At 68.6% G+C, this 56586-nt stretch carries 51 protein-coding genes and 3 pseudogenes (1 of these 54 running past the window's edge); 28 read left to right on the forward strand and 26 right to left on the reverse strand.

All coding sequences use genetic code 11. From position 1 onward, the window contains the following. On the reverse strand, positions 1-577 hold a 577-nt coding region (gene cobA, locus SALMUC_RS05310), incomplete at its 3' end, for a uroporphyrinogen-III C-methyltransferase (protein ID WP_084513897.1). A 309-nt stretch (positions 578-886) separates the two neighbouring features. Between cobA and SALMUC_RS05315 the strand changes: the two genes are divergently transcribed. Next, positions 887-2107 (forward strand): acyl-CoA dehydrogenase, encoded by a 1221-nt coding sequence (locus SALMUC_RS05315; protein ID WP_020041160.1) that lies wholly within the window; start codon positions 887-889, stop codon positions 2105-2107. Positions 2108-2129: 22 nt separating this feature from the next. On the opposite strand, the gene trhA is transcribed toward SALMUC_RS05315, so the two are convergent. The 8 genes from trhA to SALMUC_RS05355 form a co-directional block, all read right to left on the reverse strand. Continuing rightward, positions 2130-2777 carry a PAQR family membrane homeostasis protein TrhA gene (trhA, locus tag SALMUC_RS05320; RefSeq protein ID WP_020041159.1) on the reverse strand — a complete coding sequence of 216 codons (648 nt, stop codon included), beginning with the start codon at positions 2775-2777 and terminating at the stop codon, positions 2130-2132. Positions 2778-2928: 151 nt separating this feature from the next. Beyond that, complete coding sequence (locus SALMUC_RS05325) at positions 2929-5118, reverse strand: 3-hydroxyacyl-CoA dehydrogenase NAD-binding domain-containing protein (protein ID WP_021119859.1); 2190 nt, start codon at positions 5116-5118, stop codon at positions 2929-2931. A gap of 14 nt (positions 5119-5132) precedes the next feature. Next, positions 5133-6344 (reverse strand): acetyl-CoA C-acetyltransferase, encoded by a 1212-nt coding sequence (locus tag SALMUC_RS05330; protein ID WP_020041157.1) that lies wholly within the window; start codon positions 6342-6344, stop codon positions 5133-5135. A 152-nt stretch (positions 6345-6496) separates the two neighbouring features. Next, positions 6497-7135 (reverse strand): glutathione S-transferase family protein, encoded by a 639-nt coding sequence (locus SALMUC_RS05335; protein WP_020041156.1) that lies wholly within the window; start codon positions 7133-7135, stop codon positions 6497-6499. 346 nt (positions 7136-7481) lie between these two features. Continuing rightward, on the reverse strand, positions 7482-7694 hold the full coding sequence (locus SALMUC_RS05340; protein WP_020041155.1) for a hypothetical protein: 213 nt from the start codon (positions 7692-7694) through the stop codon (positions 7482-7484). Positions 7695-7737: 43 nt separating this feature from the next. After that, on the reverse strand, positions 7738-9519 hold the full coding sequence (locus tag SALMUC_RS05345; RefSeq protein WP_020041154.1) for an acyl-CoA dehydrogenase C-terminal domain-containing protein: 1782 nt from the start codon (positions 9517-9519) through the stop codon (positions 7738-7740). 34 nt (positions 9520-9553) lie between these two features. After that, the gene (locus tag SALMUC_RS05350; protein WP_198014485.1) at positions 9554-9952 is read right to left on the reverse strand and encodes a MerR family transcriptional regulator; all 399 of its coding nucleotides are present in this window, start codon (positions 9950-9952) and stop codon (positions 9554-9556) included. Between the two features lie 277 nt (positions 9953-10229). Then, complete coding sequence (locus SALMUC_RS05355; RefSeq protein WP_020041152.1) at positions 10230-10610, reverse strand: MerR family transcriptional regulator; 381 nt, start codon at positions 10608-10610, stop codon at positions 10230-10232. A gap of 251 nt (positions 10611-10861) precedes the next feature. Here SALMUC_RS05355 and SALMUC_RS05360 point away from each other — a divergent pair, with 251 nt between their 5' ends. From SALMUC_RS05360 to SALMUC_RS05385, 6 genes and pseudogenes are all read left to right on the forward strand, one after another. Next, complete coding sequence (locus SALMUC_RS05360; protein ID WP_020041151.1) at positions 10862-11287, forward strand: PaaI family thioesterase; 426 nt, start codon at positions 10862-10864, stop codon at positions 11285-11287. Continuing rightward, positions 11284-11793, forward strand: a complete 510-nt coding sequence (locus SALMUC_RS05365; RefSeq protein ID WP_020041150.1) for a PaaI family thioesterase — start codon at positions 11284-11286, stop codon at positions 11791-11793. Before SALMUC_RS05360 ends, SALMUC_RS05365 begins: the two co-directional genes overlap by 4 nt. 10 nt (positions 11794-11803) lie before the next feature. Continuing rightward, positions 11804-13169: pseudogene (locus SALMUC_RS05370) on the forward strand (MATE family efflux transporter). Between the two features lie 31 nt (positions 13170-13200). Then, the gene (locus SALMUC_RS05375; protein WP_020041148.1) at positions 13201-13752 is read left to right on the forward strand and encodes an NADPH-dependent FMN reductase; all 552 of its coding nucleotides are present in this window, start codon (positions 13201-13203) and stop codon (positions 13750-13752) included. A gap of 12 nt (positions 13753-13764) precedes the next feature. Further along, positions 13765-14157: a DUF6314 family protein gene (locus SALMUC_RS05380; RefSeq protein ID WP_020041147.1), complete on the forward strand. Its 393-nt coding sequence runs from the start codon at positions 13765-13767 to the stop codon at positions 14155-14157. A gap of 140 nt (positions 14158-14297) precedes the next feature. Beyond that, positions 14298-15591: pseudogene (locus SALMUC_RS05385) on the forward strand (DUF3422 family protein). A 157-nt stretch (positions 15592-15748) separates the two neighbouring features. Here SALMUC_RS05385 and SALMUC_RS28700 read toward each other — a convergent pair. Together SALMUC_RS28700 and SALMUC_RS05390 are read right to left on the reverse strand one after the other, a co-directional pair. Continuing rightward, entirely contained in the window at positions 15749-17251 is a 1503-nt protein-coding gene (locus SALMUC_RS28700) for an RNA-directed DNA polymerase (protein ID WP_084513898.1), read from the reverse strand. A 182-nt stretch (positions 17252-17433) separates the two neighbouring features. Beyond that, entirely contained in the window at positions 17434-18495 is a 1062-nt protein-coding gene (locus tag SALMUC_RS05390) for a dipeptidase (protein WP_020041145.1), read from the reverse strand. Positions 18496-18753: 258 nt separating this feature from the next. Between SALMUC_RS05390 and atpD the strand changes: the two are divergent. The 9 genes and pseudogenes from atpD (at position 18754) to SALMUC_RS05435 (ending at position 25183) form a co-directional block, all read left to right on the forward strand. Next, positions 18754-20141 (forward strand): annotated as a pseudogene (gene atpD / locus SALMUC_RS05395) (F0F1 ATP synthase subunit beta). Then, entirely contained in the window at positions 20141-20599 is a 459-nt protein-coding gene (locus SALMUC_RS05400; RefSeq protein WP_020041143.1) for a hypothetical protein, read from the forward strand. Before atpD ends, SALMUC_RS05400 begins: the two are co-directional and overlap by 1 nt. Continuing rightward, positions 20596-20883: an AtpZ/AtpI family protein gene (locus tag SALMUC_RS05405; RefSeq protein ID WP_020041142.1), complete on the forward strand. Its 288-nt coding sequence runs from the start codon at positions 20596-20598 to the stop codon at positions 20881-20883. The genes SALMUC_RS05400 and SALMUC_RS05405 overlap by 4 nt, the downstream gene beginning before the upstream one ends. After that, entirely contained in the window at positions 20880-21164 is a 285-nt protein-coding gene (locus tag SALMUC_RS05410) for an N-ATPase subunit AtpR (protein WP_020041141.1), read from the forward strand. Before SALMUC_RS05405 ends, SALMUC_RS05410 begins: the two co-directional genes overlap by 4 nt. Continuing rightward, a complete protein-coding gene (gene atpB, locus SALMUC_RS05415; protein WP_020041140.1) occupies positions 21154-21813 on the forward strand; it encodes a F0F1 ATP synthase subunit A in 660 nt (219 codons plus the stop codon). The genes SALMUC_RS05410 and atpB overlap by 11 nt, the downstream gene beginning before the upstream one ends. Positions 21814-21825: 12 nt before the next feature. After that, the gene (locus SALMUC_RS05420; RefSeq protein ID WP_020041139.1) at positions 21826-22074 is read left to right on the forward strand and encodes a F0F1 ATP synthase subunit C; all 249 of its coding nucleotides are present in this window, start codon (positions 21826-21828) and stop codon (positions 22072-22074) included. Positions 22075-22077: 3 nt separating this feature from the next. Beyond that, positions 22078-22821, forward strand: coding sequence for a F0F1 ATP synthase subunit delta (locus tag SALMUC_RS28020; protein WP_020041138.1), 744 nt, complete (start codon positions 22078-22080; stop codon positions 22819-22821). Then, entirely contained in the window at positions 22818-24362 is a 1545-nt protein-coding gene (locus SALMUC_RS05430; protein WP_021119867.1) for a F0F1 ATP synthase subunit alpha, read from the forward strand. Before SALMUC_RS28020 ends, SALMUC_RS05430 begins: the two co-directional genes overlap by 4 nt. Beyond that, positions 24362-25183, forward strand: a complete 822-nt coding sequence (locus SALMUC_RS05435; RefSeq protein ID WP_020041136.1) for a F0F1 ATP synthase subunit gamma — start codon at positions 24362-24364, stop codon at positions 25181-25183. The genes SALMUC_RS05430 and SALMUC_RS05435 overlap by 1 nt, the downstream gene beginning before the upstream one ends. Before the next feature lie 22 nt (positions 25184-25205). On the opposite strand, the gene SALMUC_RS05440 is transcribed toward SALMUC_RS05435, so the two are convergent. Continuing rightward, positions 25206-26150, reverse strand: a complete 945-nt coding sequence (locus tag SALMUC_RS05440; protein ID WP_020041135.1) for an LOG family protein — start codon at positions 26148-26150, stop codon at positions 25206-25208. Between the two features lie 356 nt (positions 26151-26506). Here SALMUC_RS05440 and SALMUC_RS05445 point away from each other — a divergent pair, with 356 nt between their 5' ends. The 4 genes from SALMUC_RS05445 to SALMUC_RS05460 all read left to right on the forward strand — a co-directional run bounded on the left by SALMUC_RS05445 (position 26507) and on the right by SALMUC_RS05460 (position 30012). After that, the gene (locus SALMUC_RS05445; RefSeq protein WP_020041134.1) at positions 26507-27529 is read left to right on the forward strand and encodes a TRAP transporter substrate-binding protein; all 1023 of its coding nucleotides are present in this window, start codon (positions 26507-26509) and stop codon (positions 27527-27529) included. 92 nt (positions 27530-27621) lie between these two features. Beyond that, positions 27622-28263 carry a TRAP transporter small permease gene (locus SALMUC_RS05450; protein WP_020041133.1) on the forward strand — a complete coding sequence of 214 codons (642 nt, stop codon included), beginning with the start codon at positions 27622-27624 and terminating at the stop codon, positions 28261-28263. 3 nt (positions 28264-28266) lie between these two features. After that, a complete protein-coding gene (locus SALMUC_RS05455) occupies positions 28267-29553 on the forward strand; it encodes a TRAP transporter large permease (protein ID WP_020041132.1) in 1287 nt (428 codons plus the stop codon). Positions 29554-29574: 21 nt separating this feature from the next. Next, positions 29575-30012: a universal stress protein gene (locus SALMUC_RS05460; protein WP_020041131.1), complete on the forward strand. Its 438-nt coding sequence runs from the start codon at positions 29575-29577 to the stop codon at positions 30010-30012. A gap of 74 nt (positions 30013-30086) precedes the next feature. Here the strand turns inward: SALMUC_RS05460 and SALMUC_RS05465 are convergent, their stop codons facing one another. Genes SALMUC_RS05465 through SALMUC_RS05475 form a run of 3 tightly spaced genes read right to left on the reverse strand, consistent with a single transcriptional unit; the run spans position 30087 to position 33570 of the window. Further along, complete coding sequence (locus SALMUC_RS05465; protein WP_021119868.1) at positions 30087-31232, reverse strand: DegT/DnrJ/EryC1/StrS family aminotransferase; 1146 nt, start codon at positions 31230-31232, stop codon at positions 30087-30089. Between the two features lie 5 nt (positions 31233-31237). Further along, on the reverse strand, positions 31238-32434 hold the full coding sequence (locus tag SALMUC_RS05470; RefSeq protein WP_020041129.1) for a glycosyltransferase: 1197 nt from the start codon (positions 32432-32434) through the stop codon (positions 31238-31240). After that, positions 32431-33570: a glycosyltransferase family 4 protein gene (locus SALMUC_RS05475; protein ID WP_020041128.1), complete on the reverse strand. Its 1140-nt coding sequence runs from the start codon at positions 33568-33570 to the stop codon at positions 32431-32433. Before SALMUC_RS05475 ends, SALMUC_RS05470 begins: the two co-directional genes overlap by 4 nt. Positions 33571-34052: 482 nt before the next feature. On the opposite strand from SALMUC_RS05475, the gene SALMUC_RS05480 reads away from it, so the two are divergent. Next, complete coding sequence (locus tag SALMUC_RS05480; protein WP_037371224.1) at positions 34053-34886, forward strand: glycosyltransferase family 2 protein; 834 nt, start codon at positions 34053-34055, stop codon at positions 34884-34886. 65 nt (positions 34887-34951) lie between these two features. After that, a complete protein-coding gene (locus SALMUC_RS28025) occupies positions 34952-35803 on the forward strand; it encodes an O-methyltransferase (protein WP_020041126.1) in 852 nt (283 codons plus the stop codon). Between the two features lie 5 nt (positions 35804-35808). On the opposite strand, the gene SALMUC_RS05490 is transcribed toward SALMUC_RS28025, so the two are convergent. The 7 genes from SALMUC_RS05490 to SALMUC_RS05520 form a co-directional block, all read right to left on the reverse strand. Then, entirely contained in the window at positions 35809-36966 is a 1158-nt protein-coding gene (locus tag SALMUC_RS05490; protein ID WP_198014487.1) for a hypothetical protein, read from the reverse strand. Beyond that, complete coding sequence (locus SALMUC_RS05495) at positions 36966-38309, reverse strand: flippase (RefSeq protein ID WP_020041124.1); 1344 nt, start codon at positions 38307-38309, stop codon at positions 36966-36968. The genes SALMUC_RS05490 and SALMUC_RS05495 overlap by 1 nt, the downstream gene beginning before the upstream one ends. Positions 38310-38382: 73 nt before the next feature. Beyond that, a complete protein-coding gene (locus tag SALMUC_RS05500) occupies positions 38383-39699 on the reverse strand; it encodes an O-antigen ligase family protein (RefSeq protein ID WP_020041123.1) in 1317 nt (438 codons plus the stop codon). 18 nt (positions 39700-39717) lie between these two features. Then, on the reverse strand, positions 39718-41862 hold the full coding sequence (locus tag SALMUC_RS05505; protein ID WP_084513899.1) for a GumC family protein: 2145 nt from the start codon (positions 41860-41862) through the stop codon (positions 39718-39720). 227 nt (positions 41863-42089) lie between these two features. Continuing rightward, positions 42090-42899, reverse strand: coding sequence for a hypothetical protein (locus SALMUC_RS05510; RefSeq protein WP_020041121.1), 810 nt, complete (start codon positions 42897-42899; stop codon positions 42090-42092). Between the two features lie 29 nt (positions 42900-42928). Next, a complete protein-coding gene (locus SALMUC_RS05515) occupies positions 42929-44095 on the reverse strand; it encodes a glycosyltransferase family 4 protein (RefSeq protein WP_020041120.1) in 1167 nt (388 codons plus the stop codon). A gap of 173 nt (positions 44096-44268) precedes the next feature. After that, positions 44269-44679, reverse strand: coding sequence for a phasin family protein (locus tag SALMUC_RS05520; RefSeq protein WP_020041119.1), 411 nt, complete (start codon positions 44677-44679; stop codon positions 44269-44271). Positions 44680-45144: 465 nt separating this feature from the next. Between SALMUC_RS05520 and SALMUC_RS05525 the strand changes: the two genes are divergently transcribed. Beyond that, positions 45145-45459, forward strand: a complete 315-nt coding sequence (locus SALMUC_RS05525; RefSeq protein WP_020041118.1) for a hypothetical protein — start codon at positions 45145-45147, stop codon at positions 45457-45459. A 190-nt stretch (positions 45460-45649) separates the two neighbouring features. Beyond that, on the forward strand, positions 45650-46345 hold the full coding sequence (locus SALMUC_RS05530) for an SH3 domain-containing protein (RefSeq protein ID WP_020041117.1): 696 nt from the start codon (positions 45650-45652) through the stop codon (positions 46343-46345). A gap of 92 nt (positions 46346-46437) precedes the next feature. On the opposite strand, the gene SALMUC_RS05535 is transcribed toward SALMUC_RS05530, so the two are convergent. From SALMUC_RS05535 to SALMUC_RS05550, 4 genes are all read right to left on the reverse strand, one after another. After that, positions 46438-47616: a YeeE/YedE family protein gene (locus SALMUC_RS05535; protein ID WP_021119873.1), complete on the reverse strand. Its 1179-nt coding sequence runs from the start codon at positions 47614-47616 to the stop codon at positions 46438-46440. 90 nt (positions 47617-47706) lie between these two features. After that, positions 47707-48687: an ABC transporter permease gene (locus tag SALMUC_RS05540; protein ID WP_020041115.1), complete on the reverse strand. Its 981-nt coding sequence runs from the start codon at positions 48685-48687 to the stop codon at positions 47707-47709. Continuing rightward, positions 48680-49717, reverse strand: a complete 1038-nt coding sequence (locus SALMUC_RS05545) for an ABC transporter permease (protein WP_020041114.1) — start codon at positions 49715-49717, stop codon at positions 48680-48682. Before SALMUC_RS05545 ends, SALMUC_RS05540 begins: the two co-directional genes overlap by 8 nt. Before the next feature lie 210 nt (positions 49718-49927). Next, positions 49928-51634: a peptide ABC transporter substrate-binding protein gene (locus SALMUC_RS05550; protein ID WP_020041113.1), complete on the reverse strand. Its 1707-nt coding sequence runs from the start codon at positions 51632-51634 to the stop codon at positions 49928-49930. 215 nt (positions 51635-51849) lie between these two features. Between SALMUC_RS05550 and SALMUC_RS05555 the strand changes: the two genes are divergently transcribed. The 4 genes from SALMUC_RS05555 to SALMUC_RS05570 all read left to right on the forward strand — a co-directional run. Continuing rightward, positions 51850-53670, forward strand: a complete 1821-nt coding sequence (locus tag SALMUC_RS05555) for an ABC transporter ATP-binding protein (protein ID WP_020041112.1) — start codon at positions 51850-51852, stop codon at positions 53668-53670. A gap of 143 nt (positions 53671-53813) precedes the next feature. Further along, on the forward strand, positions 53814-54734 hold the full coding sequence (locus SALMUC_RS05560; protein WP_020041111.1) for an endonuclease/exonuclease/phosphatase family protein: 921 nt from the start codon (positions 53814-53816) through the stop codon (positions 54732-54734). Positions 54735-54794: 60 nt separating this feature from the next. Continuing rightward, positions 54795-55961, forward strand: a complete 1167-nt coding sequence (argE, locus tag SALMUC_RS05565; RefSeq protein WP_020041110.1) for an acetylornithine deacetylase — start codon at positions 54795-54797, stop codon at positions 55959-55961. Further along, on the forward strand, positions 55958-56586 hold the 5' end (the start) of the coding sequence (locus tag SALMUC_RS05570; protein WP_020041109.1) for an NAD(P)/FAD-dependent oxidoreductase. The gene runs 715 nt beyond the window's last position; 629 of the gene's 1344 nt are visible here — the first part of the coding sequence; its start codon is at positions 55958-55960; the stop codon falls past the right edge of the window. The genes argE and SALMUC_RS05570 overlap by 4 nt, the downstream gene beginning before the upstream one ends.

Raw genomic sequence — 56586 nt, forward strand, 5'->3', positions numbered from 1 at the left:
CGGGCGCCGCGTCGCCGGGGCGGCAGGTGCCGGTCGAGATCACGAAGGTGTCGGTCTCGCCCCGCTCGGTCAGGGGGCGGCCGGTGGTGGCGGCGGCGGCCGAGGCGGCGGTGATGCCGGGCACGAGCTCGGCCTCGATCCCGGCGGCGCGCGCGGCCTCCAGTTCCTCGGCGGCGCGCCCGAAGATCGACGGATCGCCCGATTTCAGCCGCACCACGCGCCGGCCCTGCCGCGCCTCGCGCACGATCAGCCGGTCGATCTCGGGCTGCGGCCAGGCGCAGTTGCCGACGGTCTTGCCGACGTAGACGCGCTCGGCCTCCGGGCGGGCGAAATCCAGCACGGCCGGGTCGACCAGCCGGTCGTAGAACACCACGTCGGCCGCGCGCAGCCGGTCCACCGCGCGCAGCGTCATCAGGTCGCGCGCGCCGGGTCCGGCGCCCACCAGCGCGATGTGACCGCCCGTGCGGTCCCGCGCGGCGGGGCGCGCGACGGCGCGCGGGCGCAGCGGCGTCACCTGCGAGACGAGCCGGGCCAGCAGGCCGAACAGCGGGGCAGGGCGAAGGGCGGGGGCTTTCATGGGGTGTATCCTCTCGAAAACGGGTCGAATGCTCGGGAACCGCGCGGGATGTCGCGCGGGGGCCAAGCAGCCTTGCTCGTGGACCCGGTCGTCGGGAGGGGCGGCGCCATTGCCGCTGGTCCCGTCCTAGGCGCAGATCGGCTCTCCGATCAAGCGCGAACCGCCCTGGGCGGCGCTCTGCCGACCGCCCAGGCATCGGGTGCGGGTTTTTCGGGCATTCTCCGCTCACCGGCGAAAACTGGCCCCTGCGGCTTCCCCCGCGCCGTTCTCCGCCCTATCATGCGCGCAACGCAGGACCAGAGGTAAGACATGGACGACCAACCGACGCTGAAACCCAAGGACCGCCCCGATCTGTCCTCCTTTTCCTGGGACGATCCCTTCCTGATGGACCTGCAGCTCGAGGAAGACGAGCGCATGATCCGCGACACCGCGCGCGCCTTTGCCGAGGACAAGCTCGCCCCCCGTGTCGAGAACGCCTACATGCAGGAAGAGACCGACCCGGCGATCTTCGCCGAGATGGGCGAGATGGGCCTGCTGGGCGTCACCGTCCCCGAGCAGTACGGCGGCATCGGCGCGGGCTACGTGAGCTACGGTCTCGTCGCCCGCGAGGTCGAGCGCATCGACTCGGGCTACCGCTCGATGATGTCGGTGCAGTCCAGCCTCGTGATGTATCCCATCTACGCCTACGGCTCCGAGGCGCAGCGCATGAAGTACCTGCCCAAGCTCGCCAGCGGCGAGTGGATCGGCTGCTTCGGCCTGACCGAGCCCGACGCGGGCTCGGACCCCGGCGGCATGAAGACCCGCGCGCAGAAGATCGACGGCGGCTACCGCCTGACCGGCTCCAAGATGTGGATCTCGAACAGCCCGCTGGCCGACGTCTTCGTCGTCTGGGCCAAGTCCGAGGCGCATGACGGCAAGATCCGCGGCTTCGTGCTGGAAAAGGGCATGAAGGGCCTCTCGGCGCCCAAGATCGGCGGCAAGCTCAGCCTGCGCGCCTCGATCACCGGCGAGATCGTCATGGATGGCGTCGAGGTCGGCGAGGACGCGCTGCTGCCCGGCGTCGAGGGTCTCAAGGGCCCCTTCGGCTGTCTCAACCGCGCCCGCTACGGCATCGCCTGGGGCGTCATGGGCGCGGCCGAGTTCTGCTGGATGCAGGCGCGCCAGTACGGCCTCGACCGCAAGCAGTTCGGCAAGCCGCTGGCACAGACGCAGCTCTTCCAGAAGAAGCTCGCCGACATGCAGACCGAGATCGCGCTGGGCACCCAGGCCGCGCTGCGCGTGGGCCGGCTCATGGACGCGGCCAGCGCCGCGCCCGAGATGATCTCGCTCATCAAGCGCAACAACTGCGGCAAGGCGCTCGACGTGGCGCGCATGGCGCGCGACATGCACGGCGGCAACGGCATCCAGGTCGAATACGGCGTCATGCGCCACGCCGCCAACCTCGAGACGGTCAACACCTACGAGGGCACCCACGACGTGCACGCGCTGATCCTCGGCCGCGCGCAGACCGGGCTCCAGGCCTTCGTGTGATGCGAAATGACGCCGCCGCGCCTCAGCGCGCGGCGGCGATCAGGATGACCGCGGCATAGTGCACCGCGGCCCCCGCCAGCACATGGAAGTGCCAGATCGCGCGGGAGAACGGGATGCGCTCGACGTGGTAGAAGATCGTCCCGGCGGTATAGACCAGACCGCCCACGACGATCAGGATGAGCGCCGAGAGCGGCAGCGACTGGATCAGCGGCCAGATCGCGATCACCCCCAGCCACCCCTGTGCGAGGTAGAGGGCAAAGCCGAAGCCCTCCCAGCGGTGGATGAACCCCAGCTTCATGACCATGCCGATGCCCGCGAGGCCCCAGGCCGCGAGCGTCAGCGCCCAGCCGGCGGTCCCGCCGATGCCGATCAGCGCCATCGGCGTGTAGGTGCCCGCGATCAGCAGGTAGATCGCCGCGTGGTCGAAGCGCCGCAGGATCGCCCGCGTCGGCGCGTGCAGGGTCAGGTTGTAGGCCGCCGAGAAGGAAAAGCTCGCGACCAGCCCCACCGAGTAGATCGCCAGCGGCCATATATGCGTGCCGGGCGCGGTCAGCGCGGCCCAGACGATCAGGCCCGTGACGCCCGCGATGGCCGCCGCCACGCCAAGCACGTGCAGAACGCCGTCGGCGATATGCTCCTTGAGGCTGTGCTGTAGCTGGTAACGGGTCATGGTCGGGCCGTCTCCTTTCCTCTGCAAAGATGAGCCGCGCCGGGCGATCTGGCAAGGCCGCGCCACGCCGCAGCGCGACAGGACCCCCGCAGCCGATCACACACTGCGCGCCCCGCCTCCGGGGCGCGCAGGCTGCGAAAACGCGCCCGGATCAGGCGGCGACGGCCCCGTCGCGACCGTAGAAGGTCCGGTTCCCGCCAGCCATATCACGCAGAAGTTGCGGACATGTGAACCGCGCCCCGTGGGCCTCGGTCAGCGCATCGCAGCGCTCGGCGGCATAAGGCGCGCCCAGCATGTCGAGCCACGAGAAGGGTCCGCCGGACCAGGGCGCGAAACCCCAGCCCAGGATCGCGCCAACGTCGCCCTCGCGGATGTCTTCCAGCACGCCCTCCTCCAGCGCCCGCACCGCCTCGAGCACCTGCGCGAAGAGCAGCCGGTGCTGCACCTCCAGCAGCTCGGGCTGCGCCTCGGCCACGGGATACTGCTTCGCCAGCCCGTCCCAGAGGCCGGTGCGCTTGCCCTTCTCGTCGTAGGCGTAGAATCCCGCGCCGGCCTTGCGGCCCAGCCGGCCGTTCTCGGCCATCCAGAACAGCACCTCGTCGACCGCCTCGTCGGGATAGGCGTCGCCCATCGCCGCCCGGGTCGCCTTGGCGATCTTCACCCCGAGGTCGATCGAGGTCTCGTCCACCAGCTGCAGCGGCCCCAGCGGCATGCCCACCAGCTTGGCGGCATTCTCGATCAGCGCGGGCTCGACGCCCTCGGCCACCATGCGGATCCCCTCGTTGATGTAGGGGATGATGCAGCGGTTGGCGTAGAAGAAGCGCGCGTCGTTCACCACGATGGGCGTCTTGCGGATCTGGCGCACGAAATCCAGCGCCTTGGCGACCGCCCGGTCGCCGGTCTCGCGGCCCTTGATGATCTCGACCAGCATCATCTTCTCGACCGGCGAGAAGAAGTGGATGCCGATGAACTGCTCGGGCTTGTCCGTCGCCTTGGCCAGATCGGTGATCGGCAGGGTCGAGGTGTTGGTCGCGAAGATGCAGTCCTCGGGCACCACCGCGAGCACCTTCTTCGTCACCTCGGCCTTCACGCCCGGGTCCTCGAAGACCGCCTCGACGATCAGATCGCACCCCTCGAGCTGCGCGTGGTCGTCCGTCGCGGTGATCCGCGCTAGCGTGGCGTCCTTGCTCTCGGGCGTGGCCTTCTTCCGGGCGATGCCCTTGTCCATGTAATCGGCGGTATGCGCCTTGCCCTTGTCGGCGGCCTCCTTCGACTGGTCGAGCAGCACCACCTCGATCCCGGCCTGCGCCGCGACCAGCGTGATGCCGGCGCCCATCATGCCCGCGCCCAGCACGCCCATCTTGCGCACGCGCTGGTCCGGGGCCTCGGGCCGGTTCGCGCCCTTCTCGAGCGCCTCCTTGTTCACGAAGAGCGAGCGGATCATCGCGCTGGACGAGGGGTTCAGCAGCACGTTGGTGAACCACCGCGCCTCGATCTTCAGCGCCGTGTCGAAGGGCACCATGGCCCCCTCGTAGACCGCGCTCAGCATGGCCTTGGCGGCGGGGTAGACCCCCTTGGTCTTGCCGTTGACCATGGCCGAGGCGCCCATGAAGGTCATGAAGCCCGCCGGGTGGTAGGGTGCGCCGCCGGGCATCTTCCAGCCCTTCGCGTCCCAGGGCTTCACGATGTCGGCGTCCTTCGCCTCCAGCACCCAGGCCTTCGCGGCGGCGACCGGGTCCTCGACCACCTCGTCGATCAGGCCGGCGCTTTTCGCCTTCTTCGGATCGCTCAGCTTGCCCTCCATCAGGAAGGGCGAGGCCGCCATGGCCCCCAGCTTGCGCGAGACCCGCGTGGTGCCGCCCGCACCCGGGAAGATACCGACCATGATCTCCGGCAGGCCGATCTTGGCCTTGGGATTGTCGGCGGCAAAGATCCGGTGACAGGCCAGCGGGATCTCGAGCCCGATCCCCAGCGCGGTGCCGGGCAGGGCGGCCGCGATCGGCTTGCCGCCCTTGTTCTTCTCGTCCATCCCGGCGCGCTCGATCTTCCGCAGGATGCCGTGGATCGACATGATCCCGTCGAAGATGCCCTGCGCCGGGTCGTCGCCGCCCGCGTCGCGCATCCTGGCGATCAAGTTGAGGTCCATCCCCCCGGCAAAGCTGCCCTGCTTGCCGCTGGTGATGACCACGCCCTTGACCTCCGCGTCGGCCAGCGCCTTGTCGATCAGCGCGTCGAGCTCGCCGAAGCCGGCCTCGCTCATGACGTTCATGGACTTGCCCGGCGTGTCCCAGGTGATGAGCGCGACACCCTCGGCGTCGGTGGTCATGGTGAAATCTGTCATGGCGTCTGCTCCCCTCACACGCGTTCGATGATCGTGGCCGCGCCCATGCCCGAGGCGACGCAGAGCGTCGCAAGCCCGGTCTCGCGGTCGGTGCGCTCCATCTCGTCCAGCAGGGTGCCCAGGATGATCGCCCCGGTCGCCCCCAGCGGGTGCCCCAGCGCGATGGCCCCGCCGTTCACGTTGACCCGGCCGTGATCCACGCCGAAGGCCTGCATGAAGCGCAGCACCACGGCCGAGAAGGCCTCGTTCACCTCGAAGAGGTCGATGTCGCCGATCTCCATGCCGGTCTGCGCCAGCACCCGTTCGGTCACCGGCACCGGCCCCGTGAGCATGATCGTCGGATCGGTGCCCACGCGGGCCGAGCCGCGAATGCGCGCCCGCGGCTTCAGCCCATGCGCCTCGCCGAAGGCCTTCGAGCCCACCAGCACCGCCGCCGCGCCGTCCACGATCCCCGAGCTGTTGCCGGCATGGTGCACGTGCTCGATCCGCTCGAGATGCGGGTATTTCATCAGCGCCACCTGGTCGAACCCGGGCATGACCTCGCCCATCTCCTTGAAGCTGGGCTTGAGGCTGCCGAGGCTCTGCATGTCGGTCTCGGGGCGCATGTGCTCGTCGCGGTCGAGGATCGGCAGCCCGTTCCGGTCCCGCACCGTGAAGAGCGACTTGGCAAAGCGGCCCTCCTGCCAGGCCGCCGCCGCGCGCTTCTGGCTCTCGACGGCAAAGGCATCGGCGTCGTCGCGCGAAAAGCCGTACTCGGTGGCGATGATGTCGGCCGAGATCCCTTGCGGGACAAAGTAGCTCTCCATCGCGAGGCTCGGGTCCACGGCGATGGCCGCCCCGTCGCTGCCCATGGCCACGCGGCCCATCATCTCGACCCCGCCGGCGATATAGCCATCGCCCGCGCCGCCCCGCACCTGGTTGGCGGCGAGGTTCACCGCCTCCAGCCCCGAGGCGCAGAAGCGGTTGATCGACAGGCCCGGAATGCGCTCGTCCAGCTCCGAGGCCAGCACCGCCGACCGCGCGAGGCAGCCGCCCTGTTCGCCGACCTGCGTGGCGTTGCCCCAGATCACGTCCTCCACGGCCTGGCCCTCCAGCCCGTTGCGCGCGGCCAGTTCGTTCAGCGTCAGCGCCGAGAGCCGCAGGCTGGTGACCTCCTGCAAGGCGCCGTCCTTGCGGCCCTTGCCGCGCGGCGTGCGCACGGTGTCGTAGATATAGGCGTCTGTCATGTGGCCCTCCCTTTCACGCATCGTCTCGTGTCAGTCCTGAAAAGGGGCCGCGCGAGACCCCGATGCAAGGGTGACGTGGCGGAGGATTACGTAAACGTGGCGTCGCGATCCCCGCCGCGGCCGGCGCGCCGCGCGGCGGCCCTCCGGCCCGCTCAGGCCCGGTCCGCGGGGGAGCCGGGCATCAGCTCGTAGGGGTGCGTCCAGCCGGGCAGGGCCTCGATGCCCCGAAGCCAGCGGTCGATCTCCGGCCACTCGGCCCGCTCGAAGCCGAAGGGCTCGGGGTAGAAGAGATAGCCGCAGCACGAGAAATCCGCGTTGGTCGGCCCGTCGCCCACGATCCAGTCGCGCCCGGCGAGATGCGCGTCGAGCACCTGGTAGGCGGCCTTGAGCCGGCCCTGCGTGAAGGCGATGACATCCTGCGGCCGCTTCTCCTCGGGCAGGAAGTTGTTCAGGAACCGCGTCATCCCGGCCTGGCTCGAGAGCTTGTGGTTGTCCCAGAACACCCAGCGCATCACCTCGCGCGCCTCCTCGGGCGTGGCACCGCCGAACCTGCCGCTCTTCTCGGTGACGTACATCTGGATCACGCCCGACTGCGTGAGCCGCGTGTCCCCGTCGACCATGACCGGCACCTCGCCCATCTCGTTGACCGCGGCGCGGTACTCCGGCGTGCGCGTCTCGCCGTTGAAGAAGTCCACCTTCACCGGCCGCCAGTCGAGCCCCGAGAGCTCCAGCGGCAGGGCCGCCTTGTAGGCATTGCCGGATTCTCCGAAGCAGTAGAGGTCGATGGTCATGGCATATCTCCTGGCATTGCGCGCGCGCCGAGGGCGCTTTGCGTATTTGGAACAAGAAGAAGCACGGGCGGCCGCGCTTCCGCTAACCTATGCTTAACCACTTCGTGGTGTGTTTTGCGAGCGGTACAGGCTGGCGAGCCGATGACCGCACAAGGAGAAGCGCCGCCGCCCCGCCTGCGTTCCGCAGGGGCGTCGGGCCGGGTGGCGGCGTGGACGACAGGGGAGCGGACCGATTGCTGCCCGCGCTGCCTTCGAGGGTTCGAAACGCGGTCCGCTCTTCTTCTTGTTCCAAATACGCACCTGCCGGCCTCTCCTCCGGACCGCCGCCGGCGGTTGGCGCCGGGCCTCAGCGTTTGCGCGCCTCGAGCTCGGCGTTGAAGAGCCGCAGCCGCGTCGCCAGCGCTTCGCTGTCCGTCACGCTGTCGAAATGCTCGAAGAGGAAGGACAGCGCCTCGCCCTCGTCGAGCCCGGCCTCCTGCGAGAAGCGTTTCAGCCCGCGGTAGCCGTCGTCGGTCATGGCGACGGCGAAGCGGCGGGTGAGGCGGAAGCGTTTCGGCATGGCGGGTCTCCGGTCGTCAGTCTGCTCCCGCGCACCCTGCCATTCAGAACGCCTCGGCGTCGAGCGCCATGACCGGCGCCGCCCCGCTTTCGATCCGCGCCAGGTGCGTCTTCGTGGCCGGCAGCTGCCGCGCCATGTAGTAGCGCCCGGTGGCGAGCTTGGTTTCGTGGAAGGCGGCGTTCCCGGTGCCCTCGGCCAGCGCCTTGCGGGACGCGAGCCCCATGCGCGCCCACATCAGTCCCAGGCAGGTGTGGCCGAAGAGGTGCATGAAGTCGTAGGCCCCCGAGAGCGCCTCGTCCGGCGCCTTCATGCCCTTCTGCATGAAGAAGGTGCCCGCCGCCTGCAGGTCCTTGGAGGCGGCCTTGAGCGGCTCGAGGAAGTCGGCGTCGAAGGCCTCGTCCTGGCCCTTGTGCTCGGCGATGAAGCCCTTGACCATCTCGAAGAAGCCCATGACGTGCTTGCCGCCGTCGGTGGCGAGCTTGCGGCCCACGAGGTCCAGCGCCTGGATGCCGTTGGTGCCCTCGTAGATCATGGTGATCCGCGCGTCGCGCACGAACTGCTCGAGCCCCCATTCGCGGGTGAAGCCCGAGCCGCCCAGCGTCTGCTGCGCCAGCACGGTCGTCTCGAAGCCCTTGTCGGTCAGGAAGCCCTTGATGACCGGCGTCAGCAGCGAGACCAGCCCCTCGGCCTGGGCGTCCCCGGCGCGGTGGGCCCGGTCGATCAGCGAGGCGCCCCAGAAGACGAAGGCGCGCGCGCCCTCGGTGAAGGCCTTCTGATCCATCAGGTTCCGCCGCACGTCGGGGTGCACGATGATCGGATCGGCCGGCCCCTCGGGGTTCTTCACCCCGGTCACGGAACGGCCCTGCACGCGGTCCTTGGCGAAGGCCAGCGCGTTCTGGTAGGCGACGGCGCCCTGCGCGTAGCCCTGCAGGCCGACGCCCACGCGGGCCTCGTTCATCATGGTGAACATGGCGCGCATGCCCTTGTGCGCCTCGCCCACGAGGAAGCCGGTCGCACCGTCGTAGTTCATCACGCAGGTGGCGTTGCCGTGGATGCCCATCTTGCTCTCCAGCCCACCGCAGGAGACCGCGTTCCGCGCGCCAGGGCTGCCGTCCTCGTTCACCAGGAACTTCGGCACGATGAAGAGCGAGATGCCCTTCACGCCCTCGGGGCCGCCGGGGATCTTGGCGAGCACCAGGTGGACGATGTTCTCGACCATGTCGTGCTCGCCGGCCGAGATCCAGATCTTCTGCCCGCTGATGGCATAGGTGCCGTCGTCCTGCGGCTCCGCCTTGGTGCGGATGAGCCCGAGATCCGTGCCGCAGTGCGGCTCGGTCAGGTTCATGGTGCCGCCCCACTCGTTGGTCACCATCTTCGGCAGGTAGGTGGCCTTCTGCTCGTCCGAGCCGTGGGCGTGGATCGCGTTGTAGGCGCCGTGGGTCAGGCCCTGGTACATGTTGAAGGCCATGTTGGCCGAGGAGAACATCTCGCCCACCGCCGTCGAGATCAGGTAGGGCAGGCCCTGGCCGCCGTACTCCGGGTCGCAGTCGAGCCCGGGCCAGCCGCCCTCGCGCATCTGGTCATAGGCCTCGCGGAAGCCCTCGGGCGTGCGCACGACGCCGTTCTCGAGCCGGCAGCCCTGCGCATCGCCCACCGGGTTGAGCGGCGCCAACACGTCCTCGGCCAGCTTGGCCGCCTCGCCGAGGATCGCGCCGGTGGTCTCGCGGTCGAGGTCCTCGTAGCCGGGGATCCCGGTTCCGCTCACCTCGAGAACGTCGTGCAGCAGGAACTGCATGTCCTGCGTGGGGGCCGTGTAGACGGGCATTGGCTCTCCTCCTCGTCAGCCGTGGCCCGCCTTGTCAGCCGGCCTTGCGCTGCTGTCCCTGCGACAGCATCCGCTCGCCCCAGGCGAGCTGTTCCTTCAGGTCGTCGATCGCGGCGTTCAGCTCGTCGCGCTGGCGGACCAGGTCCTCCAGGCGCTGCTGCGCGATCTCGTAGGTGCGGGCGATCTGCGTGTGCTGCCCGTCACCCATGTCGTAGAGGTCCAGCAGTTGCCGGATCTCCTCGAGGCTGAAGCCGAAGCGCTTGCCGCGCAGGATCAGCTTCAACCGGGCCCGGTCGCGCCGGGAAAAGAGCCGCTTCTGGCCTTCGCGGGCCGGAAAGAGCAGCTCCTTCTGCTCGTAGAAGCGCAGTGTGCGGGGGGTGACCTCGAAGAGGTCGCACATCTCGCGGATCGTCATCATGCGTTGGTCGCTCATGGCGGTCTCGAATAGCCTCACGTTACGGAAGATGCCGGGTGAGGTGCGCTTTTCGGGGCCGTGTTACAATGGAAAAAACGGGTCACGGAACTCGGACGCCGCGTCACTTTGAAGTTGACGTAACTTCCTTTCGCGTAAAGCACGCAATGGCAAAGAACCTTCCGCGGCGTCGGCCCCTTCGCGGCGCCGCCATGCCCGCGCAGGCAGGCGCCGGGCGCCCGCAGGGGGCGCCGCGCCGGGGGGCAGGGGCCCTCGCCCCCGCGCGATTCGAGAAAGCTCAGTCGGCCAACGTGGCGGCGGTCTCGTCGCGCAGCGCCTTCAGCTCGTCCATCGCGGCGTCGAGCTGGCGGCGCTGCTCGGCCAGTTCATCGAGCTGGCGGTCGGCCATCTCGATCCAGGCGCGCATCTGCGCCTCGGTGCCCTCGCGCTCGTACATCTGCAGCCACTGGCGGATGTCCTCGAGCTGGAAGCCGAAGCGCCGCCCGCGCAGGATCAGCGTCATCCGGGCGATCTCGCGCGGGCCGTAGTAGCGCGCGCGGCCCTGGCGCTCGGGCGCCAGCAGCTCGATGTACTCGTAGTAGCGCAGGGTGCGCGGGGTCACGTCGAACCGGGCGCACATCTCCTTGAAGCTCAGACGCGGGGCGTCGCTGTCGCTCATCGCGGGGCCTCCATCGCGCGGCACGCGGGTCATCGTTCATCGCGCGGCACGCGCGTCATTCTTCACAGCGCGGCACGCGGGTCATCTTTCACAGCGCGGGCACGCGCGTCATCCTCAATCGCCCGGGACACCAATAGGTAGGCCCGGGCGCGCGAAAGATAATGCGCCCCCCGGGCGAGGGCAACCTGCGCCGCTGCTTGCAGGCCGGGACCTGCCGCCGCATAAAGGCCCGGCAACCGCAGGAGTGCTCCATGAGCGACGACAAGCTGGCGATCGCGCGCAGGTTCATCGCGGGCATTCCGCATGTCACCGCGCTCAACATGGACATCGTCGAGATCGGCGACGGCGTCGCCGCGATGCGGCTGCCCTACGACACCCGCTTCGTGGGCGATCCCGAGACCGGCGTGCTGCACGGCGGCGCGGTCTCGACGCTGATGGACACCTGCGGCGGGGCGGCGACCATGGCGCACCCCTCTGCGCCCGACGGCACCGCGACGCTCAGCCTGCGCATCGACTACCTGCGCGGCGCGACGCCGGGGCAGGCCGTCACCGCGCGGGCCGAGTGCCACCACATGACCCGCACCGTCGCCTTCGTGCGCGCCGTGGCCCACGACGAGGACACCGAGACCCCCGTCGCCACCGCCACCGGCACCTTCACCGTGGAGCGCAAGACATGAGCCGCGCCCGTCCCGAACCCGTGCAGGTCGTCAAGCAGCGCCGCGACGCGGCCCTCCGCGCCCTGACCGAGCGCATCCCCTACGCGGGCTATCTCGCGATCAGCTTCGACCGGCGCGGCGACGAGCTGACCGGCGTGCTGCCCTACGACGACAAGCTCATCGGCAACCCCATGCTGCCGGCGCTGCACGGCGGCGTCACCGCGGCCTTTCTCGAGCTGACCGCCGTGGTCACGCTCAGCTGGACCGGCCTCTGGGAAGAGGTCGAGTCGGGCGCGCTATCGCTCGACGATCTCGAACGCGGGCAATTGCCGCGGGTGCCCAAGACCATCGACTTCACCATCGACTACCTGCGCTCGGGCCTGCCGCGCGACGCCTACGCGCGCGCCATCGTCACCCGCTCGGGGCGGCGCTATGCCAGCGTGCGCGCCGAGGCCTGGCAGGACAACCGCACCCGCCCCATCGCGCAGGCGCATGCGCATTTCCTGATGCCCCTGCGCGAGGCGTGAGCCACCCGCGATGACCTCCGAGACCGCGCCGAAACCCATCACCAGCGCGCGCGTGCTGAAGATCGCCGTGCCGATCCTGCTCGCCAACGTCACCGTGCCGCTGTTGGGCGCGGTCGACACCGGCGTCGTCGGCCAGATCCCCGCGCCCGAGCCCATCGCGGCCGTGGGCATCGGCGCCGTCGTGCTCTCGGCGGTCTACTGGATCTTCGGCTTCCTTCGCATGGGCACCACCGGGCTCACCGCGCAGGCCCAGGGGGCAGGGGACGGGGCCGAGGTCACGGCGCTGCTCACCCGCGCGCTGATGATGGGCCTGGCCGGGCGGGCTCGCGATGATCGCGCTGCAGGGGCCGCTCTTCGCCGGGGCCTTCGCGCTCTCGCCCGCCAGCGCCGAGGTCGAGGCGCTCGCGCGCGATTACATGGCCATCCGCGTCTGGTCGGCCCCCGCCGCCATCGCCGTCTTCGGCATCACCGGCTGGCTCATCGCGCAGGAGCGCACCCGCTCGGTCTTCGCCCTCCAGCTCTGGATGAACGGGCTCAACGTCGGGCTCGACCTCGTCTTCGTGCTGGGTCTCGGCTGGGGCGTCAACGGCGTCGCCATCGCCACCTTCCTCGCCGAGTGGTCCGGCCTCGCCGCCGGGCTCTGGATCTGCCGCGCGGCCTTCGCCCGGCCCGAGTGGCGCGACTGGCCGCGCGTCTTCGACCGCGTGAGGCTGAAACGCATGGCGGTCGTCAACACCGACATCATGATCCGCTCGGCCCTGCTGCAGGTGATCTTCGTCTCCTTCCTGCTGGTGGGCGGCCGCTTCGGCGACACCACGCTCGCGGCCAACCAGGTGCTGCTGCAGTTCCTCCACATCACCGGCTTCGCCCTCGACGGCTTCGCCTTCGCGGCCGAGTCGCTGGTGGGCCGGGCCTTCGGCGCGGGCTCGGTCACGCGGCTGCGCCGCGCCGCCGTGCTGACCAGCCTCTGGGGCGCGGCGACGGCGCTGCTGATGATGGCGGGCTTCGCGCTGCTGGGGCCCGCGGTCATCGACATCATGGCCAAGGACGAGGGCGTCCGGCAGGCCGCCCGCGACTACCTGCCGTGGATGGTCTTCGCCCCGCCCATGCTGCTGCTTCTGGTGATGTTCGACGGCATCTTCGTCGGCGCCACCCGCTCGGCGGACATGCGCAACATGATGATCGTCGCGACCGGCCTCTACCTCGCCGCGCTCTGGCTCCTGCTGGAGCCCCTCGGCAACCGCGGGCTCTGGCTCGCGCTCTACGTCAGCTTCGCCGCGCGCGGCCTGACGCTGGCCCTGCGCTACCCGGCGCTCGAACGGTCGGTGACGCGCCGCGAGCCGCCCGTGGACGGACCCGCGCGCGCACCTACCTGACCCGCAAACCCTCGACAGGAGAGAGCAGACCATGACCACGATCCTCGGCATCTCGGGCAGCCTGCGGCGCGGCTCGTTCAACGCGGGCCTGCTGCGCGCGGCGGTCGAACACGCCCCCGAGGGCACCACCATCGACCCCCGCGGCATCCAGGGCGTCCCGCTCTACGACGCCGACCTCGAGGCCGAGGGCACGCCCGAGGCCGTCCTCGCCCTGCGCGAGGCGCTGCAGGCGGCCGACGGGCTGCTGTTGGTGACGCCGGAGTACAACAACGGCATCCCGGGCGTCTTCAAGAACGCCATCGACTGGATGGCCTCGGGCGAGGGCGCCAAGCTCTTCCAGGGCAAGCCGGTCGCGCTGCTGGGCGCCTCGCCCACGGGCTTCGGCACGATCCTCGCCCAGAACCACTGGCTGCCGGTGCTGCGCACCCTCGGCACCCGGCCCTGGTTCGAGGGCCGCATGATGGTCTCCCGCGCGAAGAAGCTCTTCGACGACGAGGGCAACCTCACCGACGCCGACACCCGCGTGCGGCTCGAGGAGTTCGTGCAGGGCTTCGCCCGCGCCATCCGCACCGACACCGCCTGAGCCGGCGCGTCCGTGCGGCAGCTCTACGACTTCCTCGGCGACTGGCAGCTCTCGCGTGACATCGCCCACGCCGACGGCACCTCCGCGCGCTTCGAGGGCCGCGCAAGCTGGCAGCCCGAGGACACCGGCGCGCTCTACGTCGAGACCGGCGAGCTGATCCTGCCGCAGGGCCGCTTCGCCGCCGAGCGGCGCTACCGCTGGGCCGCCGACCTCTCGGTCTTCTTCGACGACGGCCGCTTCTTCCACGCCGTCCCCCCCGGGGGCGGCGAGGCCGCGCACTGGTGCGATCCCGACCAGTACGACGCCAGCTACGATTTCACCCGCTGGCCCGAGTGGCAGGCCCGCTGGCAGGTGCGCGGCCCGCGCAAGGACTACGTCATGGTGTCGCGTTACCGCCGCACCTAGGGGCGCAAGCCGCTGATATCCCACGCAATGCCGCGCGGTATACCGTTGTATCCCCCTAACGCATTGAAACCGCGTGCATTTTTTCTTTACTTGCGGGCCGGGCGCTGTAGGGTCGCAACCCGAACGACCGGAGCCCCCACATGCCGCCCATCGAGGACCACCCCCTGCGCTACGAGCTCGCCAACGAGCTGCACGCGCGTCCCTTCCCGTCGCTGCAGGCCCCCGCGCGGGCGGTCTTCCTCGCGGTGAAGCGCGCGCAGGACGCCGCCTCGCGCGACCGCGGCGCCGATCTGGCGCATCTCGTGGACCTGCTCGACCGCCACGGCGCCCAGCACCCCCACGCCCGGCGCCACGCATTTCTCGGGCCGCATCGGCCAGCACGAGCTCAAGTGGGAAAGCCACACCGAGTTCGTCACCTACACCGTCTTCCTCCGCGGCCTGGGCGAACGCCCCTTCGATCCCGCCGACTTCGAGGTCTTCCCCGAGGACTGGCTCGCCCGCGCCCCCGGCGTCCGCGTCACCTCGGCCATGATCCGCATCTGCGAGCGCCCCGAGGACGACGAGACGATCAACCCCATGCTCGACGACTGGCTCGTGCCCGACAGCATCGCCGTCAGCCGCATGCTCGACGATGCGCTGATCGTCGCCGGCGACTTCCGCATCGACCCGGCCGGCCACCAGCGCTTCGCCGTCTTCCCCCGCGCCGACGTGGGCGAGCGCCGCGTCGGCCGCGTCGTCCAGCGCATCTGCGAGATCGAGACCTACAAGACCATGTCGATGCTCGGCTTCACCCGCGTGCGCGGCATCGGCCCCCGCATGACCGAGATCGACGAGGAACTGACCCGCCTCATGACCGTCATGACCCACGGCGACGCCCCGGAGGAGGAGACCCTGCAGGCCCTCCTGCGCGTCTCCTCCGAGCTCGAGACGCTCTCCGCCCAGGTGGCCTTCCGCCTCGGCGCGACGGGCGCCTACGAGGCGCTGGTGGCGCAGCGCGTCGCGGTCATGCGCGAGGAGCGCTTCCAGGGCCGCCAGACCTTCCGCGAGTTCATGACCCGCCGCTTCGACCCGGCCATGCGCACCGTCAAGAGCGTCGAGCGCCGGCTCGAGGCCATGTCCCAGCGCGCCATGCGCGCGGGCGACCTGCTGCGCACCCGGGTCGAGGTCAAGCGCTCGGCCCAGAACCAGGACCTGCTCGAGAGCATGGACCGCCGCGCGGACATGCAGCTGCGCCTGCAGAAGACGGTCGAGGGCCTGTCCGTGGTGGCGATCAGCTACTACGCGGTCTCGCTGGCGGGCTACCTGCTCTACCCGCTGGCGGGGATGCTGGGCATCTCCAAGGGCATGATGACGGCGCTGGTGACCCTGCCCGTGGTGGCACTGGTCTGGCTGGTCATCCACCGCATCCGGCATGCGGTGGAGAATGGGAAGTAGGGGGGGCACACGTCGGCGACTTAGGTTGCTACATTGAGCGTGGACGGCGCGGAGTTGGCAGCTATGTCCGAGTGGAGCCAGTTTATGGACACTAGTACTGGCGTCCGAAGCATTCTCAATGCACGGCCGGCTTTGCGCAAATACGCTCTATGTGGCGTCAAGAGAATTCCGCGTACTTCCGGAAAAGCGAGAGCTCGGCTGGATCCGGAACTGCCTCAAGATCCTCCGGGCTGCCGACGACGATCTTTCTAACATCAAGTGCCGAAATAAGAGCCGGGTCGGTTATCCAATCGTTATTCCAAAGTTGAGTGGATTCGCCTGCTACAATCTGGCAAATCGGTTCCGTACTATCGAAGTTGAGCCCAACACCCTTAGCTCTTGTCACTCGTTGTAGCCAGATCTCTTGTTGACCATTGTGTGGCACTCGCTGCATCTTTTTCTGAACCTTGCTCCACAGGTCCGATTGCTCTGCCGTTGACGCCAGAGATATCAACTTGGCAATAATTCCGGATAGTGCAGGGAATGTACGAGGAGATATTACGGCGATGTCGCAAACAATAGCAACTTGCACTCTCAAGTCCTTCGGGGTTTCTGCCAATTTCGAAATTCTCTGAAATGCAGAGTCGGAAAGTCTATTTAGTGCTCCCGAATTCGGGTGGCGCCGTGCGAACGCGTGGAGGCGCAGGAGTTGCTTTTGAACGGTCTTCGCCTGCGTAATATCCATATTCTCAAGTTGAATGCCCGCAAGCTTTTCTGGTTTTATGGTCGCTTCAACAATGTTGGTGTTCTCTGAGGTCTTTGCGGCACCGAGTTGCATGCCGACTCTACGAAGGCAGTCACTGATTACACGAACAATTTCGGCTGCACGGCGGTCGCTCTGAGTGAATACGCTGTAGTCATCGCGATATCTCAAGATGTGGAAGTCGTTTTCATGTCCGAGTCGTTGTGAAATTTCGTGGTCTACATACGCTAGAACGAGCTCTGCAATCAGGTCCATTAGGACAGAGCCCTGCGTAATGCCGTTCGTTTGGCCGTGGCGGCCATTTCGAATATGGCGATCAATTGTATTTCCAATCAGTTTGTCAGAATGATCGGCCTTGCTCTCTTCGAAGCCGTGTAGGGCCCAAGGAATGCTGTGCGTATAAAGGGAGCCGTAACAATTAGTCACGTCGGTTTTGAGGACGTGCGTGTACTCTAGAGATAATTCGAGTGAGCGTTGCTCGTGTCGAAGCCACCAATTCAATATTTGAGTTTCATCGTGTCCATCCCCGTCTTGCGGAACAATCAGATGGCTAGTGCATTCAACAGTATTTGAATGCAACGAAGTGAAGCGGTTCTGAAGAAGTTTCCAGTTGTCAGGGTCGCAAAGCGCATTTAGAAGTGTTACATAAATTGCTGGATGGATCAGTTCGAAAGTTCGCCACCCGAAACGGCCGTCTTTCGTGCTTATTATCTCGTAGTTGACCCCAGAGAGGTCTGATGCGCGCTCAGGTGTGGGCTTTTGAAGGGCAGTGTAGGCTCGGTCGCCCAAGACGTTGTCAACATCCTGTAATATCTGCGCAAAGCTAATGTATGAAGGGAAGTCAGATCGAAAGTAGCATTCGGGGCGTATCAGATACGCTCGCGCGGCCTCAGCGTCTAAGTCAATGATACGTTGCATCGCGATTGTATGCTCCTCACTCGATACACTTCTGCACCACATTATACAATTACATCTCGGTCAAGTTGGAATGATAAAGAGTATGTCTTCCTCGGTCTGAAGGTTTTGGTGGCTTGACCAGGCGGTTGCCTGTGCTCGTCGCAAAATCAATGTCTGCTAGATATTGACTTGGCTCCCCCCCCCTACCTCCAAACCCTCTCCAAACACCCCAACCAGTTCTCCCGCGCCAGCCTGGCGATCAGCGCCGCGTCGTAGCCATGCGCCGCCATGGCCTCCAGCAGGCGCGGGACGCCGGTGACGTCGCCGATGCGCTCGGGCAGCACGCAGCCGTCGAAGTCCGAGCCCAGCCCGACGTGGGCCTCGCCCGCGTGCTCGAGCAGGTAGTCGAGGTGGCGCAGCATCACCTCCCAGGAGGTGCCCGGGTCGGCCGTGCCCTCGGGGTTCAGGTAGAAGGTGGCGAAGTTCAGCCCCACCATGCCGCCGCGTTCGCGGATCATGTGCAGCTGCCGGTCGGTCAGGTTGCGCGGCGAGGGGCAGATCGCATGCGCGTTCGAGTGGCTCGCCACCAGCGGCGCGTCCGAGAGCGCCGCCACCTCCTCGAAGCCTGCCCCCGTCATGTGCGACAGGTCGATCATGATCCCCAGCTCGTTGCAGAGCCGCACGAGGTCGCGCCCCGCGGGCGTCAGCCCCGGCCCGGTGTCGGGATCGCCGGGGTAGGCCATGGGCACCCCGTGGCCGAAGGCGGTCGGCCGGCTCCAGACCGGCCCGAGCGAGCGCAGCCCCATCTCGTGAAAGAGATACAGCGCGTCGAGGTCCGGGGCGATGGCCTCGGCCCCCTCCATGTGCATGACGCCCGCGATGGCCTCGTCCGCCATCGCCGCGCGGATTTCGGGCACCGAGCGGCAGAGGCGGAAGTCCTCCGGCGCCGCCCGTGCCATCCAGTGCAGCAGCCCCGCCATCTCCAGCGCCACCGGCTGCGCCGCGCCGTGGGGCAGGGCGGGCGGCAGCGGCAGCGCGTAGGGCGGCTCGGCCATGAGGGTGCGGAAGTCCGGCGGCGGCCCGTCGGAGGCGGGCGGCACGAAGATCGCGAAGAGCCCCCCGGCAAAGCCCGCCTCTTTCATCCGCGGCAGGTCGAGGTGCCCGGCCGACTGCTCCAGCCAGGTCTCCTCGCGCGGGGCGGCGGCCTTCATGAGCCGCAGCAGAAAGTCGTTGTGGCCGTCGAAGAAGGGGGTGGGTCGCGTCATGCCGGGCTCCTGTACGGTTGGGCCGTACGTGTCACAGGTGGCCGTACGGAAACCCCGTACGACCGGTACATGAGCCGCATGCTGTGACATCCCGCCCCGGGTGTCGAGGCCATGCGCCCGGCTTGACGCAAGTCAATGTCCCGCGCCGCGCGATGCGCCATTCTGGCGGCGTTTCCCCAAGAGGTGAACGCCTTGCCCGCCCGTTCCAAGCCGTTGTTTTCAAAGGAGGGATCACGCCCGTCCCCCTCCGGCCGCGCGGTGGTTTCCGCCGTCTCGGGCTCGGTCGTGGACGTGCGCTTCCCTCCGGGCGCGCTCCCCGAGATCAACACCGCCCTCGAGGTCCTCTGGGACCGCCCCGAGGCCCTCGTTCTCGAAGTGCAGCAGCACGTCAACCCGTGCACCGCGCGCTGCGTTGCGATTCAGGAAACCGCCGGGCTCGCCTGCGGGACCGAGGTCGCGGACACGGGCGCGCCGATCACGGTTCCGGTGGGCGACGCGGTGCTCGGGCGGATGCTGAACGTTGTGGGCACGCCCATCGACCGGGGGCCGCCGCTGCCCCCGGGCGTGCCGCGCGACAGGATCCACCGCAGGCCCCCGGCGCTCTCCGAGCAGGCGCCGAACACGCAGGTTTTCCAGAGCGGTATCAAGGTCATAGACCTTCTGGCGCCGCTCGCTCACGGCGGCAAGGCGGCGATGTTCGGCGGCGCGGGCGTGGGCAAGACTGTGCTCATCATGGAGCTGATCCGCACCATCGCCGACCGCTACGCCGGCACCTCGGTCTTTGCCGGGGTCGGCGAGCGCTCGCGCGAGGGGCACGAGCTCTGGCGCGATCTCGGCCGCTCGGGGGTGCTCGACCGCACGGTGCTTGTTTTCGGTCAGATGAACGAGCCGCCCGGTGCCCGCTGGCGCGTCGCGCTGAGCGCGCTCACCGTGGCCGAACACTTCCGCGACGCGATGCAACGCGACGTCCTGCTGCTCATCGACAACGTCTTCCGCTTCGTCCAGGCGGGCTCCGAGGTCTCGGGCCTCCTCGGTCGGCTGCCCTCGCGGGTGGGCTACCAGCCGACGCTGGGCACCGAGATCGCCGAGCTCGAGGAACGCATCGCCTCGGTCCGGGGGGCGGCGGTGACCTCGATCCAGGCGGTCTACGTGCCCGCCGACGACTTCACCGACCCGGCGGTCGCCGAGACCTTCACCCACCTCGACAGCTCCATCGTGCTCAGCCGCGACATGGCCAGCGACGGCCTCTACCCGGCGGTCGACCCGCTCGCGTCCAGCTCCAGCCTCAACGACCCTTCCGTGGTGGGCCCCGCCACTACGAGACCGCGGAAGCGGTGCGGCGGATCATCGAGAAGTACCGGGAATTGCAGGAAATCATCGCGCTTCTGGGGATCGAGGAGCTGGGCGCCGCGGACCGCCAGGCCGTGGGCCGCGCGCGGCGGCTGATCCGTTTCCTGACCCAGCCCTTCGCCGTCACCGCGCAGTTCACCGGGCGCGAGGGGGCCTCGGTCTCGATCGAGGACACGCTCAAGGGCTGCGAGGCGATCCTGGGCGGCGAGACAGACGATTGGGAGGAAAGCGCGCTCTACATGGTGGGCACGCTGGAGCAGGCCCGCAAGCGCCAGCGCGAGGGGGCGCCGGGCTGATGAGGCTGGTCGTCTCCACGCCCACGTCCCGCGTCGTGGACATCGACGGCGTCCGCCGGATCCGGGCCGAGGACCGCACCGGCGCCTTTGGCATCGCGCCGGGGCATGCGGATTTCCTGACGCTGTTGCCGGTCTCGGTGGTCAACTGGCTCGACGCCGAGGGGTCGGAGGGCTTTGCGCTCGTGCGGGCCGGGGTGCTGACGGTGCACGGAGGGGACCTCGTCGAGATCGCCGCGCGCGATGCCTATACCGAGGCCCAGCTGGCCACGTTGGGCGACCGCGCGCTGGCCGAGTTGGAGCGCGCGGACGAGACCGAGGATGTGGCCCGCCTGTCCGACACCCGTCTGCACCTGGCGACCATGCGCCAGGTCGAGCGCGTCCTGCGCTCGGGACGCGCCAGCGCGGGCTCGGAGCCGCCGATGCTGGACCGGCGCGGCACCGGGGAGGCCGGGCGATGAGCGACCCCGACCACAAGGACCGCGAGGCCATGCGCGACGCCGTGCGCCTGCGTGAGCGCCGCCGCGCCGCCTGGCGCGAGGAGGGCGAGCGCCCGCTCTGGAAGACCCTCTCGATGGTGGGCGCGCTCGGCTGGCTCATCGTGGTGCCGACGCTGGCGGGGGTGTTCCTGGGCCGCTGGCTGGACGCGCTGGCGGGCACGGGCGTGACCTTCAGCGGCGGGCTGACCTTCCTGGGCGCCTGTGCCGGATTTTTCCTTGCCTGGAAGAGGATGAACGAGAAATGACCCTGCCGCCGCTCCTCGAACTCGCCGCCTGGCTGGCGGCCGGGATCGTCCTCGGGGGCGTCTACCTCCGGCTCGTCGCCCGTAGCGTGGCGGCGATCACCGCGCCGGGCCCGTCGGCGCGTGCCGTGCTCTGGCTCGTGCTGCGGATGGTGCTCGCCGTGCTGCTGCTTTGGGCCGCCGCCACGCAGGGGGCGGGGCCGCTGCTGGCGGTTCTGCTGGGCTTCCTGCTCGCGCGCAGCCTCGCCATCCGCCGGACCGGAGCGCCGACCGATGGACACTAGCCCGCTCGCCCCCGACATCCTTTTCGCGATCGGGCCGGTGCCGATCAGCCGGGCGGTGGTCACCACCTGGGCGATCATGGCGGCGATGACCGCCTTCCTGCTGGCCGCCTTCCGCCTGAACGCGCCGGGGCTGCAGGCCGGGCTCGAGATCGTCGTGACCGCCATCGCCGAGCAGCTTCGGCAGGTCGTCGGCCGCGATCCCTGGCCCTTCGTGCCGCTGCTGGGCTCGCTGTTCCTGTTCCTCGTTTGCGCGAACCTCACGGCCGTGGTGCCCGGTGCCGCGCCGCCCACCGGCCATATCGAGACGCCGGCGGCGCTCGCGCTGATCGTGTTCCTCTCGGTGCATGTCTACGGGGTGCGTGCGCGGGGGGCGGGGCGCTATCTGAAGCACTACCTCGAGCCCAACCCGATGCTGCTGCCGCTCAACGTGCTGTCCGAACTCACCCGGACCTTCTCGCTGATGATCCGGCTCTTCGGCAACATGATGAGCCACGAGTTCGTCATCGCCATCGTGGTGCTGCTGGCCGGCCTGCTGGTGCCGATCCCCTTCCTGCTGCTCGGCATCCTCATCGGGCTCATACAGGCCTACATCTTCACGGTTCTCGCAACCGTCTACATCGTCGCCGCGGTCGGAGCCGTCGAGGCGTGAGAAAGGAGTGACATGAACAACCTGATCGAAATCGTGAGCATCGGGGGCGCGGTGGTGGCCGTGTCCTTCGGGGCCGTCATGCCCGCCTTCAGCGAGGGCCGCGCCATCGCCGCCGCGATGGAGGCGATCGCCCGACAGCCCGAGGCGGCGGGCACGCTGTCGCGCACGCTCTTCGTGGGCCTCGCGATGATCGAGACGATGGCGATCTACTGCCTCGTGCTCGCGCTGCTGCTGCTCTACGCCAACCCCTTCACGGGGTAGGACATGCAGATCGACTGGTGGACGCTCGGGCTGCAGACGATCAACTTCCTGGTCGTGGTGTGGCTGCTGCGTCGGTTCCTCTATCGCCCCGTGCGCCGCATGATCGCCGAGCGCGAGGCCTCGGACCGCAAGGTCTCGGACGAGGCGCGGGCGAGCACCGCGGCGGCCGAGGCGGCGCGCGCGGACTACGAGCGGAAGAGGGCAGAGCTGGCCGAGACGCGGCGCAAGCAGGAGGCCGATCTGCACGCCGAGATGGCGCGCGAGCGTGACGCCGTGCTGAAGGAGGCGCAGGAGGCGGCCGATGCGCTCATGGCAGACACGCGCGAGACGCTGGAACGGGACCGCGCCGAGACGCTGCGTGCGCTCAGGGCCGAGATCACGGCCCTCGCCACGGACCTTGCGCGCGAGGCGCTCAAGGTCGGCGCAGGTCCCGAGGCGGCGCTGCGCGGCGCCTGCGATCATCTCGACGGGCTGTCGCAGGCCGAGATCTCGGAACTGGGCGCTGACCTTGATGCCAGGGGCACGGCGGTCGTGGTCGAGACGCCCGATGCGCTCGACGACGCGATGCAGCAGGCCTGGCGCGACGCGCTTGCCACGCGCCTCGGGGAGGGCGCCGCGGTCGACTTCGAGACGGCGCCGGACACCATCGGGGGCGCGCGACTGCGCTTTCCGCATGCCGTGCTCGACCTGACGGTCGCCAAGCGCCTGCAGGATGCGGCCGAGACCACGCAGGAGGCCGCCGCATGACCGTTGAACGTGAGGCACGCGACTGGCTGGCGGCGGCCCGCACGCGGCTCGCCGAGGCGCCGCCGCAGGTGCGGCTCGAACGCGTGGGCCGGGTCGAGACCGTGGGTGACGGGGTCGCCCGGGTCACCGGGCTGCCGCACACGCGGCTGGACGAGTTGCTGGAGTTCGAGGACGGCTCGCTGGGGCTCGCCATGACCATCGACGCGGAGCGGATCGGCTGCGTGTTGCTCTCGGGGGGAGAGGGCATCTCGGCCGGCAGCCGCGTTCATGGCACCGGCGAGATCGCCCGCATCCCCGTGGGCGAGGCGCTGCTGGGGCGCGTGATCTCGCCCGTGGGCGCGCCGCTCGACGACGGCCCGCCGATCCGGGCCGAGCGGCTCGACCCGGTCGAGCGGCCCGCGCCCGGCATCGTGGACCGCGACCTGGTGACCGAGCCCTTGCTGACCGGCCTCACGGTGATCGACGCGATGATCCCCCTCGGCCGTGGCCAGCGGCAGCTCATCATCGGCGACCGCAAGACCGGCAAGACATCGATTGCCATCGACACGATGATCAACCAGCGCGACTCGGACGTGATCTGCGTCTACGCGGCCATCGGCCAGAAGACCTCGTCGGTGGCGCATGTCATCGACGCGGTGCGCGCGCACGGCGCCCTCGACCGCTGCGTCTTTCTCGTGGGCACCGCCGACGCGGCGCCCGGCGCACAGTGGATCGCGCCATATGCCGCCGCCACCATCGCCGAGTATTTCCGCGACCGGGGCCGGCACGCGCTGCTGGTGCTCGACGACCTGACGAAACACGCCATCGTCTACCGCCAGCTCTCGCTGCTGCTGCGCAAGCCGCCGGGGCGCGAGGCCTATCCCGGTGACGTCTTCTACCTGCATGCGCGGCTGCTCGAACGCGCCGCGAAGATGTCGGAGGAGGCGGGCGGCGGCTCGCTGACCGCGCTGCCCATCGCCGAGACGCAGGCCGAGAACCTGACCGCCTACATCCCCACCAACCTGATCTCGATCACCGACGGGCAGGTCTACCTCGAGCCCAAACTCTTCTACGAGGGACAGAAGCCGGCGGTGAACGTGGGCCTGAGCGTGAGCCGCGTGGGCGGCGCGACCCAGGCCCGGGCGATCCGGTCGCTGGCGGATTCCCTCAAGCTCGACTACGCGCAGTTCCTCGAGCTCGAGGTCTTCACGCGCTTCGGCGCGATGGCCGACGAACGCACCGTCGGCAAGATCGCGCACGGGCGGCGCCTGCGAGCGGTGCTGGCGCAGCCGGAATACGCGCCGCTGCCGCTGTCGCAGCAGGTCGCGCTGCTGCTCGCCTCGGCCGAGGGCAAGCTCGACACGCTGCCGCTCGAACAGGTCCCGGCCTTCCGCGAGATGCTGGCCGAGCGGTTGACGCGCGAGCGGCCGCGCGCCGCCGCCGAGATCGACGAGAGCGGCACGCTGTCGGACGACTCGCGCGCGGCGCTGACCGAGGTCATCGACGCTTGCCTTGCCGAGCTGGCGACGCCGGAAGGGCAGGAGGAGGCAGCGAAGGACTGATGGAACAGCTCACGCGCATCGAGGCCCGTCTCGACAGCCTGGGCGAGCTGTCCGAGCTCACCGGCGCCCTGCGCTCGGTCGCCGCCGCGCGCCTGCGCGAGGCGCAGGCGGCGCTGACGGGCACGCGGGACTACTGCGCCATCGTGGACCGCGCCATCGCCGAAATATCACCTCTGGCCGGTGCGGGTCGCACCGAGCGGAAGGCTCCGGCGGTGCTGCTTGCAATCGGCTCCGAGCACGGCTTCGTCGGCGGGTTCAACCGCCGCGTGGTCGAGCGGGCACTCGGGGAACGCCGCCCGGACGAGCGCCTCGTGCTGGTGGGCCGCCGCGCGCAGATCGCGGCAGCCGAGCGGGGCATCGCCACCGGTGACGATTTCCCCATGACCTCGCGCGAGGAGGGGGTGACGCCGCTCGCGCGGCGCATGGCGCGGCGGCTCGAAACAGCCGCATCGGCGCGGTTGGTCTACGCGCATGCCTCGGGCGGGGCCGGCTACGAGATCGCGCTGCGCCAAGTTCTGCCGCTGCCGAAGGTCGCGGAGGATGCGGCAGTGCGCGCACAGCCGCCGCTGCACCACCTGCCGCCGGACGAGCTGCTGGACGGGCTCGCCTCGGAATACCTCTTCGCAGAGACGGCCCATGCGCTGATGGAGAGCCTTGCCGCCGAGAACGCCGCCCGGCTGCAGACCATGGACGCGGCCTCGCGCAACATCGACAAGCGGCTCGAAACGCTCCGGCGGCAGGCGCGCGCGGCGCGGCAGGAGCAGACGACGGCGGACATGCTCGATGTCGTGACCGGCGCCGAGGCGGTGAACCACGGCTGAGCGCGGAGCCCAGGGGGCGCCGTCAGCCCGTCAGCGACCGGCCGCAGCGGTCGTACCAGCGCTGGATGTCCTCCCAGATCTCCTGCGCGCTCTCGGCGAACCAGAAGAGGTCGCGATCCTCGGGATCGATCACGCCCTCGTCGACGAGGAACTCCGGGTCGAAGACCCCGCGCCAGAAGGTCTCGCCCACGAGGATCACCGGCACCGGGGCGATCTTGCGCGTCTGGATCAGGGTCAGGGTCTCGAACAGCTCGTCGAGCGTGCCGAAGCCGCCGGGAAAGACCACGAGGGCGCGGGCGCGCTTCAGGAAGTGCAGCTTGCGGATCGCGAAGTAGTGGAAGCGAAGGCAGAGACCGGGCGTGAGGTAGGGGTTGGGATACTGCTCGTGCGGGAGGGTGATGTTCAGCCCCACCGTGCGCGCGCAGACGTCGTGCGCGCCGCGGTTGGCGGCCTCCATCATCCCCGGACCGCCGCCCGTCACGAGGGCCAGCCGTTGCCCGTTCGGGCCCTCGGACCGGCCGACGATCCGGCCGAAGTCCTGCGCGATCTCGTAGAAACGGCTCTTGTCGAGGACGCGCCGCGCGATGCGGACCCGCCGCTCGATCTCGGGCGTTGCTCCGGCCTGCGTGCGGTCTGCCTCAAAAGCGGCCAGCGCGCGCCGCGCGGCCTCGGGCTCGGGCACGCGGGTGCTGCCGATGACGACGATGGAATGCGCGATGCCCTGCGCGGTCAGCAGGGACTCGGCCTTGTCGAAGTCGAGATGCAGTCGCAGGCCGCGCATCTCGTACCGGTGAAGGAAGTCAACGTCCTCGTCCGCCTGCCGGTACTCGGGACTTCGCAGGATGGCGCCCACCATGCCCGAGGCGCGGGGGTCGTCGCGGTCAGGTTTCGGGCACGTCCAGGGCAGGTCGCACTCGCGCCGGACGGGATGCGCCGGGTGTGGCTTGGGCGTGTCGGTGTCGGGCATGGCGGGGGCTCCTGGTCCGTCGTTGCGCGACCATCAGACCACGCCTCGCGCGCCTCCGACTTGATGTCCGTCAGCTTGGCCGCAGACCCCGCGAAAACGACTCTTTGCAGTGCCTGATCCCGTCCGAGAGGTCGGATCGGGGCGCCGGCTGCACAGCATTCCAGCGCGGGCGCCGTGGGGCGCGGCCGCCAACTCATTGCCTACCAAAGAAATTCGGGCAGAAGCTTGACAGGTCCCGCTCGGCTTGCAAGCGTCGATATCATAGGTCGGCCTCACGGCGGGTCAGACTGCCAGCGCGTTCCGGCTTTTCCGGTGCGCGTGCATAACGGCCGGACTACCATTCAAGGGAGACCAACATGACCACCACCACGCGGCTTTTCGCTACCACCGCGCTGGCGCTCGCCACCATGGCAAGTGCAGCGCAGGCGGCCACCTGGCGTTATGCCTTCGAAGAGGCGATCGACGAGGTTCAGGGCGTCTTCGCGCAGAAGTTCAAGGAAGAGGTCGAGGCCAACTCCGACCACACCATCCAGCTGTTCCCCTACGGCACGCTGGGCGAATCCGCGGACATCATGGAACAGGCGCAGTCCGGCATCCTGCAGTTCGTCGACCAGAGCCCGGGCTTCACCGGCTCGCTGATCCCCGAGGCGCAGGTCTTCTTCGTGCCCTACCTGCTGCCGCAGGACACCGAGACGCTGGCGACCTTCTTCAAGGAGTCCGAGGCCATCAACGAGATGTTCCCCGAACTCTACGCCGAGCAGGGTCTCGAGCTGCTGACCATGTTCCCCGAGGGCGAGGTGGCGATCACCACCAAGGAGCCCTTCGAGTCGCCCGATGGCCTCAACGAGGTCAAGGTGCGCACCATGACCAACCCGCTGCTGGTGGAAAGCTACCGTGCCTTCGGCGCGACGCCGACGCCGCTGCCCTGGGGCGAGGTCTACGGCGCGCTGCAGACGAACATCATCCAGGGCCAGGAAAACCCGATGTTCTTCGTCGAGTCGACCAAGATGTACGAGGTGACCGACTACGTCACCATGATCGGGCACAACAACTTCACCACCGCCGTCATGGCCAACAAGGATTTCTATGACGGGCTGTCCGAAGAGGAACAGCAGGTGATCGGGAATGCCATCGACGCGGCCTTCGAGCACATCATCGAGTACCAGGACGGCCTGCACGAGGAGTCCATCGAGAAGATCAAGGAGGCCAAGCCCTCGATGACCTTCACGACGCTCTCCGAGGAAGAGCGCGCGCCGTTCAAGGAAGCCGCGCAGGCGGTCGAACAGGAATTCCTCGAGATGACCGGCGAGGGCGGCCAGGAGATCCTCGACCAGATGAAGAAGGACCTCGAAGAGGCCGAGTCGGGCACCTCGGGCTGAGCCCCGACCGACCTTGCGGGCGCCGCCGGTGCGCGGCGCCCGCCTGATTTCACACCTGCCGCGACGGGCGGCCCCTTCAAGGAATTTCAGCCTTGTCCCAGGATCACGACCACGAGCACGCCGACTCGCAGCTGCAGTCGCAGACCGACACGACCAGCGCCGACAACCAGGAAGAAGCCACCTATGTCTCGACGCTTCCGGGCCCGCTCGGGATGATCGATGTCGCCATCGCCAAGCTGGAGTCGCTGTTGCTGGCGACGGGCGTGCTCCTGATGGCACTCAACACCATTGCCAACGTGGTCGGACGCTATGTCTTCCGCGAGAGCCTGTTCTTCTCCGAGGAACTGAACCGCATTCTCATCATCGTCATCACCTTCGCGGGCATCAGCTATGCCGCGCGGCAGGGCCGGCACATCCGCATGTCGGCGATCTACGACGCGCTGCCGGCGAAGATGCGCAAGGTGCTGATGGTGGTCATCGTTCTCTTCACTGCGGTCTTCATGTTCGGGCTGGCGTGGTACTCGCTGCAGTACATGATGACCCAGGCCGGACGCGGCCGCGTCCTGCCGGCGCTGCAGATCCCGGTCTGGACGACGCTGCTGATCGTGCCGCTTGGTTTTTTCATGACCGGGCTTCAATACCTGCTCACCGCGATCAAGAACCTGATGGAGAAGGACGTCTACCTCTCCACCGTTGTCCTCGAGGGCTACACAGACGACGAGATGGAGGTCTGAACCATGGCTGTCACTATCTTCTCCATCATGATCGTCCTGCTCCTGCTGGGCTTTCCCATGATGATCCCGCTCATCACTGGCGCCTTCGTGGGCTTCTTCTCGCTCTTCGGCGGCATGTCGCAGCTCGAGACCATGGTCCAGCAGATGATGGCCGGGATCCGGCCGGCCTCGCTGATCGCGGTGCCGATGTTCATCTTCGCCGCCGACATCATGACCCGCGGCCAGTCGGCGGCGCGGCTCATCGATATGGTGATGTCCTTTGTCGGCCACGTGCGCGGCGGGCTGGCGATCTCGACCGCCGCCGCCTGCACGATGTTCGGCGCGGTCTCGGGCTCCACCCAGGCGACCGTGGTCGCCATCGGCTCGCCCTTGCGACCTCGCATGCTCAAGGCCGGGTACGGCGACAGCTTCATCCTTGCGCTGATCGTGAACTCATCGGACATCGCCTTCCTGATCCCGCCCTCGATCGGGATGATCATCTACGGCGTCGTCTCGGGCACCTCGATCGCGGAACTCTTCATCGCGGGCATCGGCCCGGGCCTGCTGATCCTGTGCCTCTTCGCGGCCTATGCCTGGGTCTATGCCACCCGCAACAAGGTGCCCACCGAGCCCAAGGCCAGCTGGGCAGAGCGCATGCGGGCAGTGCGCAACGCGCTCTGGCCGCTGGGCTTCCCGCTCATCATCATCGGCGGCATCTACGGCGGTATCTTCAGCCCGACCGAGGCGGCCGCGGCCTGCGTGCTCTACGCGCTGATCCTCGAGGTCATCGTCTTCCGCGAACTCGACCTCAAGGGGGTCTACAACACCGCCAAGTCGACCGGCCTCATCACCGGGGTGGTCTTCATCCTCGTGGCGGCGGGCGCGGCCTTTTCCTGGGTGATCTCCTTCGCGCAGATCCCGCAGGCGGTGCTGGCGGGCGTCGGCATCGACCAGATGGGCCCCATCGGCGTGCTCTTCGTGATCTCCATCGCCTTCTTCATCGGCTGCATGTTCGTCGATCCCATCGTCGTGATCCTCGTGCTGGTGCCGATCTTCGCGCCGGTGGTGGATGCCGTGGGCCTCGACCCGGTCCTCGTGGGCACGATCATCACGCTGCAGGTCGCCATCGGGTCGGCCACGCCACCCTTCGGCTGTGACATCTTCACCGCCATCGCCGTCTTCAAGCGGCCCTACGCGGCGGTGGTCAAGGGAACGCCACCCTTCATCGTCATCCTGCTCTGCGTGTCGGTCATGCTGATCTTCTTCCCGCAGATCGCGCTCTTCCTGCGCGACCTGGCATTCGCGGACTAAACGAGGGAGAGGAGCAACCCCATGTTCAAGAAGATCCTGGCCCCCTACGACGGCTCGCAGAACGCGCAGCGCGCGCTGGCGAAGGCCATCGAGATGTCCAAGCTTTGCGGTGCGCCGCTGACGATCCTGACGGTCTACCGGCACCACTCGATGCTCGAGGCCTCGCTGTCGATGGTGCGCAAGGAGTCGCCGGGCAACCTCGACGACGCCATGCGCGGCTACGCCAGCGAGGTCGCAGAGCACGGCAAGGCCATCTGCCGCGAGCACGGGCTCGAGGAGGTGAGGGCCTTCGTGAAGTCTGGCCAGACCGCGCGGACCATCGTGCAGTTCGCCGAGGACCACGACTTCGATGTCATCATCATCGGTCGTCGCGGGCTGGGATCGATCGAGGACTACCTGATGGGCAGCGTCTCTCACAAGGTGACCGGCATGGCTCCGTGCCCGGTGCTGGTCACCTGACAGTCGGTCGTCGCTGAGCGGCGGCCCCGGCCCGGGCCCGGCATGCATGCCGTTCCGGGCACCGGGCCTGCGGCTCAGCCGTTGACGCTGCGCCCCATCATCTCGGCGGCGGCGCTTTCGATGACCTCGGTCACGACCTGCACGTGCTCGGACGTGACGCCGGAGTGGAACGGCAGGCAGAGCAGCGTCGTCTTGGCCTGTTCGACGACGGGAGTGTCCTGCAGGCTGGCCACCGGCATGCCACGGTAGCAGTCGTAGTCGGTGCAGATCGGCCAGAAATACTTGCGGGCATGGATGCCCCGCGCCTTCAGCCGGTCGTAGAGCTCGTCGCGCGAGAACCCGAAGCGGCGCGGATCGACGCGCAGCAGGTAGTACTGCTCGGACTGCTCGACGTCCTCCTGCCGCACCTGCGGCTCGAGCCCGGGGTAGTCGCGCACGATCTCGTCGTATTGCGCCCGCAGGCGCCGCCGGGCACCGCGTTCCTCCTCGACGGCGTCGAGGTTCAGCAGCCCGACGGCCGCGTGCAGCTCGCTCATCTTGCCGTTGATGCCGACCTGGCGGACGCTTTCCTCGGAGGCGATGCCGAAGTTGCGGGACAGTTGCAGCCGCTCGGCCATGGCGGGATCGCGCGAGGTGGCGAGGCCGCCCTCGATGGTGTTGAAGAGCTTGGTCGCGTGGAACGAGAAGATGCTCACGTCGCCCATGGCGGCGGTCGAGGTCTGTCCCTTGCGCGCGAGAAAGGCGTGGGCGGCGTCGTAGACCAGCTTCAGCCCGTTCCGCGTGCAGAGGTCCTGCAGGGCGTCATCGTCGCAGATGGTGCCATAGACGTGCACGCCGATCACCGCCGAGGTCCGGGGCGTGATCGCCTTTTCCACAGCGCGCGGGTCGATGGTGAGCGTCTCGGGGTCGACGTCGGCGAAGACCGGCTCGAGGCCGCTCGCGGCGATGGCATGGGCCGTGGCGGGGAAGGTCAGCGGCGTGGTGATGACCTCGCTGCCCCGGGGCAGGTCGAGGCTGAGCAGGGCGCATTGCAGCGCGCTGGTGCCCGAGCTGAAGAGCTTCGCGACCGGCACGCCGAGGCGCTCGCGCAGCCGCGCCTCCAGCCGGTTGTGCATCGCGGCCTCGTTGGTGACGATGCGCGAGGCCCAGATCTCCTCGAAGAGAAGGTTGAGGTCGCTCATGGCGGGCAGGAGCGGACGGGCGACGTAAAGAGGGTCCATGGTTACTACCTTTGTCTGGGGGCGACGGCCTGAGAGGACCCGCATACCCGGGGCGCCGCGGCGGACGGTGCCGCAGCGCGATGTCCTGCGGTGAGGACGGACTCATATTGCCGGAAGATGGTCTCCGGCGCATAGGCGCCGACCCGATCGAGGGCACGGGCCGCGCAGTCCTGCCGGAATGCCGCATCGTCCATCAGGTCCATGCCCCGGGTCAGCTGCGGTGCGTCGTCCACGGGCACGAGGATGCCCGAATGCGCGACCTGCATCTCCTGCACCGCACCGCGGGGGGTTCCGGCGAGGATCTCGGAGGGGCCCGAGGCGCAGTCGGTCGAGATCACGGCGCGGCCGAGGGCCATGGCCTCGACCAGTGCGTTGGGGAAGCCCTCGCTGCGGGACGCGGAGACATAGGCGGTGGCGCGGGCGACGACGGCCTGCGGGTTGCCGACGAAGCCCGGCATGTGCAGGCGGTCGGCGATGCCCAGCTCGGCGGCCAGCGTTTCGAGGCGCGCGCGCTCCGGGCCCTCGCCCAGCAGGACGAGGGCGCGGTCGCGGTTGGCATGCGCCGCGAAGGCACGCAGCAAGGTCTCGCCGCCCTTGTTCGGGACCAGCCGGCCCACGGCGACGAAGTAGTCGGCGGGCAGGGCGATCTGCGGCGCCTCCTGTCCGAGCTGGCGCAGGGCCGCCGTGAATACGGGGTTGTGGATCGTCGCGATCCGGCCTGCGGGCACGCGGTAGCGCCCGGAAAGGTCTGCGGCCACGCCCCGGGAGACCGCGATCACGCCGTCCGCGCGCGGGTAGAGCCGACGCACGACCGAGCGCATGACCCCCGCGCGCAGGCCGCTGCCAAGGTGGCTGGTGGTATGGACACGCTCGCTGACGACGCAGCGGAAGTCGGCCTGCCTCCGGGCCAGGAGGGCCGCGCAATTGGCGCGCGTGAGGAAACTGAGCACGACGTCGGGCCGGCGATCCGCGATCAACCGGCGCACGCCCGAGACGCTGCGGCGCAGGCTTTGGCGGCAGTCGAGGCGAACGCGCTCGACCCGGTGGGAGAGCTGGTAGGCGTCCGGGTAATCGTCCAGCGTTGCGAGGCAAAGCTCCCAGTCGTCACCGCGCTGGGCGAGGTGGTCGGCGAGGCTGACCATGACCTTCTCTGCGCCCCCGCCTTCGAGCGAGTTGATGAGCAGGAGAAGCCGCCGGGTCACTGCCGAATCCCCGTCGGCCGCTCGCTTGACGCATGAGCGCTTCGGCCAAAGGCGCGGGGCGCCGCGATCATCACGAGCTGGTCCAGGGTCCTGGCGGCGATCTGCGACCAGTCGAAGCGTGTGAGGTCGAAGGCTTCGTCGACCGCGTAGCCTGCCGGGTCGGCGTCGAGCCTTGCGGTCAGGCTCGGGATCGAGCCCGCCTGGAAATAGTGCCGGTCCGGCAGGCCGACATTGAGGTTCTCGGTGATGTCGCTCAGCAGGATGGGGCTGCCGGCGTGGATCGCCTCGAGTGCGGCGATCGACAGGCCCTCGTGGTAGGAGGGCAGCACGAAGAGACCCGCGGCGGCGTTCAGGGCCATGACCGTCTTGCGCTGCGTGCGGCCCGCGAGGACGATGCGATCGTCGCGGGCGGCCATCATGGCGATGGAGCGGGAATAGCTGCTTTCATGGTCGGCATCGCCGATGATCAGCAGTTTCCAGGGATCGGGCGAGCGGGCGAGCGCGGAGTTGCGGAAGGCCTCGATCAGCAGGTCCTGGCCCTTTTCAGGCACGACCCGCCCGACCATCACGGCAAAGCGCCCGCGGGTCAGGCCGCTGGCCTCGAGAAAGGCGTCGGTCGCGGGGGTCACCGGCTCGCGCGTGAGACCGTTGGGAATATGCGTGATCTTTCGGGCGCACGCGGGAAACCGATCGCTTAGGCGATCGGCGGTGGTCTGCGAGACGGTGATGACGCGGTGTGACGAAAGCACGGCGAGCCGCTCGCCCAGCCGCAGTGCGCCCCGGGCGATGCGCCCCCACTTTTGCCGCCGGTAGTCCTCGCCGTGGTGGGTGAACAGCAAGCGGAAGCCCAGGAGGCGGGCGAGGGGGGCCAGAAGGCCCGGTCCGATCCCGTGCAGGTGCACGATGTCGGTGCGCATGAGGAAACGCGCGTAGAGCAGCGCCACGAAGGTGTGCACGAAGGTTTCGAGGCGGGAATCGCGCGGGGACCAGACGGGGATCTGGCGGACGCCATCATGGGTGCCGCGGCCCTCGACATAGCGGCTGCGGGCGAGCAGCGTGATCTGCAGTTCGCCGGGCGTGACCTGGGCGAGCAGGCGCGGCAGGATCTGGGCGCAATGGGTCTCGATGCCTCCCATCACGTCGGGGACTCCGCGCAAGCCTATTACCGTCATCCGTACCAGCGTAAGTCTCCCGGATTGCAGAATGGCACCCCGCTTCGCGCCACGCGGGCGTGACGGGGAGTGCTTGATAGAGTGTGAAGAACTATGCCTGAAATGGGGCCATAATGTGTTCTGGTTTGTGACAATCTGTGTTTCACGTCAACGCTCTAGGTGATTGTCGCGGCGTTTCGGACAGTCTCCGATTGTGTCGACAAAAAGCCATTCAAGCGGAAACAGAGTGGAGGCGACGCGGCTCTTGCCTGCCTGCCGTACGGGCAGGTGTGGGTGGATTCGGACACGCCGCGTTTCCTTTCCTGCCAGGGACCCGGACAAGGGACCCTTGGCGCTTTCTCGTCGGGTTGGCGCTCGCTATGGTTCATCCGATGATCGACACGGGCTGCCGCAGGACGGACGCCGGGATCGCGACACGAGAGATTTCGAGCACCGGGCCGGACCGCATGAATACCCAAGACCACAGGCCGACGATCAGCGTCGTGATCCCCACCTGCAGCCGTGACGATTTCCTGCCCGAAGCGGTGCAGAGCGCGCTCGACCAGTCGGTCGCGATCCTCGAGGTCATCGTCATCGACGACGCCTCGGACACCGACCCGCGCCCGCAGCTCGAGCGCTTCGGCGAGAGGGTCCGCTACGAGCGGCTGGCGCAGCGCAGCGGGGCGAACGTGGCGCGCAACCGCGGCATCGAGCTGGCGCGCGGGGATCTCGTAGCGCTGCTTGACGACGACGACCTCTGGCTGCCGGAAAAGACCGAGACGCAGCTGCGCGTCATGGGGGACGCGGGCGAGGCCTGCCTGTGCATCGCGCGGGACCTCGACGGGCCGCCCGACGCGCCGTGGCGCATGGAGGATGTCGAGCAGGGGCTCCGCCGGAGCAATCCCTGCGGCACGAGCGGGCTCATCGCGCGGCGCGAAGCGCTCCTGGCCGAACCCTTCGATCCGGAGCTGCGCCGGGCACAGGACTGGGACGTCTTCGTGCGGCTCGCGCGGCGCGGCACGCTGGTTCACGTCGACGAGCCGCTCTACCTCCGCCGCGTCGGGCATGCGCGGATCACAACCGCCGCGCTCTCGCAATCGCCCCGGGAACTCTACGCAACCGCCGCTGCGGCGCACAAGCACAGGGCCTGGCTGGGCGAACGCGCCTATCGCCGCCGCCTTGCGATACTGCTGCTGAGCTTCATCTCGCAACGGCGCAACAAGCTGTGCTACATCGCCGCTTCGCTCTGGCACGCCGGCCCCCGTGCGACGATTGGCGTGCTGGCCTCCAAGCTGCGGTAGCGGCAACCGTCCACGCGCGGTCCAGGACCGGACTTGCGTCCCATGGCAACGAAAGGATCGCGGATTTGACCAAGGCAGAGGAAACGGCCTTTCGGGACCGGCTGCACGGCAGCCTGGCGGATGTCGATGCCCTGATGACACGGGCGGTCTACGACGCGCTCTTCGACGCCGCGGCCGAGGAGGGCGCGACGCGCATTCTCGAGATCGGCACGGCGCATGGCGCTGGCACGATCGCCATGGCGCTGGGGGCGGCCTCGCGGGGGCATGACACGCGGATCAGCACGGTCGACACGCTGCAGGCGCTGCCCGACATCCCGTCCTCGCGGTCCGAGCACGGCGATGTCGCGCAGAACGAGGCCATCGTGCGCGGGAACTTCCGCAAGGCCGGGGTGGCGGACCGCATCGACCTGCACGTCGGCCGCAGCGAGGCCTTCGCGGCGGCGATGCCCGAGGATTTCCGGATCGACATGCTGGTGATGGACGCCGACGGCCGCATCGACCGCGACCTGCTGCTCTTTGGCGAGCGGCTGGTGCCCGGGGCGCTCGTGGTGGTGGACGACATCGACGGCAAGGTCGGCGCGGCCTTCCGGGGCGGGGGCCTGTCCATCGACCTCAAGCACGTCATCTCCGAGAAGCTGACCTCGCGCCTCGTGGCCGAGGGCTACCTGACGTTCGAGCGCCGCGTGGTCGATACCTCGATGTTCCGCGCGGAGGCGCCGCAGGACTGGGATCCCGAGCGGATCAAGGCGATTGCCATCGAGTGCTACCGCGAACTGGTCTTCCTGGAGACCCGCGTGGGTCCGGTCGCCGTGAGCACCATCGACTCTCTGCTGCGCTCCACCCGGCTGCTGCGCCCTGTGCACAGCGCGGCGCGGTCGGCCTATCGCCGGGTGACCGGACGCAATACCGAGGCGTAGGCTGCCTAGCTTTCCCGCAGGGCAAGTGCCTCGAGGATCTCGGCCCGCTCGCGCAGGTGCGCGCGGCGCCGCCCCGGCGCGCCGAGGGCGCGGCCGATCAGCCAGGGCGGATGCAGGGTGGCGCGTTTCAGGTGCTGCATCCAGGCCGGGTCGTGCAGCAGGCTGTGGCGGCTCAGGCCCGTGAAGGGGCGCCACTTTCCCGGATAAGGATCCTGCCGCATGCCGGCGTCGAACATGTCGGCGGCGGGCGCGTCCGGGGCGAGGCCGCAGAGGAAGGCGGCCTGGTCCACCGGCACCGGCTCCGTGCCCCGCGTGGCGAACTCGAAGTCGATGCAGCGCAGGGCGCCCGTGCCGGCCTCGATCAGGACGTTGTCGCGCGGGGTCAGGTCGATCGGATCCCAGCCGCGAGAGGTGACGAGCCGCGCGAAGTCGGCCAGTTCGCGCACGACCGTCAGCGGCAGGAGTCGCGGCAGTTTGCGCCCAAGCACCCGGCGGTGGGGCTGCGGTTCGATGTACTCGAAGTAGAGCGCATTGTCCGTTCGCCGCAGGATGCGTGCAGGCACCGGGCTGAGCGGGGCGATATCGTCGTGAAAGGCCTGTTCGTTTTCCATCGCGCGGCCTGCGGTGGCGCGAAAGGTCTTCCGGACCGCCTTGCGGCCGTTCCACTCGACCAACTCGACCTTGGCGCGATGCTTGTGCCGGCTGAGCGAGGCGATCACCCTGTCGGTCGTGGCGATGTCGACGCGGCGTTTGGCGATCCGCGCCTGCAACGTCTCCAGTTGCCGCTGCGGCAGCAGGGCCCGCGCGATCCTGTCGGCCAGCCGGCCATCCGCCGCCACACGCAGGTGATGCCGCGCAGGGCCCAGGATCATGCCGAGGTGATAGACCGCGTTGTCGATCGACGGATGGGGGTAGCGCGTTCCCGGGGCGGCGCCGGGGCAGATCATCGGGTTGAAGCCGATCAGCGCGGTCGCGCCCTCGGTGGCGAAATCGGCCGGCAGGTCCGGGTGATGCGCCGCGGCCAGGTCGCGCTGCGCGAAAAGCTCGACGCCACGCCGTTCCAGCGCGGCCACGGTCCGCCGCAGATCCTCGGCAGACAGGGCAGCCGTCGCGAGGACGACGCAGAGCCCGGACAGGGTTTGGGGGTCTGGAGGTGGGTGCATCACGATCGCGACCACGCCAGGTATTGCCGAGATGCGAACTGCACGGCGCGGCGCGGCCAGAAAATCGCGCGCAGCTGCATCTTCGCGACCGGCCGGATGGCTGGCACCACGGGCGCCAGCAGCAGCGGCGCGAGCGTGTAGGAGATCAGCGTCGCATATGCTGCGCCCTCGGCCCCGTAGATCGGGATGAGCACGAGGTTGCAGGCGACGTTGGCCACCGCGCCCGTGAGGTTGATGATCGCCGAGCCCCAGAAGAGACCGTCCGCCAGAAGCTGCTTGTCGATCAGCTGCCGCGTGGCGAAGACGACCCCGACCCAGACCTGGATCTGCAGCAACGAGACCGCGCCCGCGTAGGCGTCCCCGAACAGCAGCCAGATGACGGGGGCGGCCCAGAAGATGCTGGTCGCCGCCACGCAGGTGCCGAAGGCCGCGAAGAGATCCATCGCCTCCTGCATGCGCCGCCTGTAGTGCACGGGGTCTTCGCCGCGCAGCTCGACCATCCGCGGGAAGGCTGCCATCGCCAGGGTCGAAGGCAGGATGTACCAGGCCTCGGACATGCGCGCGGCGACCGCGTATAGCCCTGTCGCCTCCTTGCCGACCATGTTCGACAGGAAGACGATGTCGATCTTGAGGTAGATCACCGTCGAGATCGAGCCCAGCAGCAGCGGCAGCGCGTTGCGCGCGTAGCGGCGCATGAGGACGCGGTCGACCTGCATGCGCGGCGGCGTGCCCGCCTTCAGGTAGTAGGCCAGCCCCGAGGCGCAGCCCTGTCCGATGGTCTCGAAGCCGTTCGCGATGATGAAGGCATCGACCGGCATGTCGGCCAGCACGAGCCCGACCTTGAGCAGGCTGAAGCAGGCCAGCACGCAGACCTCGACCATCACGAAGATGCGCGGCTTCTGCGAGGCGATGAACTGCTCCTTGATCGTGTCGAAGACCTGGAACAGCAGCGCGATGCCCAGGAACAGACAGAGCAGCGCGATGTTGTCGTGTTCTGCCGGAAAGCGGATCGCGATGAAGAGCATCGCGCCGATGGCGACCAGCGTGCCCATGAACCGCATGGCGGCGATCGTGCCGAGGATGCGGGGCGCATCGTCGGGACGGCTGGCGTATTCGCGCAGCGAGAGGTTCCGCAGGCCGAGGGTCGTGATCGGCAGCATCATCACGACGAGCGACACCGCGTAGTTGAGCACCCCGAAGCCGTCGGGGCCGAGGTGCCGCGCCAGCACGACGCCCAGCACCAGCGAATTGAACATGTTGACGACCTGCCGCGCCAGCAGCCAGCCCGCGGACTTCAGCAGCCTGGCCCGGACGTCCGAGACGGTCGGCATGCGCAGCTTCATTCGGGGCTCCGGTGCATGGTCTGGTCGGCGCGGATCTCTGCGGCATCCACGCGAAAGGTCAAGCTGAAGCGTCTCATGCGGAGGTCATCCCGTGACCTTGTGACCGGGCCGGGCGCGCCGCCGCGACACGCGATCCCGCGAGGTGCCAGGTGGTCGCGCAGAGCAGGGCGACGAAGATGACACCCTCGGGCCGGTTGAAGAAGGACGTCCCGAGGCTGCCGATCGCCAGTGCCGCATAGCCCGACATGAGCGGCGCGACCGCGGCGCGCGGCACCCGGCGCAGCGTCATCGAGACATGCCATAGAAGGATGCCCAGCCACAGGCCGAGCCCGAGGATGCCGGTCTGGAAGAGCACGCGCAGGTACTCGTTGTGGGGATGGGTTTCGATGTAGCTCACCTGCGCGTCGGGGCCGTAGCCGACCAGGTGGGTGAGCAGCCCGCCGTCGATGTAGCTCTGAATGTAGGCGGCCCCGATATAGGCCCGCGCCGAGAGGATGTCCTTCTCGGCGGCGCTGAATTCCTGCGGCGGCTTCACGAGGTTGCCGATCTCGGTGAAGGCCGTGCCGAGTTCCGCGAAGCGCTCGGCCGGCAGCATCGGGAGGACGGCGAGCGTTCCGAGAAGCGCCAGGACGAGGGGCAGGGGGCTGCGCCGCGTGCGCGGCCGGCCGGTGTCGGCCAGGCGCAGGATCACCGCGACGAGGAACGGCAGGCAGGCCAGGATCAGGGTGCGGTAATTCGCCAGCACCATCGAGGCGAGGCACAGCCCCACCGCCGCGAGCAGCCATGCCCGTTTCTTCCAGGGGTAGACCGTGACCAGCCAGACCGCGCAGAGCGCGACGGTCGAGTAGACGGCCTCGTGCACGAAGTTGCCGATGTAGGCGACGGTGCCGTCCTGACCGATCATCGACCGCCCGAGCGCGACCGAGAGCAACTGCTGCCCGACCGGCAGCGAGAAGACCGCCAGCAGGCAGCCCAGCACCGGGCGGATGCCGTGGCGGTCCAGCGCCCGGTGCACCAGCAGGGCGATCACCACGAACATGATCCACAGCGTCATCGCGTTGATGAGCGCGTCGCCGCGCCCGTTCAGAAGCCCGCTCAGCAGGGTGATCCCCGCAAGCCCGAGAAAAGGCAGCAGGCGTGGAAGGCGCAGGCGCGAGAGCGGCAGGATCATCAGCGTGGCCATGACGGCAGCAAGCGTTCCGAGCGCCAGCAGCGACTGGCCCGCCGCGACGGGCTGCGTCGGGGTCTCGCCCAGCCCGGTCAGCGCGAAGCGAAACCAGATCAGCAGGATCACAGCCTTTGCGAGCGGGTCATCCCCGAGCGCGCGAAGCTGGCGCAGGACCAGCGCCAGGCTTGCCGCGATCGTCAGGAGCGAGACCACCATCCACATGCGCCGGCTCGCCCTCCCTCATGCCTTGCCGCTCGCGGGCAGGCCGGGCCGGTCCGCACGCGGCAGTCTGCTGAGCGGCGCGAGCGCGTCGCGCGGCATGATGTTCAGCGCGAAGGCGCTCACGGCGATGCCGACCTCGTTCAGGGCCTGCAGGCATTGCAGCACGCTGGCCTGCCGCGAGCGGTTCCAGGCACAGGTGACGACCGTGTAGTCGGCAAGCTGCCCGATCTCGAGCAGCCCGGCGGACATCGGCATCGCTGGGGCATCGACGATGATGACGTCGGCCCCCAGCAGGGCATCCTTGCGATCGCGCAGGTTGCTCTCGATCGCGACTTCGGTCTCGATGAGGTCAAGCACCTCCTCGGAGTAGTCGACAAATCCGAAGCCCGAGCGTTTGAACTCCTTGGTGCGGGCGAAATCCGAGAGCCACCCGTCCTCGTCGGCGTTCACGAGGGTGGTGGAATAGTTGCGGCTGAAGGTCTCGGCCAACAGCAGGCTGAGTGTCGACTTGCCGTCACCCTCCTCGGGCGAGGTGACCATGATCAGCGTGGACCAGTCCTTGGACTTGGGCATCAGGTAAAGCTGGAACCAGCGCAGCGCGACGCCGAGATCCGCATCGGGCGTGTCACGGACGAACTTCAGGATGTCCTGCGGTTTGCGGACCGGCCCGACGCGGGGCAGGGGCACGAGCGCGCCGAACTCGCGCAGCTCGGCCGGATCGACCGGGTCCGCGCGGGGGCCTTTCGGCGTGCGCAGGAAGGCGAGGTAGAGCAGCATCGCTGTGGCGGCGCCGATCCCGGCCAGCACGGCGAGCTTGGCCTTCTGCGGCGCCACGGGGTTCGAGGGCTTGTCGGCCTCGGCCACGAGACGGGCGCCGGGCGACTGGAACTGGCTGCGCTCGCGCGCCTCCTTCTGGCGCAGCAGGAAACGTTCGTAGACGTTGCGCGAGGCCTCGACCTCGCGCTGGAGGGCGGCGAGCCTCAGGTCGTCCTGCCGGCTGTCGACCAAGGCACCGCGCGTGTCGCGGATATCGGCCTCGAGCTTGGTGAGCCGGTCCTCGACCACGCCGATGCGAACGTCGAGCCCCGACACGAGCCGTCCGGTCTCGCTTTCGAGCAGGCTCACGAGCTGGCGGCGCGCCTCCTGCGTGGCGCGGGTCTGCGGGTGGTCGCCGTATTCCGCCTGCAGCTCGACGATGCGGCTGTCGGTCTGGGCCAGCCGCTCGACCAGGGCGGTGAGCGTGGGCTGGGCGGCCGCAGTGGCGAGGGTCGCGTAGTTTTCCGCCTCGCGCAGCTGAGAAATCTCGGCGCGCTGCGCCGAGAGGTCGCCGCGCTGCTTGGTGAGCTGGACCATCTGGGTCGTGAGTTCGGCAAGCTGCGCCTCGAGGTCGCCGGAGACGGCGCGGCCGGCCTCGATCATCTCGCGGCGAACGCTCGAGAGCTGCGCCTCGTTGTCCTCCAGCTGGGCCCGAAGCTCCGCGGCCCGTTCCTCGAGCCAGGCGGTGGCGCGCTCGGCGGCCTCGCGTTTCACCTCGACCTGGCGCTCGATGTAGTGGCGGGCGACGGAATTGCTGATCGCGGCGGCAAGGCGGGCGCTTTCCGAAGTGGTCGAGATCTCGATCACCCGCGACTCGCCGATGCTGCGCACCGAGACCGCGTCCCGCAGCGACCGCGCCGTTCGGGCGAGCGGATCGCTTGGCGTGTCGTCCTCGGGTTCTGCCGTGCCGGTGAGCTGGTCGATCAGCCCCGAGACGGCGCCGCGCAGCCGGTCGACCGGCGTGGGATCGCGCAGGGCCGAGTTGAACTCGGCACGCTCCACGAGGTCGAGTTCGTCCGCGACCGCGCGCATGATCTCGGGCGAGCGCATCATGATGATCGCGCTTTCCAGCGTGGCGATGCCGTCGGGGGCCTCGGGCACGGCATTGGGGATGTCGATGACGGGCGCGGCGGCAGCCTCGAGCAGGACCTGGCTGTCGGCCTCGTAGGTCGGCGTGACCTGCGTGAGCGCGGCGAAAGCCAGTGCCGTCGCCGCGACGGCGGTCAGCAGCAGGCGCAGCTTGGCCGACAGCGCGACCTGCAGCAGCGACACGCCATCGCCTTCGGAGGCATGACCCGCGCCACCGCCACCGTCACGACCGAACCTGTCACCATACTCTTGCGTCACGTTGGCGTTTCCTGCCCGTTCTTCGAGCGTGCGAGATCATTGGCCGAAACCTCCGGCCAGTCGTCACCGGTAAATGTCCTGGGATGGACCTGCAGCGTTCCTGTGCCCCATACCGCGTCTGAAATGTGTCGGCACTGAGGCGTTCCGTGGGCATTTTTCTCATTTTTGCCAGAAGATGCCAGCCCTGTCGCGGCCAGGGCGTACGTCGGGTTGCGGCATGCCCGTCGTCAGCGGTCGCAGGTGCGGAAGAAGGGATGCATCTCGCCGGTCCGCCTGGGATCCCGCTCACGATACACGATTTCCGGTGCCTCGCCAGTGCCGCAGGAGATCTGCTCGGGCGAGAGGCGGGGGGCGCCGTTGAAGCGCGAGGCATGGACCACCAATCGTGCGCCGTCGCAATCGCGGAACCAGACCATCGTGCCGGTCGTCGGCTTTTCGATCCGCGTATGCACGAGGTAGTGCGGCCCCGGTCGCCAGAACCGAAGCGGGCGGTTGCCCGGGCCGGTGATCGTCACGTTAACGAGCTGCGTGACCTCGGCCTTGCTGTCGATGGCGGCATCGGCGTTCCACTCCGAGATGGTCAGCCCTTGGGCATAGAGAGCCTTGGCCCCGTCGAGTGTCAGCCCGTCGTAGTTCGTTGTCTCGTAGGAGTCCCACGCGGGCCAGCCCGGGCGCAGGGTCACGTCGGCGAGGAACAGCGAGACGCCCGGGTCGCTCCGGTGCGTCTTGATCGCCGCGCCGTAGCGGTCGTGCGAGCGCATGTCCGAGATCGTCACAGAGGAGAGCGCCAGGCGGCGGTCTTCGCCTTCTGCGCCATGCCGGACCGACAGCCCGAAGCGGGCCTCCGTCAGGCGGGCCTGCCGGACGCGGGCCGGGGTCTCGACCTCGAGCCGGTCCGAGAATGTGCCGCCGATGACGGGCGTGTCGCGGAACGCGTCCTCGATCCAGCCCTGTGCCAGCCGGATCTCGCAGGCCACCGTGCCGTGATCCCGAAAGGCGGCGCCGGGCGCCGCGACCGACAGGAGCAGCGCTGCCAAGACGATCCGGCCCCGTCTCAGACGCGGTTTCACTGCGCCGCCTGCGCGCCCGCTGGCTGCCCGGCGGCGAGTTCGGCCTCGATCCGCTGGCGCATGCGGCCGATGACGATGGGCCAGTCGTAGTGCGTCTCCGCCCGCTCACGCGAGGCCGCGCCCATGCTGGCGCAGCGGTCCGGGTCGTCGAAGAGGGTGGAGAGACGCTCGGCGAGGCTGTCGGCATCTCCCGGTGGGACGAGGTAGCCGTTGACGCCATCCTCGACGATGTCGGGCAGGGCGCCGACCCGCGTCGCGACGACGGGAAGCTGCTGCCACATCGCCTCGACGAAGACGTTGCCGAAGGGTTCCAGCCGCGTGGGCATGCAGAAGACCGAGGCGCGGGCGTAGTGAGCGGGCAGCGTTTCGAGCGGGACGCGGCCGAGGTAGTCGACGCCGGTCAGGTCCTCGGTCTCGGGCACGCGGCCGATGACGGTCAGGCTGGCGTCGGGGTGCCGGTCCTCGAGCTTGCGGAAGGCCTGCAGGAGCACCGGGCCGCCCTTGCGTTCCCAGTCGTGGCCGACGAAGAGGATTTCCTTGCGCGCGTAGCGTTCGGGCGTGAGCGGCTGTGCCTCGGGGATCGCGGAATTGCTTCCGGTATGGATGCATTCGACCCGGCCCGGGTCCATGCCGTAGTCCTCGACCAGCGAGCGGGTGACGTTCGAGCTCCAGGTGAAGACCGTGGTAGCGTTGTGGTAGATCTCGCGTTCGCAGGCGCGCCAGCCTTCGGAGTAGAGGTCGGATTCGTCGAAGCCGTCGAAGTTCAGGTTCTCGAGGTGAACGTGGTCGGTGTAGATGAAATTCGGCACGCCGGGCACGCTTGCGTCGAAGAGCGACTGGATCTGGATCGTGAAGTCGTAGCGGTCGGGGTCGATCTCGCGCCGCAGGAGATGTCCGATCCAACGGTAGACGAAGGGCGTGCGGAAGAAGGCGTATTTCAGGACCTTCCGCCGGCGCAGAAGGTCCGGCATGTAGCTCACGCCCGCCACGGCCGCCGCCGTGACCATCCGCAACCGTGCGCGCTTCATCAGGTCGGTGACGTAGATCACCTCGATCTCGAAATCGGGAAAGGCCTGCTGGATCGCCTTGAGCGTGCTGCGCGTGGCCACGGGGGCGGGCGGCGACGGGTTCAGCGAGATCACCGCGAGTCTTTTCTTCGCCATCAATCCCTCGTTCACACAAAGCCCCCGTCCGAGGCATTGAGTTCAGAGATCCTGGCGGAAGGCAAGGGAGGGGCGTCGCGGGCACGAGTGCGGCCGGCGTCAAAAAAAAACGGCGGGCCGGTGTGGCCCGCCGCACGAACGTACGAGGAAACTCTTTACTGTCGAGCCTTGGCTCAGGCGGCCTTTGCTGCGGCCGTCTTGGCGGTCGATGCCGCTTTCTTGGTGGTGGTCTCGCCAGCCTTGGCGGTCACGTCGGTGAACTGGCCACCGGCGGATTGTGCCACCTGCGAGAAGGCCTCGGAGGCTTTCTGGGCCACCTGCATCTGCGCCTGTGCGAAGTCGGTCATCGCGGGGCCGTAGTCGGCCGGGTTGGTGCGCACTGCGGTCAGCTTGCGCATGTTGCCGAAGGTCTCCTGCGCGGAGCTGGTCATGATGTCCGTGGTCTTGGCCGCGGTGTCGACGGCGATGCCGGTCATCTTCTCGTTCATGTCGGCAAAGGTCTTGAGGCTGTCGCCGAAGGCCTTGGTGTCGAACATGTTGGGCATGTCGGCGAAGAACTTGGTGAAATCGGTCTGCGTTGCCATGTCGGCTCTCCTTGGTCTGAATCGGGTCCGTTTCGCTGCTGAGCCCTAGATAAATGCTGCAGTGCAGCATTTCAACAGTGCAGTTGCAGAAATCCTGTGACGGCCGGTCTGGCGCGCACGGATGCGGTGCCTGGCGCGCGGCGGTCATCGTGGGCGGCGCACCCCGGAGCTAGGCCGTCGATTCATCTTTCGGGGCGCGGTCCAGGCCCTTTCAAGCGCGGTTTCCGGTTCGATTTCCGCCGAACGCATATTTTTGCCGTTCCCGGCGAGGGCGGCTCATGCTGACCTTGGGGAAGGATAGGCGAGCGTGTCGATGAACAGGTCCTGCGCACATGACACCAACTTTTCGGATGACGATCCGTGCCCTCGGCGGCTCGCGCCGACCTGTCCCTTGCCCGCACGGCCAGGCCGAACATCCGACGGGCCGTGCGGCATCCCGCGGCTCTCACCAGACTGGACCACAGCATGAAACTGCAGGCCTCTCTTTTGGCCGGTATCGGCGTCGCCCTTCTCGCCGGCTGCGTCGAGGATACCGGTCCGACCGGGACCGCGCCCGCCATGGGGCGGCCCGCCGTGGGCAGCGAATACGACCTCAGCGCCTTCGAGGGCGCCCGGGCGGGGCAGGCCGAGGGCGGCATCAATGCCCTGGGCTACGAGGCGGTGCGCACCCAGGGACTGACGACCTGGTACTTCAACCGCTCCACCGGTGCTTGCGCTCGGATTACCACGTCCGACGGGCGCTACTCGGAGGTCACGATGCTTCCGGCCGAGGACTGCTGACACTCGGTCCGGGCTTGCCCGTCTGCGCTGCGGACGGGCTCTCCGTCCAGCCGTGTGTCTTACCTCGGCACGGCTGGACGGAGTCTCGGGCGGCCCCGGGGGTGACTGGGCGCCCGCCGCGATCCTGTGCCGGGGTCGCGGGGCAGGATCATCGGCACGACAGACCACTGGAACCGGAAGAGGAACCGACATGCCCAGCCAGACAGCTTCGACCCGTCGCGCGGCCCTTGCAGGCGTGCTTGCCGCCCTGGTGCTAGCGGCGGTCGCGTGGATGCCTGCGTCTGCGCAGGAGAGCCGGCGGATCGAGTTCGCCCCGGGAGCGACGAGCACGACGATCAACGACACCATCCGTGGCAGGGAATGGCGCGACTACGTCCTGAACGCGCGGGGCGGTCAGACCATGGTGGTCTCGCTGGCGGTGACGGGCACCAACGGCAACGGCTCGGCCTTCTTCAACATCCTGCCGGCGGGGCAGGACTACGGCGGGCCCTACGTCGGCAGCACCGACACCGACCGGCGGGCCGAGATCACCGTGCCCTCCGACGGCGATTGGGCGATCCGTGTCTATCTCATGGGCAACGACCGGGACGCGGACAAGACCGTCGGCTATTCGATCGACGTCTACATCGCGCCGGGTGGTGGCAGCGGGGCTTCGGCCGGTGCGGGCGCCGCTGTCGTCTCGGTGACCGGCGTGCCCTCGGGCGATCTGCTGAACGTGCGCGCCGGGCCGGGCACGGGCAACCGTATCGTCGGGGCTTTGGCGAACGGCGACCGGGTCCGACGTCTGCGGTGCGAGACCCACGGCAGTTCGCGCTGGTGCGAGATCGAGATGATGACCGACATGCGCGAGCGCGGCTGGGTGAACGCGCGCTACCTCGACGAGTGAGCGGCCCGGCTCGTGCGGACGTGCGACGGCCCGGCAAGCGCTGCGCTTGAACCGGGCCGTGGTGCGTTCTTGAGCAAGGTGACGGTGTGCCGTCACTCCGCCGGTTGCAGGGCGCCGCGCGGTTGCAGCGCCGCGTTGGTGGCCAGCCCGCCCACGGCGATGGCGCCGAGCGCCAGGAAGGCGGCGAAGGACAGCGTGGCCGTGCCCGAGAGGCCCGCGCCGACGGTGCAGCCGCCGGCCAGCACGCCGCCGGTGCCCATCAGAAGCGCCCCGACGAGGTAGCGGCCGGTTTCTCGCGGGCTCGAGAAGCTCTGCCACCGGAAGCGGCGCGAGGCGAGAGCGGAAACCAGCGCGCCGACCAGCACGCCGCCGACCAGGCCGGTGCCGAAGGTGGCCGGCACGGCGGTCGAGGCGACGGTCCAGAACAGGCTGTCGGCCATGGGCGAGGTGAACGAGAGGCTCTCCATCGCGATGGGGTCGAAGTCGTCGTAAAGCACCCAGCCGGTGCCCACCCAGCCGGCCGCGACCAGCAGGCCGAGCGCGGCGGCCTGCGCCAGCAGCACCGGGCGGCCGCCCGAGCGCAGCGCCACGGCCAGTGCCACCGCGGCGATGAGCGCGGTCCAGACCAGCGCGCCGCCGGGCAGCGCGGCAAAGCCGGTGGCCGAGCCGAGGTCGACCGAATAGGCGCCGAGCGAGGTGCGCACGGGGGCCAGCACGCCTTTGAGCGTGGCATGGGCCGCGATGGCGAAGACCGCGAGCACTGTCAGCGCGCGCAGGTTGCCGGTGGCTGTGAGGACGGTCAGACGCGAGATGCAGCCGCGGGTCAGCACCATGCCGGCGCCGAACATCAGGCCGCCCGCGACGATGGCCAGCACGGGCAGGGCGGCGGCGTGGTAGCGGTGGCTGTCGAAGGCGACCCAGCCCATCGAGGCGGCAAGCTGCGTGCCGATGAGGGCGGCGGCGAAGCCGGTCAGCCAGACGCCGCGCGCCGAGCGCGCGTCCTCGCCCACGAGCCCACGGCGGAAACAGAATTTCGTGCGTTCGGCGAGGATGCCGAAGAGCGCGCCGAGGATCAGGCCGAAGAAGACGGCGACCTGGGGCGCGGTATAGGATTCGAAGCCGAGGGTCTCGAACGATGGGTGTCCTCCGGTGCAGGATTTCTTCCCAGATGCCGCGCGCGGGGGCTCGTGGCAAGCCGCGCCGCGGCACTTTGTCCCGCGTGCGCCGGAACGTTGTTCGTCAGGGCGCCCGACTGCGGAAGATATGTTCATATGCTTCGATATGCATGGGATGCCCGTTCCCCTGCCGCGCGCCCGGACGGGCGCGCGTTCTTTTTCGGGATTTTCGCCGGGAAACGGTTCTCAGCGGCCCCGGATCCGCGGATCGAGGGCGTCGCGCAGGCCGTCGCCGAGGTAGTTCACCCCCAGCACGGTGAGCGAGATCGCGATTCCCGGCAGCATGACGCGCTCGGGGAAGTCCTCCATCCGGGCCACCGCGTCGGCGAGCATCTTGCCCCAGGTTGGGAAGTCCGAGGGGAAGCCCACGCCGAGGAAGGACAGCGCGCTTTCGGTGATGATCGCCGTGGCCAGGCCCAGCGTCGCCGAGACCATGATCGGCGAGAGCACGTTGGGCAGCAGGTGCCGCTTGATGATCTGGAAGGGCCGGGTGCCGATGGAGCGTGCCGCGAGCACGAACTCGCGTTCCTTGAGGGCGAGGATGTCGCCGCGCACGATCCGCGCCGTGGGCATCCAAGAGGTAATGCCGACCACCGTCACGATCAGGATGAACATGCCGCCCTCGGGCCCGAAGTTGGCGCGCAGCGGCTGCCGGAAGAGCGTCACCGCCACCAGCAGCAGCGGCAGGATCGGCAGCGACAGGAAGAGGTCGGTCAGACGCATGAGCGGGCCGTCGAGCTTGCGGAAGTAGCCCGCGACCACGCCGATGCCCGCGCCGATGATGAGCGAGAGCAGCATCGCCGCCCAGCCCACCGCCATCGAGGCGCGGCCGCCCGCGATCAGCTGCGCGAGGTTGTCGCGCCCCAGCTGGTCCGAGCCGAGCGGGTGCGCCCAGCCGACGTCGGCCTCGCTGTTCCAGATCGCGGTGTAGATCGGCCGCATGTCCTTGGCCCGGATGTCCAGCGCCTGCGGGTCGAGCGTCCAGAGCCAGGGGCCCACCAGCACGCCCAGCGTGATGAAGAGAAGGAAGGCGCCGCCCACCATGGCGCCCTTGTGCTTGCGGAACTGCTCCCAGACGTCGCGCCACTTGCTGCGCGGGGGCTTGTCCGGCCCCTTGTCCTTGAGCGCTTCGATGGGAACGGGGGAGGCGGGAACGGGCTCAGTCATAGCGGATCCTCGGGTCGAGAAGGCCGTAGAGGATGTCGGCGATCAGGTTGAAGAGCACGATGAGGAACGCGAAGATGAAGGTCAGCGTCATCACCATCGGCAGGTCGTTGGCAAAGAGCGCGGTGATCAGAAGCTGGCCGATGCCGTTCACCTTGAAGACGTTCTCGGTGATGATGGCGCCGCCGAAGATGGCGGGGACCCCCAGCGCGATGACCGTGACCACCGGGATCATCGAGTTGCGCAGCACGTGCACCATGACCACGATCGCTTCGCTCAGGCCCTTGGCCCGCGCGGTGCGCACGTAGTCCTGGTTGAGGTTGTCGAGCATCGAGGCGCGCATGTAGCGCGAGAGCTGCGCCGTGGTCTGCAGCGCCAGCACCATCACCGGCATGATCATCTGGCTCAGCTGGTACTTGAAGCTGGCCCAGTCGGTGACCTCGTGCGTGGTGTCGTAGATCGACGGGAACCAGCCCATCTGCACCGAGAAGATCACGATCAGCAGCGGACCGGTGAAGAACGGCGGGATCGAGAAGCCCACCATGGTGATGAACGTGCCCGCCTGGTCGAAGACGGAATACTGGCGGTAGGCGGAATAGATCCCGATGGGCAGCGCGATCAGAACGCCGACGATGTAGGACATGCCCACCACCCAGAGCGTCTGCGGGATGCGCTGGAGCACGATCTCCATCACCGGCGAGCGGGTCTGCCACGAGATCACGCGCAGCTCGTCCTGGTAGAGCTGGGTGTCGGGCAGCCAGCCGAAGAGGGCGGTCTCCGAAGTCATCCAGTCGACGAGCACCTTGGGCTCGGTCCAGAAGACCTGCACGAGCCATTTCCAGTACTGCACGAGGGGCGGCTCGCCGAGGCCGAGCGCCTCGCGCATCATCTGTTTCACCTCGGGCGGCACGGTCAGCGGCACCTGCGCCATCGGATCGCCGGGCGCGAGTTGCAGCAGCATGAAGATCACGAAGCTGATGAACAGCAGCGTCGGGATCGCCAGGACCAGTCGTCGGACGGCGTATGTCAGCATCGGGGAAGCCTCGGGCAGGGCCGGCCGGCGGGTGCCGCGGGCGTGGCGGGCACGGCCGGGATGAGGTCATGGCGAGGGGCGTGGCGGGATGCGGCGGGCCGGTCGCACCGCGCGGCGCGTTCACAGGTCCGGAGAATGTCGGGCATGGGGCGCTTTCGCAGGGGCACGCCCCCACACCGAGCGGGGGCGTGCGTCGTGTCGGTCAGACGATCACTCGTCGATGCGGTACCAGTCGGCGGCGTTCCACAGCTCGCTGTCCCAGGTGTTCAGCACCACGCCGCCCAGCGTGTTGGAGTGCGCCGAGACACGGCCGCGGTCCACCAGCGGAACGATGGTCATGCTTTCCTTGGTCAGCATGTCGTTGAGCTTCTTGGCGATTTCGCCGCGCTTCTCCAGCTCGCCGGTCTTGGCCAGCTCGTCGAGCATCGCGTCGTATTCCTCGTTGCAGAAGCGGTTGATGTTCTCGCCCTGCCACTGGCTCGACGGCTTCGGCTCGTTGCCGCAGCGGTACATCGAAAGGTAGCTCTGCGGGTCGGTGCCGTCGAAGTTGTTCGCGTACATCTCGACGTCCGCATAGAACTTCTGGAAGGTGTCGGGCGAGCCCGGGTCACCGCCGAAGAACACGGAGCTGTCGACGTTGCGCAGCTCGGTCTCGACGCCGATCTGGCGCCACCAGTCCTTGATGAGGGCCTGGAAGTCCTGGCGCACCGCGTTGGTCGAGGTCTGGTAGAGCAGCGAGAGCTTCTCGCCGTCCTTTTCGCGGACGCCGTCACCGTCGGTGTCGGTCCAGCCGGCCTCTTCCAGCAGCGCCTTGGCGCCCTCGAGGTCCTGCGTCAGGCACTCGGTGTTGTCCGAGGCATAGAGCTCGGGCGCGGGCACCAGGTTGCAGGTCGCGCGGCCGGCCTGGCCGTAGCCCACCTCGACCAGCAGCTCGCGGTCGATCGCCATGGAGAGCGCGCGGCGGACCTTCTCGTCCGACAGGATCGGGTGCGGATGCGCGACGGTCGAGCGCTCGCCCTCGGGCAGGTCGGGGGAGGGATCGGTGAGGTTCATCTCGATCCGCTCGACCAGCGTGCCGAATGCCGAGACCGGCGTGCCTTCGCCGCCCTCGGCCATCGAGGCCAGGACGTCGGGCGCGAGCTGAAGGTTCCAGGCGTAGTCGTATTCGCCGGTCTGCAGCACCGCGCGGGCCGCCGCCTCTGCGTCACCGCCGCCCTTGAAGGTCACGGTCGCGAAGGCGGGCTTCTCGGGGTCGCGGTAGTTGGGGTTGGCCGAGAGCGAGATCACGTCGTTCGGCTTGAACTCGTCGACCACGAAGGGGCCGGTGCCGATCGGGTTGAAGTTGGCCTCGGTGCAGGTCGATGCGGCCGCGCCGACGCAGTCCTCGAACTGGGCCTTCTGCAGGATGGGCGATTGGCCGCCCATGAAGGGGCCGTAGGGGTTCGGCATCGGCTTGTCGAAGTTGACCACGACGGTCAGGTCGTCGGGGGTCTCGATGCTCTCGACGCCGGTGAACTTGGCGAACTGCGCGCAGCCGCCCTCGGGGGCCATGCAGTAGTCGGCGGTGAACTTGACGTCGGCCGAGGTCACGGGCGAGCCGTCGGACCACAGCAGGCCTTCCTTCAGCTTCCAGGTGATCTGGGTCAGGTCCTCGCTCACGCCGCCGTTCTCGACGGTGGGGATCTCGGCGGCGAGGTAGGGCACCAGCGCGCCGGTCTCGTCGTAGCGACCCAGCGGTTCCAGCACCAGCGACGCGGCCTCGATGTCCTTGGTCCCGCCCGAGAGATAGGGCGTCATGATGGACGGCGCCTGCCAGTAGATGATGTTGACGTTGCCGTCCTCACCGCGTTCCGCCTGCACGGCGGGCGCGAGCACGGAGGCGGCCGCGGCCCCGAGCATTAGGGTCTTCAGTTTCATAAGTCTCTCCTTGTTGGACACCAGTTGTCCTGATGCATCGCTCTGCCGGCGGGTTCGGCGCGGGCCCTCGGAGGCCCGTGACCTCCCACTCTGCGAAATATCGAAACAGAACGTCTACAAATTGCAAGCTTTGCCTTGGCGCAACGTGGCGGCAGGTTTGACACCGCGAGAGACCTGTCGCTAGCGTTTGCAGATAGACTGACCGGAGCTTTCCCATGCTGGACAATCCCATCGCCCGGATCGACCGCCTGCGCGTCGAGTTCGAGACCAAGGACGGGCGCATCGCCGGCGTCGAGGATGTGAGCTTCGAGGTGGGGGCGGGCGAGACCGTCTGCATCGTCGGCGAATCCGGCTCGGGCAAGTCGGTCTCGTCGCTCTCGCTGATGCGCCTGATCGAGTACGGCGGCGGCGAGATCGCCGGCGGCCGGATGATCTTCGACCGGCGCGAGGGCGGGCCGCTGGACCTGGCGACCGCCGACCAGGACGTGATGCGCGACATCCGCGGCGACGAGATCGGCATGATCTTCCAGGAGCCGATGACCGCGCTCAACCCGGTCTTCACCGTCGGACGGCAGCTGACCGAGGGGCTCCGTGTGCACCGCGGCATGAGCCGCGAGGAGGCCGAAGCCCGCGCGCTGGAGCTGATGAAGCAGGTGCGCATCCCCGAACCCGAGCGGCGGCTCAAGCAGTATCCGCACGAGCTCTCGGGCGGCATGCGGCAGCGCGTGGTGATCGCCATGGCGCTGGCCTGCAAGCCGCGCCTGCTGATCGCGGACGAGCCGACGACGGCACTCGACGTGACGATCCAGGCCGAGATCCTGGCGCTGATGGACCGACTCAAGCGCGAGACCGGCACGGCGGTGATGTTCATCACGCACGACATGGCGGTGGTGGCGCAGATGGCCGACCGCGTGGTGGTCATGTTCCGCGGCCACAAGGTCGAGGAGGGGCCGGTCGAGGAGATCTTCGAGCACCCCAAGCACCCCTACACCAAGGCGCTGCTGGCCGCCGTTCCGAAGCTGGGCGAGATGCGCAGCAAGTCGTTGCCCGAGCCGATGAAGCTGCTGGGCCGCGAGCAGGACGAGATCAAGCCGATCCCGGGCACCGACCGGCCGCTGCTGAAGGTCGAGGGGCTGACGACGCGATTCCCGGTCAAGGGCGGCTTCTTCCGCCGCACCGTGGCCAACGTGCACGCGGTCGAGGATGTGAGCTTCACCATCAACAAGGGCCAGACGCTGAGCCTCGTGGGCGAGTCCGGCTGCGGCAAATCGACTGCAGGGCGCTCGCTGCTGCGGCTGGTCGAGCCGCAGGCGGGGCGGATCGAGCTCGACGGCACCGACGTGATGGGGCTCGGGCCCAACATGCTGCGCGAGGCGCGGCGCGACATGCAGATGATCTTCCAGGATCCCTTTGCCTCACTCAATCCGCAGATGAACCTCGCGGACCAGGTGGCCGAGCCGATGCGCAACTTCGGCACCCATTCCGGCAAGGAGATGCAGGAGCGGGTGGCGATGCTCTTCGACCGGGTGGAGCTGCCGCGCAGTTTCATGCGCCGCTTCCCGCACGAGCTGTCAGGCGGGCAGCGCCAGCGCATCGCCATCGCCCGTGCGCTCGCGCTCTCGCCCAAGCTGATCGTGGCGGACGAGGCGGTGAGCGCGCTGGACGTGAGCGTGCAGGCCCAGGTGCTCAACCTGATGATGGAGCTGCAGGCCGAGATGGGGCTGAGCTATCTCTTCATCAGCCACGACATGGCCGTGGTCGAGCGTGTGAGCCACAACGTCGGCGTGATGTATCTGGGCCGGATCGTCGAGATCGGCACACGCGCGGCGGTCTTCGAGAACCCGCAGCACGCCTATACCCGCGCGCTCATGAAGGCGGTGCCGATCGCCGATCCGCGCCGGCGGAAGTCCGAGAAGGACCTGAACTTCAAGCCGATCCCGTCGCCGATCCATCCCGTCGGCTACGAGCCCGAGCCCAACGTCTACCAGGAGGTCGACCCGGGGCATTTCGTGCTGACCTCGGACAGCGGGTACTGAGGCGGAGCGCGAGGCTGGGAACGGGCCGGTGCCCGCCCGGGGGGCGGACAGGCTCTGGCCCGGCGGGCTTCGCCCTTGATTCCGGACCGGGGAGAGTGACCTGAGGGTCCATCTGTCATTCCAGGCCGATTGAAGGTGCCGCCTTGAGACTCGTCAGGCCAGTTCTCCGCACCCTCGCGCTGCTTCTCGTCGGCCTCCTGCTCGTCGCCTGCGCGCAGCAGGTCCGGCTGACCGAATGGTCCGACCCGCCCGCGCCACGCGACGGCGCGCTGCGCATCGCCACGCTCAACGTGCATTACATCGACCTGCGCTCGAGCGGTGACGGCCCCTGGACCCGCGCCGGCTGGGAGCGGCGCAGGCCCGCGCTGACCGCCGCCGTGGGCGACATGCAGGCCGACATCATCGCCTTCCAGGAGATGGAGAGCTTTCGCGGCGGCAACGACGATTCGAACAACCTCGCACGCCGCCACCTGCTCGAGGCCCACCCGGACTACGAGGCCGCCGCGACGGGCGACTGGCGCGCGTTCCCCTCGACGCAGCCGATCTTCTACCGCAGCGACCGCTTCGAGCTGCGCGACCAGGGCTGGTTCTTCTTCTCAGACACGCCCGACGTCATCTACTCGCGCACCTTCGACGGGTCCTGGCCGGCCTTCGCCTCCTGGGCCGAGTTCGCACCAGTTGGGGGCGGCCCGGCCTTTCGCGTCGTGAACCTGCACTTCGAGTATCGCAGCGCCTCGAACCGGCGGCTCTCGGCCGAGCTGGTGGCGGAGCGGATCGCGCCTGTGATCGGGCAGGGCACGCCGGTGATCGTCGCCGGTGACCTGAACGCCCTGCACGGCTGGCGCGTGATGGAGATCCTCGAGAGCGCCGGCCTGCGATTCCCGCGCGTGCCGGCGGCGACCTACCACCTCAATCGCGGTATCAACCTGCTCGGGCCCATCGACCACGTGGGCCTCACGCCCGACCTGCAGGTCTCGGCCGGACCGTTCGTATTGCAACGAAAATACGCAGGGCAGTGGCCCTCCGATCATTACCCCGTCCTGCTCGACGTGACGCTGCCCTGACCCCTGTTCCTCGGCCGCGGGGCGGGCTAGGTCAGGGCAGAGCACCATGAAAGGCCCCGCATGACCGCGCGACTCAGCCCCCGCGAGATCCTCGACAAACTCGTCTCCTTCCCGACCGTCAGCCGCGACCCCAACCTGCCGCTCATCGACTGGGTCGAGAGCTACCTCGCCTCGCACGGCATCGAGAGCCACCGCCATCCGCATCCGCGCGAGCCCGAGGCGAAGGCCGCGCTCTTTGCCCACGTGGGCCCCGAGATCGAGGGCGGCGTGGTGCTGTCGGGTCATACGGACGTGGTGCCGGTCGAGGGGCAGGACTGGTCGAGCGACCCCTGGACCGTGACCGAACGCGACGGCTGCCTCTACGGGCGCGGAACCACCGACATGAAGGGCTTCGACGCGCTGTCGATCTGGGCGCTGGTCGAGGCGAAGCATCGCGGCGTGAGCCGGCCGCTGCAGATCGCGCTCAGCTACGACGAGGAGATCGGCTGCGTCGGCGGGGCCGACATCGTCGCGGCCATGCAGGGCGTGGTGCCCAAGGCCAATGCCGTGATCGTGGGCGAGCCGACCGAGATGCACGCGGTGACCGGCCACAAGGGCGGGGTGAATTTCCGCGTGCACGTCCACGGCTACGAGGTGCACAGCTCGATCCTGCACACGGGCGTTTCGGCGATCATGTGGGGCATCAAGCTGATCGAGTGGGCGAACCGGGTCAACGCCGAGAACGCTGCCGCGACGCCCGATCCCACCGCCGCGCTCTTCGAGCCGCCCTATACCAACGTGCACGTGGGCCAGATCCACGGCGGCACGGCGCACAACATCACCGCCAAGGACTGCGAGTTCGGTCTCGGTTTCCGCGTGGTCCCGGGCGAGGACCCGCAGGACTGGGCGCGGCGCTTCCGCGAGGAGGTCGCACGGCTCGAGGCCGAGATGCAGGCGGTGCGCCCCGAGGCGCGGATCGAGGTCACGCCGATGTTCGAACTGCCGACCTTCGTGCCGACACAGGACAACACGGCCGAGGAGCTGGTGCGCGCGATCACCGGCGACAACGAGACCCGGCAGGTAAGCTACGGCACCGAGGCCAGCCACTTCCAGGCGGGCGGCTACGACGCGGTGGTCTGCGGGCCGAGCGACATCGCGATCGCGCACAAGCCGGACGAATACATCGAGATCGCCGAGTTCGAGCGCGGCCGCGGTTTCATGGAGAGGCTGCTGGAGCGCCTGGCGTGATCTTTCCCTTCCGCGGCGACGACCCGCCCGAACACGCGGGCGACCTGCCCGAGGCCTGCGATCTCGTGGTCATCGGCGGGGGCGTGATCGGCACCTGCACGGCGCTCTACGCGGCCCGCGCCGGGCTGCGCGTGGCGCTGCTGGAAAAGGGCCGCATCGCCGCCGAGCAAAGCTCGCGCAACTGGGGCTGGATCCGCGTGCAGGGCCGCGACATGGCCGAGATCCCCATCGCGCTCGAGGCGCAGGATCTCTGGACCGCGCTCGACGCGGACTGCGGCGGCCGGCTGGGCGTGCGGACGGTCGGCGTGAGCTACCTCGCGCGGAGCGAGCGCGAGATGGCGGGCTTCGACGGCTGGCTGCAGGAGGCCAAACCGCTGGGCGTCTCCTCGCGCCTGCTGGACGCCGACGAGACAAATGCGCTGGTGGGCGCCGAGAACAGCCCCTGGACCGGCGCGCTGCACACGCCCACCGACATGAAGGGCGAGCCCTGGGTCGCGGTGCCGGAACTGGCGCGGCTCGCGGCCTCCGAGGGCGCGGTTGTGCGCGAGGACTGTGCCGTGCGCGGGCTCGACCTCGAGGCCGGACAGGTGCGTGGCGTGGTGACCGAGCACGGCCGCATCCGCGC

This window comes from Salipiger mucosus DSM 16094, from assembly GCF_000442255.1.
Classification (GTDB): domain Bacteria; phylum Pseudomonadota; class Alphaproteobacteria; order Rhodobacterales; family Rhodobacteraceae; genus Salipiger; species Salipiger mucosus.

Coding starts and splice junctions, on each gene's coding strand:
- SALMUC_RS05315 (WP_020041160.1), top strand. CDS start 887: ATGGACGACCAACCGACGCTGAAACCCAAGGACCGCCCCGATCTGTCC.
- trhA (WP_020041159.1), bottom strand. CDS start 2,777: ATGACCCGTTACCAGCTACAGCACAGCCTCAAGGAGCATATCGCCGAC.
- SALMUC_RS05325 (WP_021119859.1), bottom strand. CDS start 5,118: ATGACAGATTTCACCATGACCACCGACGCCGAGGGTGTCGCGCTCATC.
- SALMUC_RS05330 (WP_020041157.1), bottom strand. CDS start 6,344: ATGACAGACGCCTATATCTACGACACCGTGCGCACGCCGCGCGGCAAG.
- SALMUC_RS05335 (WP_020041156.1), bottom strand. CDS start 7,135: ATGACCATCGACCTCTACTGCTTCGGAGAATCCGGCAATGCCTACAAG.
- SALMUC_RS05340 (WP_020041155.1), bottom strand. CDS start 7,694: ATGCCGAAACGCTTCCGCCTCACCCGCCGCTTCGCCGTCGCCATGACC.
- SALMUC_RS05345 (WP_020041154.1), bottom strand. CDS start 9,519: ATGCCCGTCTACACGGCCCCCACGCAGGACATGCAGTTCCTGCTGCAC.
- SALMUC_RS05350 (WP_198014485.1), bottom strand. CDS start 9,952: ATGAGCGACCAACGCATGATGACGATCCGCGAGATGTGCGACCTCTTC.
- SALMUC_RS05355 (WP_020041152.1), bottom strand. CDS start 10,610: ATGAGCGACAGCGACGCCCCGCGTCTGAGCTTCAAGGAGATGTGCGCC.
- SALMUC_RS05360 (WP_020041151.1), top strand. CDS start 10,862: ATGAGCGACGACAAGCTGGCGATCGCGCGCAGGTTCATCGCGGGCATT.
- SALMUC_RS05365 (WP_020041150.1), top strand. CDS start 11,284: ATGAGCCGCGCCCGTCCCGAACCCGTGCAGGTCGTCAAGCAGCGCCGC.
- SALMUC_RS05375 (WP_020041148.1), top strand. CDS start 13,201: ATGACCACGATCCTCGGCATCTCGGGCAGCCTGCGGCGCGGCTCGTTC.
- SALMUC_RS28700 (WP_084513898.1), bottom strand. CDS start 17,251: ATGCAACGTATCATTGACTTAGACGCTGAGGCCGCGCGAGCGTATCTG.
- SALMUC_RS05390 (WP_020041145.1), bottom strand. CDS start 18,495: ATGACGCGACCCACCCCCTTCTTCGACGGCCACAACGACTTTCTGCTG.
- SALMUC_RS05400 (WP_020041143.1), top strand. CDS start 20,141: ATGAGGCTGGTCGTCTCCACGCCCACGTCCCGCGTCGTGGACATCGAC.
- SALMUC_RS05405 (WP_020041142.1), top strand. CDS start 20,596: ATGAGCGACCCCGACCACAAGGACCGCGAGGCCATGCGCGACGCCGTG.
- SALMUC_RS05410 (WP_020041141.1), top strand. CDS start 20,880: ATGACCCTGCCGCCGCTCCTCGAACTCGCCGCCTGGCTGGCGGCCGGG.
- atpB (WP_020041140.1), top strand. CDS start 21,154: ATGGACACTAGCCCGCTCGCCCCCGACATCCTTTTCGCGATCGGGCCG.
- SALMUC_RS05420 (WP_020041139.1), top strand. CDS start 21,826: ATGAACAACCTGATCGAAATCGTGAGCATCGGGGGCGCGGTGGTGGCC.
- SALMUC_RS28020 (WP_020041138.1), top strand. CDS start 22,078: ATGCAGATCGACTGGTGGACGCTCGGGCTGCAGACGATCAACTTCCTG.
- SALMUC_RS05430 (WP_021119867.1), top strand. CDS start 22,818: ATGACCGTTGAACGTGAGGCACGCGACTGGCTGGCGGCGGCCCGCACG.
- SALMUC_RS05435 (WP_020041136.1), top strand. CDS start 24,362: ATGGAACAGCTCACGCGCATCGAGGCCCGTCTCGACAGCCTGGGCGAG.
- SALMUC_RS05440 (WP_020041135.1), bottom strand. CDS start 26,150: ATGCCCGACACCGACACGCCCAAGCCACACCCGGCGCATCCCGTCCGG.
- SALMUC_RS05445 (WP_020041134.1), top strand. CDS start 26,507: ATGACCACCACCACGCGGCTTTTCGCTACCACCGCGCTGGCGCTCGCC.
- SALMUC_RS05455 (WP_020041132.1), top strand. CDS start 28,267: ATGGCTGTCACTATCTTCTCCATCATGATCGTCCTGCTCCTGCTGGGC.
- SALMUC_RS05460 (WP_020041131.1), top strand. CDS start 29,575: ATGTTCAAGAAGATCCTGGCCCCCTACGACGGCTCGCAGAACGCGCAG.
- SALMUC_RS05465 (WP_021119868.1), bottom strand. CDS start 31,232: ATGGACCCTCTTTACGTCGCCCGTCCGCTCCTGCCCGCCATGAGCGAC.
- SALMUC_RS05475 (WP_020041128.1), bottom strand. CDS start 33,570: ATGGGAGGCATCGAGACCCATTGCGCCCAGATCCTGCCGCGCCTGCTC.
- SALMUC_RS05480 (WP_037371224.1), top strand. CDS start 34,053: ATGAATACCCAAGACCACAGGCCGACGATCAGCGTCGTGATCCCCACC.
- SALMUC_RS05490 (WP_198014487.1), bottom strand. CDS start 36,966: ATGCACCCACCTCCAGACCCCCAAACCCTGTCCGGGCTCTGCGTCGTC.
- SALMUC_RS05495 (WP_020041124.1), bottom strand. CDS start 38,309: ATGAAGCTGCGCATGCCGACCGTCTCGGACGTCCGGGCCAGGCTGCTG.
- SALMUC_RS05500 (WP_020041123.1), bottom strand. CDS start 39,699: ATGTGGATGGTGGTCTCGCTCCTGACGATCGCGGCAAGCCTGGCGCTG.
- SALMUC_RS05515 (WP_020041120.1), bottom strand. CDS start 44,095: ATGGCGAAGAAAAGACTCGCGGTGATCTCGCTGAACCCGTCGCCGCCC.
- SALMUC_RS05520 (WP_020041119.1), bottom strand. CDS start 44,679: ATGGCAACGCAGACCGATTTCACCAAGTTCTTCGCCGACATGCCCAAC.
- SALMUC_RS05525 (WP_020041118.1), top strand. CDS start 45,145: ATGAAACTGCAGGCCTCTCTTTTGGCCGGTATCGGCGTCGCCCTTCTC.
- SALMUC_RS05530 (WP_020041117.1), top strand. CDS start 45,650: ATGCCCAGCCAGACAGCTTCGACCCGTCGCGCGGCCCTTGCAGGCGTG.
- SALMUC_RS05535 (WP_021119873.1), bottom strand. CDS start 47,616: ATGAACATATCTTCCGCAGTCGGGCGCCCTGACGAACAACGTTCCGGC.
- SALMUC_RS05540 (WP_020041115.1), bottom strand. CDS start 48,687: ATGACTGAGCCCGTTCCCGCCTCCCCCGTTCCCATCGAAGCGCTCAAG.
- SALMUC_RS05545 (WP_020041114.1), bottom strand. CDS start 49,717: ATGCTGACATACGCCGTCCGACGACTGGTCCTGGCGATCCCGACGCTG.
- SALMUC_RS05550 (WP_020041113.1), bottom strand. CDS start 51,634: ATGAAACTGAAGACCCTAATGCTCGGGGCCGCGGCCGCCTCCGTGCTC.
- SALMUC_RS05555 (WP_020041112.1), top strand. CDS start 51,850: ATGCTGGACAATCCCATCGCCCGGATCGACCGCCTGCGCGTCGAGTTC.
- argE (WP_020041110.1), top strand. CDS start 54,795: ATGACCGCGCGACTCAGCCCCCGCGAGATCCTCGACAAACTCGTCTCC.